Raw genomic sequence first — 57,671 nt, 5'->3', positions numbered from 1 at the left:
TTTTTTTGTTTCGCTGTAGCTAATTGCTTATCTGTCTCTTCTACATTCTTTGCATCAATATTTTTAAATGGAATTCTGGAGCTTTGCTTCGCAGCTGTTCCTGATATTCTATTATTTTCAACTTTTAAACTATTTATCTTAAAAGGAACTACGCTTGGATTAATTTTTATTAAATTGTCCTCAGCATAAACATTCTTATTATCAGACTTTGAAATTTGTGACAACACTATTTTTTTAGGTATTGTGAGCTTGCCAATTTTAAAATTTTCAGCAGTATATGTAAAATTGTCTTTAGTAAAATCTATCTTTCCCTTGGACGAAAATAATAAATTTACCTTCTTATAGCTGATAGGAGCCTTAATTACAAGTTCATCCTTTACAATCTCTATATTAACTCCCTTAAGAGTTATATCCCCCTTAGTTTCAGGCCTTAATAATTTACTTAACTCATCTATGTCATTTTGAGTTAATTCAAATTTCCCGCCTTTTCCCTGTATTTTTTTAAGTTTATCTATAATCTCTGAGGAAGCTGTTTTTTTAAATACTAATCCACTATTGTATAATATTAGGTATGCACAAACTACTGTTGATCCTAATAAAATAGTTAATGTCCCTATAATTATTTTTCTCTTTAATTGCATGTTTTCCGACATATTCTCCCCCTTTTTTCATTAATATTTATATGTTAACACATTTAACATAATTTTTAACTCTAATTCACATAGTTCACAAAAAATTTTTCTCTAACTGCAAATAAAATTGGTCATATTATACTTATCTAGAAAAATTGCGGTACAAGCCTTTTGTATGATATTATGTATCTAATAAACAAAACATATTAGGAGGATATTATGGGAACACAAAAAACGCCTTATGTTAATCGAAAAAACCATTACGATACTCTATTAAAAAAGCAAAAACAAACCATAGGTTTTATAAGCTTATTAAGATTAATAGTTTTCGTATCCGGATTGAGCTTTACAATTTTCTTTTATTTACGAACTACTTACTATTTAAGCCTTTTAATATTAGTTACCACCATCATCACATTTATAACTTTGGCAATTAAACATAGCAAGATAAAACGCAACAAAATCAGATGTTCGATTTTATGTAAAATAAATGAAAATTGTCTAAAACGCATAAATAACAATTGGAAAGATTTTTCTGATAATGGTGATGATTTCAGCGATGAAAATCACAGTTACTCGAAAGACCTAGATATATTTGGCAATAACTCCCTTTTCCAATGGATAAACACCTGCATAACTTATCTTGGTAGACAAAAATTGAAAGATTCTCTTTCCGCCCCTATTTATAATACTGATGAAATACATAAAAGGCAGGAATCCATAAAAGAGCTCGCTGGGAATATTGGATGGACACAGAGATTTGCAGCGGAAGCAATACTTAGCGAGAATAAAAACCATAACCCTGGGGAATTGCTTGAATGGGTAAAGGATAAAAATGAGTTTTTCCTAAAACCTCTAGTAATAACCGTAATAAGGATATTACCAATAATAACTCTATCTCTTATGGTATTATCATTTGTTTTCTCTAAAGTATCTTACAGAATACCCCTTTTAGCAATTGTCATTCAGATAATACTTCTTTTAGTTGGATATAAAGAAGTAAGTAGAAATTTGGACACTGTATATAAATATAAGGATTCAATTTTTATATATAATAAACTCCTTATGCATATAGAAAAGAAGACTTTTACCTCAGAGTACTTAATCAAATTGAAAGAAAAACTTGTTAATAAGGACGGAATGAACGCTTCTTTTCAAATTAAAAAACTAGTAAATCTAGTAACAGTAATATCCGACAGAAGAAATATGTATTATTTACCTATAAATATCCTCCTCCTGTGGGATTATCAATGTTTAATTAATCTTCAGAAATTTAAGAAAAAGAGTGGTTCTTCTCTAGCAACTTGGATAGATGTTATAGGTGAAATTGAATCCTTAAATAGTCTATCAATTATATCCTATGAACACCCTGACTGGGCAATGCCAAAATTTAAGGACGGATCCCCTATATTTGATGCTAAAAATCTGGGCCATCCACTACTCGGAAGTAACCGAGTATATAATGATATCCGCATAGAAAGATCACAAAATGTTCTTTTAATAACAGGTTCCAATATGTCCGGTAAAAGCACACTTCTTAGAACTACAGGTATTAACTTGGTTTTAGCCTATGCTGGTGCTCCTGTATGTGCGCAAAGTTTTAACTGCTCTATAATGGACATTTATACCTGCATGAGAACAAGTGATAACTTAGAAAAAAACATTTCATCCTTCTATGCAGAACTTTTAAGAATAAAAAAACTTGTAAATGCTACGAAAAACAAAACTCCAATTTTCTTCTTATTAGATGAAATCTTTAAAGGAACTAACTCTATAGATAGACATACCGGCGCTAAAATACTAGTCGCCAAGCTAAGTACTGAGAATGCACTAGGCTTTGTGTCTACCCACGACTTAGAGCTAGGTGACATAGAAACCACTAATAAAAGAGTTAAAAATTACCATCTTAAAGAATATTATAAAGATGATAAATTATACTTTGACTATAAACTCAGACATGGAGTATCTACCACTAGAAATGCATTATACTTAATGAAAATGGCAGGCCTTGATATTCCACCTGACATTGAACTCCCAAAATAAAAAATAAAAAAAGTATATATTACAATGCATTATACGTAATATATACTTTTTTTTACGCATAAAAAAGCGTAACATCATTTAATAATTCGGTTAATCATAAGGTCAATTATTCCATCATATATATTAAATAATGCAGTCTTTTCTTATGGTCAATATAATTAGTAATTTAACCATGTATATGTTTTGGCAATTTCCCTATGTTTCAATAGGTTTTTAATATTAATTTAGAGCAAAATAATATTATAGTAATATCGTGAAAGGAGAAATCTTATGAAAATCAATTTAAATTTAAAAAAATTTATTATACTAGTTTCTATATTCACTTTTTTGAAAGGTTCTTTTTTCGCCGATTTTGCTAGCAAAAGTAAAGACTATGAAGATAAATATGGTGTTTATCTAGTCTTCGCTGAATGACACAATAAAATACATCAAATTTAAAAAAGTTGTATAAGCTAACTAAGGGATAAAATATCCAATAGAGCTTGTACAACTTTTTTATTACCTCTTATTTTTTATATCCCTCAGGATGACTTTCATGCCATTTCCACGCAGTTTCTATAATAGTTTCAAGAGAAGCATATTTAGGTTCCCATCCGAGAATTTTCTTAGCCTTTTCACTAGAAGCTATAAGCACTGCAGGGTCTCCTGCACGTCTAAGAGCCATTTCAGCCTTTATTTCTTTTCCAGTAACTTTTCTTGTTACGTCGATTACCTGTTGAACAGAAAATCCTTGCCCATTTCCAAGATTACAAGTTATGCTGTCCTCCCCGCATCGTAGCCTCTTCACTGCTAGTAAATGAGCACTAGCAAGATCAGTTACATGGACATAATCTCTAACACAAGTACCATCCTCAGTGTCGTAATCATCTCCAAATACCATAATCTTTTCTCTTTGTCCGAGTGCTACCTGAAGAATAATAGGAATTAAATGAGATTCTGGTCTATGGTCTTCTCCTATATTTGAGCTTATATGTGCACCTGCTGCATTAAAATATCTTAACGCAGTATATTTTATACCATAAGCATTATCACACCATTTTAAGATCTTCTCCACACAAAGCTTTGATTCTCCATAAGGATTAGTAGGAAAAGTCTTATCTTCTTCAAGTATAGGAATATTATCTGGCTCCCCGTAGGTTGCTGCAGTTGATGAGAAAACTATATATTTAACCTTATGATCTCTCATAGCCTTAAGTAAATTTATAGTAGATCCTATGTTATTTTCAAAATACTTTAGAGGTTCTGTAACACTTTCCCCTACCAATGAATCTGCTGCAAAATCTATAACTGCATCTATAGTATTCTCTGTAAAAACCTTATTAAGTATTTCATCGTCTCTTAAATCTCCACAGTAAAGCTTTCCACCAAGTAGCGCATCATGATGTCCCTTTTGGAAATTGTCTAAAACAACTACCTCTTCACCTTTTTCTAAGAGCTCAGCGACCATATGACTTCCAATGTACCCCGCTCCACCACATACTAAAATAGCCATTAACTAAATTCTCCTCTCATAAAAACTTATTATTAAATAATACAATCTTATATATTATTTTAACACAACAACTTCTATTAGTTGTAACTTTATTGTTAATCAAATTATTTCTATACGGTTGACAATGCAGTGCTACCATCATATAATAATTTGAACAAATATATAAGCTTTTCCGTATTATACTAAAAAGCTATTTTTATTGGAGGTACTATCAATGGATTCTGGCCCCATACCGAGGAATTACTATATAAAATTTAATATTATTATAGAGGAAGAATTCATTTATACTAGCGCTTTGACCTAATTATGCACTTTTCTTGCAAACCTTATTTTATTAGCGAACCTTCTTCCTCTAAATAAAAGTTAGGAGGGAGATTATGTCTCATAGATTAAACCAAAAAGAACTAACTGAATTTTTGTTAACCGAAACTATAGATGAAATAAATAAACTTATTCAGTTCATTCATCCTGCTGATATTCTAGTAGTTATTAGGCAATATGATGGAGATAAAATAAATTTATTTCAAAAACTATCTCCAAATGTGATTGCAAACATTATTGATGATGCAGAAGATGAGGAGAAATATGACCTCTTATCCATTCATTCCACCATCATTCAAAAAAAAATCATACATGAAATGTCATCAGATGAATTAGTAGATTTATTAGAAGCTGTTTCGGAAGATGAAGCTAAAAGCATCATGAAAAAAATGAATAAAGAAGATGTTGACGAAGTCAACGCATTGTTAACCTACTCTCCAGACAGTGCGGGTGGTATTATGGCCACTGAGTTTATCAGTGTAAAAGAAAATATGACTATAGGTGAGACCTTAAATTATCTTCAAAAGGAAGCTACAGAAGCGGAAACTTCTTATTATATATATGTAATAGGCGAAAACGATCTTTTAAAAGGAGTTATATCCTTAAAAGACATAGTACTAAGCAACTTTGATGTGAAAATTTCAGATATCATGAATAGTAATGCCATGAGCGTCCCTGTTGATATGGATCAAGAAGAAGTTGGGCACATTTTCGAAAAATACGGGTTTTTAACTATGCCCGTAGTCGATGAAGATATGCATATTTTAGGAATAATAACTTCAGATGATATAATGGGAATTCTTAGTGATGAACATACTGAGGATCTATATCGTCTCGCGGGTTTAAAAGGAGATGAAAAGGTTACCGGTTCTCTTAAATCTTCCATCTGCAGTAGATTGCCCTGGCTATTTGTAAATCTAATAACTGCAATCCTTGCCGCTTCAACCGTTAGTTTTTTTGAAGGCACCATTCAAAAGGTTGTAGCCTTGGCCGTCTTCATGCCAATAGTTGCAGGTATGGGCGGTAATGTAGGTACACAAACGCTAACTATTATTATTCGAAGCATAGCCCTCGGAGAAATAGACGCTAAAAATTCCAAGAAAATATTATTAAAGGAATTCGGTGTAGGTCTATGTACAGGTGTTGCAGTGGGTATTGCAGTAGCTCTATTAGGCTGCTTTTGGGAAAAGAATATTGTTTTTGGGATAGTTATTGGTTTATCTATGTTGTTAAACATGATGGCAGCAACCATAGCCGGTTTTGCAGTACCAGTTATACTAAAAAAAATCAATATTGACCCAGCACTTGCTTCTGCTGTATTTGTTACTACAGTAACTGACATTTTAGGTTTCCTCTTCTTTCTTGGGCTTGCAACGTTATTTTTACCTTACTTAATATAATAAATAAAAACTACCAAAGTGTATTATTAAATATAGCATGATACGTATAGGATAGAGAGTAAAAAATATTTACTCTCTATCCTATATTTTTTATTTTTATAATTTAAGCATTAACTTTCCCTAAGAAGAAGTAATCTTCCCTAAGAAGAAGCAATTTCCCCTAAGAAGAAGCACCCCTCCCTAATAAGAAGTAATCCTCTATTTACATTATAAAGGTATTAATTTATACTTGATTAAGAAAAGCAATAATATTACATACTTGATTTAACAAAATATTATACCTTGGAAGGGGGGAATTTATCAAAAGTTGAATATTACTTTTGATAAAACCAAAATGCCAAATGGCTCTGTTTTAAAACCTGTTTATAAAAAAATAGCTATTGATATTGCTAATAGAATTCTATCTGGAGATCTTCCTATAGGCGATAAGCTATACGGTCGCTCTTCACTTGCAAGCCAATATAACGTATCGCCAGAGACTATAAGAAGATCAATAACTCTTCTTAGCGACATGGATATAGTTAAAGTAACAAAAGGTAGCGGAATAGTCATAAACTCAGTAGATAATTGTTTGGAATTCATCCATAATTTCAAAGATATAGATTCTATAACTTCTCTAAAAAAAGAAGTTGTTGATTTACTTGAAAAGAAAAAAGAATTAGATAAAAATATAGAGTCTTCTATCGATGAACTAATAGATTATTCTAGCAGATTTAAAAATAGTAACCCTTTCATACCCTTTGAGTTTGAAATACATTCTGAAATGAGTGTCGTAGGTAAAACTATATCTGAAGCTGAATTTTGGCAAAATACAGGAGCAACAATAATTGGTATAAGACGAGATGAAAAATTAATACTTTCCCCCGGGCCACAAACTATATTTGAAGATAATGACATATTTGTGGTAATCTGTGATGAAACTAGCTATTATAGAATTAAGCTCTTTCTTTATAAAAAATAAAACTCAAAAATCCCTTACATCGCAGATGTAAGGGATTGATTTTTGGTTGAATTTTCACTAAATTAAATAAATAATCTTTAATAATATACTAGTAATTTCAACATACTAGCAAATTTTATAGATTAGCCCATTCTTTACAAAGTAACAACCCAATGATATGATAAAGTTGTTGCTTTTGCAATAAATTGGGGGGTTTTAATTTGATTAAGGGATATTATGTAATTTTATATACATTAAGAGATCAATTCATAGATATGGAGGTAACTGTTAATGAATAGTATAAATTTCGTAATAAGTAGACAAGCTGAAATATTCAATTTATTTATACAACATATTCAACTGACTATATTTGCAATATTGATGGCTGTGTTAATAGCAGTGCCTCTAGGAATACTTATAGTTAGGTATAGAAACCTCTCGGGTCCTGTCATTGGTTTTACAAATTTAGTTCAATCAATACCAAGTCTCGCATTGCTCGGGTTTTTAATACCTATAATTGGTATCGGCAGCAAGCCAGCAATTATTATGGTAGTTATGTATTCTCTTCTACCAATTCTAAAAAATACATTTACAGGACTAACTAACATAAATCCTTCACTTATCGAAGCAGCTGACGGTATGGGACTTACCAATACTCAGGTACTACTCAAGGTTCGTTTTCCACTAGCTATGCCGATTATTATGTCGGGTATTAGAATATCTTCAGTTACAGCAGTAGGACTTATGACAATAGCCGCTTTTGTAGGAGCTGGCGGTTTAGGCTCCTTAGTCTTTACAGGCGTTTCAACTGTTAACAATAATATGATCCTAGCGGGGGCCCTTCCTGCTTGTTTTCTTGCTATTTTTCTAGACTTTATTATAGGCAAGGTAGAAACTATAGTAATTCCGGAAGGAATAAAGATTTCTCAAGGCACAAAAACACTAAAAACTAATACTATCTTTGACAGCAAAAGATTTAAAATCGGAACTTCGGCATTAGTTCTTATAATCATTTTATCCTCAGTATTTACAAGTTTCTTTACAAGTAAGGATACAATAGTTGTAGGTTCTAAAAACTATAGCGAACAATTAATACTTGGAAATATGGTAGCCTCTTTAATAGAAAGTAATACAGACTATAAAGTTGAAAGAAAAATGAATTTAGGTGGGTCCATTGTAACGCTTAATGCTATAAAATCAGGTGCTATAGACATCTATGTAGAATACACAGGTGTGGCCCTCGTAAATATAATGAAAAAAGATTCTATAAGCGATCCTGACAAAGTTTACAACATAGTTAAAGATGGTTTTAAAAAGGATTACAATGTAGAATGGTTAAAACCATTAGGTTTCAATAATACATATGAGTTAGCGCTAAAGCAAGATCTTGCTAAAAAATATAATTTAAATACTATTTCAGATTTAGCAAAAGTTAGCAAAGATTTTGATTTAGGATGCACCATGGAATTTGCAAGCAGAATGGATGGTTATCTTGGATTACAAAAACTATACAATTTAGAGTTTAAAAATGTAAAAGGTATAGATGGCGGACTTCGCTATACAGCACTTCAAAATAATGAAACTCAAGTTACAGATGCATTTACTACTGATGGTTTGCTTCAAAGATTCGATCTAAAACTTTTAAAAGACGATAAAAAATTATTTCCACCTTATTATGCAGTTCCTATAGTACGGGAAGAAATACTAAAAAAATATCCTGAAATAAGACCTGTACTACTATCCTTAGAGGGTAAAGTTACCGCTAAAGATATGCAAAAACTAAATTATAGAGTAGACAACGGTGAGGACCCTAGAACAGTTGCAGAAGACTTTTTAAAATCTAAAAAATTAATGGATTAAATTAAATAGGAGGCTATATTTTGATTGAATTTAAAAACGTAAATAAAATTATAAATGGAAAACATATTTTAAAGGATGTAAATATTACTATACAAAACGAAGAATTAGTTGTTTTTATTGGACCTAGTGGTTGTGGAAAAACTACCACACTTAAAATGATTAATAAATTACTAATCCCATCAACAGGTGAAATTTTTTTAGATGGAGATAAAATACAAGATAAAAACACTATAAAACTTAGGCGTAATATGGGTTACGTTATACAGCAAGCGGGTCTTCTTCCTCACTTAACTATAGGTGACAATATTGGTTTAATACCATCCATAGAAAAAATTCCAAAGGATGAAATAAAGGAAAAAGTAATTGAGCTTTTAAATTTAGTAGGGCTAGATCCTGATGAATTTATGGATAAATACCCTAATCAGTTAAGTGGAGGTCAGCAACAAAGAGTTGGCGTTGCAAGGGCATTTGTAATGAATCCTGAGGTAATCTTAATGGATGAACCTTTTAGTGCACTAGACCCTATAACAAAAACGCAACTTCAAGATGAGGTATTTAATATACAACAAAATTTCAAGAAAACCATAATATTTGTAACTCATGATATGGATGAAGCATTAAAACTCGGAGATAAAATTTGTATTATGGATGCTGGCAGCGTTGTTCAATTTGATACTCCAGAAGAAATATTAAAAAATCCTATCAATGACTTTGTACGCGACTTTGTAGGTAAAAAAAGAATATGGAATCAACCTGAATTAATTAAGGCAAAAGATATTATGATAGAAAAACCTATAAAATCAGTTGCAGAGCGAACAATACTCCAAGCAATTGAAATAATGAAGTCTGCTAATGTAGATAGTTTACTTATTGTAGATAAATCCAACATTTTATGTGGACTTGTTACCTTAAAGCATATTAGATCAACTCTAAGAGCGAACCCAGATAAAACTATAAAGATTAAAGAAATAATGCAAAAGGAACTTATAACAGTAAATCAAGAAGATTCTATAATAGATATATTAGAAGTTATAAAAAAAGAAGATATAAATTTTGTTCCTGTAGTAGATGATAACAATAAACTATCGGGACTTCTTACCAAAAGCAGCCTTTTATCTATATTAAGTAATCAATTTATAGACATGGAGGTAGATGTAGATGAATAGTATTAATTCTTTTATGAATTTCGTAATAGATAGAAAATCTGAAATAATAGACTTATTTATTCAACATATACAATTAACTATATTTTCAATTTTGGTGGCAGTTTTAATAGCAGTGCCTCTTGGAATACTTATAGTTAGGTATAGAAAACTAACAGGTCCTATCATTGGGGTTACAAACGTAATTCAATCTATTCCCAGTCTGGCACTTCTTGGATTTTTGATACCTATACTTGGTATTGGAAGCAAACCAGCTATTATTATGGCGGTTATGTATTCGCTTCTACCAATTGTAAAGAACACATTTACAGGGCTCACTAACATAAACCCTGCACTTATTGAAGCAGCTGATGGTATGGGACTTACCAATACTCAGGTACTACTCAAAGTTCGTTTCCCACTAGCTATGCCGGTTATTATGTCAGGTATTAGAATATCTTCAGTTACAGCTGTAGGACTTATGACCATAGCCGCTTTTATAGGCGCTGGCGGTTTAGGATCCTTAGTCTTCACAGGCGTTTCAACTGTTAACAATAATATGATCCTTGCCGGAGCTATTCCTGCTTGTTTTCTTGCCCTTTTTCTAGACTTCATTATAGGCAAGGTAGAAAACATAGTAATTCCAGAAGGAATAAAAGATACTCATAAACCCCCAACTCGAACTACTAGATTCTTTAAAAACAAAAAAACTCAACTTTGGGCTTCTGTCTTAGTTGTTATAATCATTGTATCAACAGTCGCTTCAAGTTTTGTTAAAAGTAAAGACACAATAGTTGTAGGCTCTAAAAACTTTAGTGAACAATTAATACTTGGAAATATGGTAGCTTCTTTAATAGAGGCTAAGACAGACATTAAAGTTACACGAAAATTAAACTTAGGTGGAACTAATGTAGTATTTAGTGCTATGAAATCAAAAGATGTAGATGTATATGTAGAATATACTGGAACAGGTCTTGTAAATATTCTAAAAAAACCTACCATGAGTGATCCAAATAAAGTTTATGATGTGATGAAAAATGATTTCTCGAAAAATTATGATATAGATGTAATGGAACCTTTAGGATTTAATAACACCTATGTAATCGCAGTAAAAAATGATTTTGCTAAAAAAAATAATTTAACTACTATTTCTGATTTATCAAAGATAAGTTCTAAATATAATGCGGGTTTTACTATGGAATTTGCAGCTAGACAAGATGGTTACCTTGGAGTTAAAAATTTATATAATCTAAATTTCAAAAGTTTAAAAAGTATAGATGGTGGACTTCGCTATACCGCACTTGAAAAAGGCGAAACACAGGTTCTAGATGCCTTTGCTACAGATGGATTACTTGAAAAATTTCATCTTAAACTTTTAAAAGATGATAAGAGTTTTTTCCCACCTTACTATGCAGTTCCAGTAATAAGAGCAGAAACACTTAAAAAGCATCCTGGATTAAAGGATGTATTCCTCCTTCTCGAAGGTAAAATTACAGATGAAGATATGCGAACTCTTAATTATAGAGTAGACAATGAAGAACAACCTAGAAAAGTTGCAGAAGACTTTTTAAGATCCAAAAAATTGATAGAATAAAAAAATAAGAGTGCAAGACCTATGAAGTTTCTCCTGCGTGGCACCAAATAAGAGCTTGAAACGTGAAATTCAATGTTTCGGCCCTTCTTATTTGGAGTCACTCCCGGAGAAACTTCATACTATTATGCAATCTGTTTCCTATAAAATAAAAAAACGTGATATATTTTAATAATATATCACGTTTTTTTTATTTATTCTTCTGATTTTTATGCGCAAAAAAGGTATATATTACGTATAATGCATTGAAGCAAGCTTTAGTAGTTCTTAGCGAAGCGAATGCATTAATCGTATTGCAATACGCGTAATATATACTTTTTACCTTATCTCATATCTTTTGCTTTTCCTATTGTGCCCCCAAGTCCATCCCATAGGTAATTATGTTCGTCCACTCCACTTTTAAAATTATTATCTTTCCACCTTTCAAGAAATTGTAACAAAGTCGCCTTATCAGGATATTTACTTTTTGTAACTTTCGCAATTAGTTGGTTGCACTTGTCGGGGGTTATTTGTATCTCTCCCCATATTTTCCCGTCTTGTGCTACAATTTTAGTGTTTATCATTTTATGCATAGTACTATAAAGTGATAACTCATCATCACTTATTTTTTCTACGGTATCATTTGCTTTTATTTCAACCGCCTTATTAGCTAACTCCTTATTTAACTGGACTGCCTGTACCGTTTTTGGACTTTCCGTTTCAGTTAATTTATGTTGTGTAATATAGTAACTTCCTGCCCCTATTATTGCAAGTACCAATGCAATGCTACTTACCACAAGCCATCTACCATGTAAGGGAAAGATTTTGCCGCTTATGGCATGAAATTTGTCACTTACTTTATTCTGTTTCATACGATTTTACCCCCTTATATTTACAGGCTTTTTATAGCTAGCCTGAAGCTATTACGTTTTTCAGTTTTTATGAATACGATTTCATATTACTTATTTTCTCTATACCCTATTTATCTCTTTCGGAGCTATTTATCTCCTTCGGGCTATTTATCTCCTTCGGAGCTATTTACATTATTACAATCATAAAATAACATCCCCTGTAATATTTTAGTATGTTAGACATTTATAATTATACCACATTTGTAATATTATTCCAACGTTTATTTTAAAGAGTAATATATTGTATTACTGTATAAAATTACATAAATTCCGAGTAAAAATTGCATAATTACATGATTATATATGGCAATATATTTTATTATATGCTAATATGTAATAATAAGTATATTAATTTTGGTAATTTACTTAATTTATGATTATAAAATCTATATTGGGCGTGTTAAAAAAATTGGGGGAATTATGATGGAAACCACCTTTAGTAGCATAATAATAGAACCACTTTTATATTCGTGCGATAATATTATAACAAAGGTTAATAAAGATTTTCTTGATTTAACAGAGTATGCGTTAGATGAATTGTTAAATAGATCGCTCATAGAAATAGGAGAAATGCTAAAAATCAACTCACAAATACTTCTTGATACTATAGATAGTAACTATACATACTATATATTCACAAAATCCAGTCAATCAATAGAAGTTAATATATCACTTTCCCATGTTAAAGGGACGAATGAAAGAATATATACTTTTGTTGAGACCCCAAATTCCAGACTTAATGACAAGCTCATGTTTGTTGAGCAATCATTTATAGATAACATATCGGGTGTAGCTATTTACAGTGTACCCGATTTAATATTACTTAAAGCGAATCAAAAATACCTTAATTTTACGGATTCTCCTTTTAATAAAGGAGAAAATAGTATAGGTAGTCCTATTAGAGAAATTATACCTGGATTTTCGGGAAGCCAAGTTGAAGTTATTTATAATACTGTCCTATGGTCACAAAAGGCAAACTATATAAAAGATTTCAAATTTGATAGCTTTACTAGAGGTATAACTTATTGGGATTCTACCCTAACACCTATATTTGAAAACAATAAGATGAAGTACCTATTTCAGACTGCTACTCAGGTTACGCAAAATACTATTAAAAATCAAATTGTAAAGAGGAGAACCAAGCTAATTGAGAATCGAACTGAATTGGCCTCCGTGCGATGCCGATTTGAAATGCTAAGCAGAGTGATAGACACTTTTGATTTACCTGTTATTAGATTATCATGTCCCGATTTAAACATTATTGATATAAATAAAAAAGCATTTGATTACATTAAATTGCTAAAGCCTGATTTTAAATCAATTAACCTTATACGAAATAATAATGCTGAAATTTTACTAGGACCACTCAAAACAACTGAATATTACCAATGTATTGATGAAGTCTTAAAAGAAAAGAAAACTAAGTATTTGAATAAAAAGAAACATTTGATAAATGGTGACGAGGTATATTGGAATCTTATATTTGAACCAGTGTTTAAATTAAACGGAGAAATCGAGGAAATATTAGTTTTAATAATTGATGTTACCCCTGAAATAAAGTCCAATATAGTGATGGAAAGAGCATTAAAATTGCAGGGAGAATTTCTTGTTAACATATCCCATGAACTTAAAACTCCACTAAATGTTATATTTGCAACAACTCAGTTATTAAATATGTATTGCACTAATGGATCCCTGGACCAAAAGAAGGATTCAATTATTAAATATATAGCCTCAATTAAGCAAAATTCCTATAAATTATCTAAAATGATTAATAACATAGTTGATTTATCGAAAATTGAAGCAGGGTTCTTTAAATTAAACCTATCAAATAATAATATAGTCGAATTTGTAGAGGAAATAGCTATGTCTGTAACAAACTTTACTGACAGCAAAGGATTAAAAATCATTTTTGATACAAATACAGAAGAAAAAATTATTGCTTGTGACCCAGAAAAGGTAGAAAGAGTAGTATTAAATCTTATATCAAATGCGATAAAATTTTCAGATGAAGGCGATGACATATTTATAAACGTTAATGATAAGAATGAATTTGTTGAAATATCAGTCAAGGATACTGGGGTTGGCATTGAAGACAAGTACTTGGATATGATATTTGATAGATTTAATCAAGTAGATAACTCACTATCAAGAAATGCAGAAGGTACAGGTATTGGTTTGAGTTTAGTTAAGTCAATTGTAGAATTACATGGCGGTAGTATATCTGTTGAAAGTGAATTCGGCAGTGGAAGTACGTTTACAGTTAAACTTCCGTCTAAAAAGGTACTTAATGAAGATACGCTATATAATAGCAAAATGAGAAGTAGAAATGAAACCGTGCAAGTTGAGCTTTCAGATGCTTATTCGTAATCTCCATATTCAAAAATAAAAAATAATACTGCAAATATAATCCCATCTTTAATAATATAATTATAGTGACTGATAAAAAGGATGGGAATTATGATAAAAACAAAAAAATGTTCAAATAATAAAACAAGCATAGGATTACTTGTTTTATTATTTATATTATTTGAAATTATTTTCACAGCAATTACAGGTCCATTTTTAATTTATTATGGTCCGTTTAAAAAGGTAAAGACTACAGTTGTAGGTGCAGCTATGACTACTACTTCATTGCAATGGCTAGCAACATCATTTTTATCTGATGAAAAAATAAAACAAATTATGAGTCAACAAAAGGTAGACCATATAGTTCAAGATAACGTAAATTCTCACATAAAAATAGAGGCTAAAAATGATACTAGTATTGAACGATATGTTATACGCGCAAAAAGATTTAAAGGGTCTATACTAGTAATTAATGACCCCACTAGGCTAAAAGTAGGTTACAGCCGTAAGCTCGGACATGAAGGCGAAGTTACCAGTGAAATTGCAAAAAATAATAGTGCCATTGCTGCGATTAATGGTGGTGGGTTTTCTGATGGAGTTCCTGGATCACTTTGGACGGGAACTGGAGCAAATCCAGAGGGTATTATAATGACTGGTGGAAAAATCGTTTATAATGATATAACAAATGAAAATGAGAAAGGAAATGTTGTAGGATTAACTAAATCGGGTAAGTTATTAGTTGGTCCTCATTCTATTAAAGATATGAAAAAGATTGGAGTAACTGAAGCAGTATCTTTTGGCCCCGCCATCATAGTTAACGGAAAGAAAACTATAAATAGTGGTGATGGAGGCTGGGGCATTGCGCCTAGAACAGCCATTGCACAAAGAAAAGATGGTGCAATAATATTAATAGTTATTGATGGTAGGCAGCTAAATAGCTTAGGAGCTACTTTAAGAGAAGTACAAGATGAACTGTATAAATTTGGAGCTTATAATGCTGCTAACTTAGATGGAGGTTCTTCCTCTACCTTATATTATAATGATGAAGTCATAAACACTCCCTGCGACAGCTTGGGCGAAAGATCCGTACCTTCAATTATATATGTAAAAAGAAAAACAATAACGCACACGAAATTATACCAACATATAGAAAAGTAGTAGTCTTCCATATGTTAACAAAACAAAAACTGCTGAAATAAATATATTTCAGCAGTTTTTTTCCCCTTACTTTGCCAAGGGTTTGGACTTCTATTATGTTACCTTCAATATAGTTTTCCTACCTTTGTCTGTAATTTTCCACATATTTATATTCACATTTGAGCTACTACAACAGCTCGGTTTTTTAGAACTGCTCCCACAATTACATCCGCCTGAGCAAGTCTCCATATCTTCCTTTTCAATATACCCGAGCCTCTGAAGTTGTACTAGCATTTGCTCAACCATACCCTCATCTATTCCTAATTCCTTGGCCATTATATTATTAGAATACCTTCCGCCTTGAACTAATCTTGCAAGTACTTTCATTAACATAATACACCCTCCCTTTTATTTCAAATTTTCTTTTACATTCTGATATTAATATTCATTCTCATGCAAAGGTTAATCTCTGCTCTTTTTATTCAAAATACTACTTAAAGCCTAGAAGACTTCCTATTTGGTATACTAAAACTGCTCCTATCCAACCAATTACGCAAGTATATATTACTGCCATAATTGCCCATTTTCTAGAGTTTGTTTCTCTTCTTATTGCACCTATTGTAGCTGCACAAGGACAATACAATAAAGTCATTACCATAAACGCTAGAGATGTAAGAGGCGTAAATGCCTGTTGAATAGCCGCGGTTAATGATGCATCATTTGATGCTGCATAAACCGTTCCCAAAGTACTAACCACTGCTTCTTTAGCAGCAAGACCTGTTATAAGTGCCACTCCAGCCTGCCAAGTTCCAAAACCTGCCAGTTTAAATATTGGTGCAATAACCGCCCCTACTGATCCAATTAAACTCTCTCTAGTTCCTGGCTCAATTCCCATTGGTAAGTTTGAGAGTACCCAAACAATTATAACTAACCCTAATATAATTGTACTCATCTTTTTTAGAAAATGAGAGGATTTTTCCCACATATGAATAAATACACTTTTAGCTGTAGGTATACGATAAGGTGGAAGTTCCATTACAAAATAAGATTCTTCTCCTTTAAATACTTTCGCGCTTAAAAATTTACCCATTAATATTGCAACTGCAATCCCTAGCAAGTAAAGACCGAATACAATAATTCCACCTGCATCAAAAATCCAAACTTTTCTACCTGCAAAGAAAGCACCAGCAAACAATGCATAAACTGGAAGTCTTGCACTACAAGATACAAACGGATTTATAAGTATAGCCACCATTCTATCTTTTCTACTATCTAATGTTCTTGTAGACATTATCCCTGCCACATTACAACCACTAGAAATTATAAGAGATACCGCTGTTTTACCATGAAGCCCTATTGAATTCATAAACTTATCCATTATATAAGCTGCCCTTGCCATGTATCCACTATCTTCAAGAATAGCTATAAGAAAATACATAGTGAAAATCATAGGTGTAAATACAAATACTGCCCCAAGTCCTCCTATTATTCCATCAGTTATAAATGATTGTAACAGTGCAGGCGTTCCCATACCAGTCAAAATGCCACCTACAAAATCTCCTAGAGCACTAAATCCACTATCTACTAGTCCTCCTAAAAATTCATTCCCAAAGGTCATTGATAGCTGATACATAAGAAACATTACTAATGCAAATATTGGTATTCCAAACCACCTGTGAGTAGTCCATTTGTCTATTTTATCAGAAGTACTTTCTACATTTGATACTTCTTTTTTAACACTATTTTGTACTATTTTACTTATAAATTCGTATCTTTTATCTATTATAAAAGCATCTGGTTCATAACCTATTTTTCCGGTTAATTTTTCTACACTTTTTTCTAATGTAGCATTTATCTTTTCAAAATTTTCATTCTCATTTGTATATTTCTTTATATATTCATCGCCTTCTAAAAGCTTAAGTGATGTCCATTGTACTGGGTATTCTAAAGTAGCTGAAGTTTCTAAAAAAGTTTCTGTAAGCAACTTAATTTCTTTATCTATGTCACTCCCATAATCAATTTTAAATGCATCGCGTTCTAATGAATCGCCTATTTTTATTGCTTCGCGTATAAGTTCTTTTATACCCTCGCTCTTAGTCGCAATAGTCGCAACAACAGGTATATTTAATGCTTTTGATACCTTATTAACGTTTATTTCTATGTTTTTGTTTCTTGCTTCATCCATCATATTAAGCGCTAAAACCATCTTTGCACCAGTTTCTAAAATTTGCATAGTTAAATATAAATTTCTTTCAATATTACTTGAGTCAATTACATTAATCACTACGTCTGGCTTACTTTTTAATATAAAGTCGCGGGCTACTATTTCATCATCTGAGTATGCTCCAAGACTATAAGTTCCTGGTAAATCCACCACAATTATGTCTCTGCCTTCAAACTTAAATTTACCTTCTTTTTTTTCAACTGTAACTCCTGGCCAGTTACCGACATGTTGCTTTGAACCAGTTAATGAATTAAACAAACTAGTTTTCCCACAATTAGGATTACCAGCTAAAGCTATTACTAAATCTTTACTCATATTTCTCCCCCATAATTTCCCATTATTTTAAACTTCTCGGACCATAACCTTTTGTGCCATAGCTCGCCCCAGAACTAATCGAGTTTCTCCGACTTTCACAATTAAAGGACCATTATCATTTTTCATAATTTTTACTATAGCACCCTTGCTCATGCCCATCTCCATGATTTTCTTGCACATACTCTCGCCGCCTTGTACACTATTAATCTCTGCAAACTTTCCTATTCCAATAAAATTTAGTGGCATATTCATCATTCCCACCTCCATATTATTTTTCACACTTAAATGTCATTAAATCAATTTCACCATAATATCTCTTGCTTCGCTTTTTCTAAGGCTTAAAGAATATCCTCTAACCTGAAGCTCTATAGGATCACCCATAGGCGCTTTTCCTATTACAACAATTTCTGTACCTTTAACTATTCCCATATCCATTATTCTTCTTCGAACTTTACTTGCTAACGATATATCTACTACTTTAACCCTAGTTTTCAATTCTATTTCTACTAATGATATTTGATTTGTCATAAAATCACTCCTCTTAAACTTTATTGACGATATTGAAATTCATTATCAACTGCTATATAAAAAAATATATTTAATTTCTATGTAATACTCGTAATCATTTGATTTCCATTATCATCATACCGTAATATAGAATATTTGTAAACAACTATATTATATTTTTTACTAGAATTAATCCATTAATCTAATTTAGCTCGTCTACTATTTTTATATATTATTAATCTTAAATTTGTATACATACCAAATATTATTGTATAAATACACAATCTTAACCAGTCCATCTCTTTTCTATATAATAGTTAAAAAAAAATAAGCCCTCTAATTTAATAGAGGGCTTATTTATTATATTTTCAAAATTATATTATACAGGTCCCATTAACCTAATAGGTATGTACCCTTTTTTCATTAATTTACTTTTAGATCTTACATCTTTTCTTGCTACTGGAATTGGCTCGTAGGGTGTAACTGTAGGTATGTTTTGTTCATACACATTTAAATTATCACTGTTTTTCTTATCTGAATCTATATATAACATAATATGTCCTTTTCCACTACCATTATCTAAAAGCAAAGCATCTGCTGGTTTCAAATCATCCCAGGATATTTGGCTGACAAATTTTTTCCCTGTTTTACTAGTTCTCTTTACCTCATCATAAAGAGTAAGAGTAGTCTGCCTTTTTATTCCCCAAGCTGCACTAACTAAACCAGAACAGTCATTACCATATAGTCCTTTATTTTTATTAATTTTATTTAGAAAATCACTCGGTGATGAAACTTGATATGGGTCCATACTATATGGTACCCCCTGATATACTTTTCCTTTAATAAAAGTATAAGAGCAACTCTTATCAACCATATTACGCTTAGGTATCCATTTTACTTCAGTCATTGCCTTTGCTTTGTTAAGACTCTCAATTTTTAAATCATCAGACTTACTTTCATCTTTAACTTTAGGAATATCAGAATCGGCTTTGGCATTATAGACTATATCACTATCTTTTAAAGAAAATGGAGAGATTTTCGGTATATTACTTAGGCTTGTACTGATTCTAACCGGATTATGTGTAGGCGTTAATATAATAAAAACAAATAGAAACAAGACTATTGCAGAAAATATATTTATTACTATTTTGGCACCTTTAAACGTCATTCTCATATTTCACCCACTTTTTAAATATATAGTATACTTAATACTATTCTATTCAATAAAAGGTGAAACATTCCAAATAAATAATAATTGTATTATTTTTATAAGTTTATGCATTTATCGTATTATTCCTATAAATTTATACATATTATTTTAATAACATTTATTGCATAATTATACATTTTCTAAGGTGCCATAGCAATGATTTCAAGTCCCCTAGTTTCATCTATTCCAAACATTATATTCATATTTTGCACAGCTTGACCTGCGGCACCTTTTATTAAATTATCTATAGCAGATATTACAATTACTCTTTTTGTACGCTTATCTACTTTGATTCCAATATGACATAAATTTGAGTTTCTTACCCATCTTGTTTCAGGTAATCCATCAATAATCTTTACAAAATAATCTTCCTTGTAGAAATCTCTATATAAATCTATAAGCTCACCTGTAGTTACTTCTTTCAAAAGTGACCCATAACAGGTTGATAAAATTCCACGATTCATTGGTACTAAATGCGGAGTAAAACATATCATTAAATCATCGCATGCAGCCTTACTTAGCTCTTGTTCAATTTCTGGAGTATGTCTATGACTAGCAACTGCATAAGCTTTAATTGACTCATTACATTCTGTAAAAAGTGAGCTAATATTCGCAGATCTACCCGCTCCAGATACTCCAGATTTAGCATCAACTATTATGGATTTTAGATCTATTAGATTGTTTTTCAAAAGCGGAGTTAGCGCTAATATAGTAGCTGTTGGAAAACACCCTGGATTAGCTAACAGGTTGCACTCTTTTATAGCTTCTCTGTTTGATTCAGTTAAGCCATAAACAGCACTTGCTAAAAGGCCTTCACTTTCATGTTTAACGCCATACCACTGCTCATATACTTCCTTAGATTTCAGTCTGAAATCAGCACCTAAATCTATCACTTTTACCCCAAGCGACAATGCTTTTTCAGCTATTTTAAAGGCCTTGCCCTGTGGCAACGCAATGAAGAGAACATTTATATTTGATAATTTACTTATAGCTGTTTCCATATCAACGCAAATGTCATCTATATAACTATAGAAGTTATTATAGATGTCACTATAGCCCACCTCTGCATAATTATGAGAAGAATAAAATTCTACATTAACCTCTGGATGCTTGTACAAAAGCCATGTTAATTGTTCACCGGCATAGCCAGTGGCCCCCATTATTCCAGCCTTTATCATAATAACCACCTCTTAATTAAATTTAATGTTAAAAGTGATTATACAATAACCTTATAAAAAAATCAATATTTTATTGAATACTTATTCAAATTGGTGTATAATTATTCAAAAGTTGCAAAGTTCATAAAATTTAATGGAAATTACATATTAAAGTTGGAGGCCAGAATGGATATAACCGATAATCACTTAAATATAAAAGAATTTTTACAAATTAATAAGTATGAGGGAAAGACCTTCGTTATAAAATATGGCGGAAGTATAATGAGTAACAAAGCCGCTAAGTTAGCCTTTGTAGAAGATGTAGTGCTTATGACAAGGGTCGGTATTAAAGTGATTATAGTGCATGGTGGTGGTGCTGAAATTAATAAATGGATTGAAAAAACCGGTGGAGAGCATAAATTTATAAAAGGATTAAGAGTTACAAACAGCGTTACTATGGAAGTTGTAGAGATGGTCCTATCAGGAAATATTAACAAAAGACTATCTTCTATATTAAGTACAAGAGGACTAAATGCCATAGGTATAAGCGGTAAAGATAGTAATCTAATAGAGGCTAAAAAGAAGTTTGTTTATAAAGGTAACCAAAAGTTTGATATAGGTTACGTTGGAGAAGTTGTTAATATTAATTCGCAGTTATTACACACTTTAATTAAAAATAACTATATCCCAGTTATTTCTCCTGTAGGCATAGGAGAGGACGGACATAGTTACAATATAAATGCAGATTATGCTGCAGCCTTTATAAGTGGTGTGCTAAAAGCTGAAAAGTTATTAATAATGACAGATATAGATGGAGTATATACAGATATAAAAGACCCATCAACGCTTTTACCATCAATCACAGTAGCTGAAACTAAAGATTTTATAGATAAGGGTATTGTCTTTGGCGGTATGATTCCAAAACTGGAATGCTGCGTTACTGCTATTAATAAAGGCACTAAAAATGTTCATCTGGTAGATGGAAGAAAAAAACACAGTTTATTACTAAATGTAATCAAGAATTGTGGAACTAAAATTATAACAGCGAAGGAGTAAATAAATGATAGAAAATTGTATAATGGACACTTACGGAAGATATGATGTTACTTTTGAAAAAGGGCTTGGATGCAAGATTTATGATACAAATGGCCGTGAATATATAGATTTTCTCTCAGGAGTTGCAGTAAATTGCCTTGGGCATAGCCATCCTGCTATAATAAACGCTATAACTGAGCAAAGCAGTAAACTTATTCATATATCAAATTACTTTTGGAATACTCCCCTCGCGCTCCTTGCAACAAAGTTAATAGATAACTGTGATCATAGCAAGGTATTCTTTTGTAACAGTGGTACTGAGGCTGTGGAGACTGCATTAAAGATATCAAGAAAATACGGGAAATTAACAGGTACAAAAGATAAAAATGTACTTTTATATATGGGTAATTCTTTTCATGGTAGAACTATAGGTGCTCTTTCTGTCACAGGTCAGGAGAAATATCAAGAGGATTTTAGACCTTTAATGGACGGTGTACGTAAAGTAAATTTTAATGATACTTACGATTTAAAAAAGAATTTCGACGAAAAAGTATGTGGCATAATAATAGAACCAATTCAAGGAGAAGGCGGAGTTGTTTCAGCAAACAAAGAGTTTTTAGAAGAAGTAAGAACTCTTTGTGACAAATACAATGCTCTACTAATTTTTGATGAAGTTCAATGTGGAGTGGGACGCCTCGGAAGTCTATTTGCCTATAAGAAATTCTCTGTTATCCCTGATGTAATCTGCATCGCAAAAGCTCTTGGCGGCGGATTCCCAATAGGCGCGACCATTACCAATGTAAAAGCTTCTACTGCTTTTGTACCCGGTGACCATGGAAGCACTTTCGGTGGAAATCCTCTTGGATGTGCAGTCGCTCTCGCAGTTTTAAAAGAACTCGTAGATGGTGGAATTATAGATGAAATTGACGAGAAGAGTTTTTATTTAAAGGATAGGTTATTAAATATCAAAGCAAAATATGAGATAATAGATGAAATACGCGGTATGGGTCTATTAATTGGTATAAAACTAAAAACCGACGCAAAGGAGTTTTGTAAATTGTGCTTTGACAAAGGCCTTCTTGTTATTTCAGCTGGAGATAACGTAATAAGATTACTTCCTCCACTTAATATAACAAAAGCGGAACTTGATGATGCTTTAGATATCCTTGAGTTAGTAATATCTGAAATCACAATTTAATAAATTAAGATTTTTTTATATGACAAAAGATGCCACTCACTATTTGAGTGGCATCTTTATGTTAAAAAGAGATAATTATCTTAGGGGGATATATTATCTTTCTATATGTTTCCCAGTATGTATTTTTTTTATACTCTTTTTAATAAAAGAAATCAAATTATATATTATAATATAAACAGCAAAAACTGCTATGAATCCCCACACTCCTGCCACTATATCAGCAAATTCCATTTGGCCGCGATTGGTAAGCTTCTGCTCCAGTTCGATAGCAAAAACAATAACCAAAAGTACAGTAAATGTATATATAAAAGATAAAATAGAAATGCTATATTTCGCCATAGCCTTAAATGCCATATTAACTACAAAATAAATAAGCATACCAATTATGGCTATGACGATAAAATGAAGCTGCTTATCATCAAGTTGCGTATTAAAACCCGAAGAAAAATTTTCAATTAGATCATGTAATTCATTAACTATTGAAACCATAACTTTTAACATTTCAACCATACCCAGCCTCCTAATCATTTACTTTTATTGTTTTATCTTATATTACGAAGAAAACTACCGAAATATATTTCAGTAGTTTTCCTTATCTTTTGCTAACTAATATTTAACTACTCTAAAAGAGTGGTGCTTTAGACACAGGCTTTACATTTTCGTAAATAAATCTATGAATCTGATCTGCAGTAGCCTTAAGGTCAGCCTTCAAATACCAAACTCCGCCTATTGTTTTTCCCTCACAGTAGCCATCCACTGGAAATCTCTCCTGCTCTAAAGCAGTTGTCTTAGACGCAATCACTTTTGTCCCAAGGGCCATTACATCTATACTACTCATGCTTGTCTCAGTAAGAGGTAAAAGCTTAGAAACAACAGATGGGAACTCAGTTGCCCCTAGTGACTCAATCTTTGTGAGCATACCTGTTAATACAGTTCTTTGTCTTTCAGTTCTCTTAAAATCTCCTCCAGAAGTATAACGTATTCGTGAGTATGCAACAGCTTGAAGTCCATTTAAAGTCTGCGGTCCTGAACTTGTAATTCTACTAATTGATTTTCCTTCAATTCTAGCAGTTTCATTCATATAATCATTCATTAAATTAACTTCATCTTGAGCAACATCTATAGTTACTCCGTTAATACTATCTATTATCTTTTCAAGATTAAAAAAATCAACGGAAACATAATCTCTAATATTTAAATCAAAATTCTCATTAAGAGTTCTTATGGCAAGCTGTGGTCCACCGTAAGCATATGCATGGGTAATCTTTGTTTCATCATGTCCTTTTACTGCTACATATGTATCCCTCATAATAGATGACATTTTAATTTTCTTGTTTTTTGTATCCACAGAAAGTACCATTATAGAATCCGAACGAGCTGGTTCCTTCGCAGTTCTTCTATCTAAACCGAAGAAAGCAATGTTTGTTATTCCATTATCCTTTTCTGCTTGGGGCGATGAATCAGTCTTAATACCTAGAGCCTCATCGGTTTTCGATATTTTTACAGTGTTTATTTTACCAAGTTCATAAAAAGTGTAACCAAAAGCTCCCCCAAAAACTAATACACCAATAATAAATAAACTTAAAATAATCTTTGTCGATTTTCTTTTTTTACTCATATTTTCCCCTTCCATCATATGTTGCATAATCATTCTGAAAATACTAATTTTTTATATTTTTCTATTCTCTAATTTTCCACATATAGTACTCTGATTATTATATCCCCTTTTCTTGTCGTATGCAATATTTATCTAAATGCTATGTATAATCATTTTATCCTGCAATTAATTTGTAGTTATAAACTATCCACAACGTAATTATACTATAATATTTACTATTTTACTATATTTTCCCCATATCCGCATGATATTTTTATACTAATTACAAATTACTTTATTGAATGACTTTTGATATGGAAACTAAGTCATAAACATCTATTATACTATCATTATTGATGTCTAATATGCTTTTATACTCATGGTCCCCTATACGTGAATAATAGGCTTGACCTACTAGTGCTAAATCAATAATGTCTGTTATTCCATTATCATCCACATCTGTTTGTCTAGTTAGCTTCATGGCTCCAAAAGCATCTACAATCGCTCCTGTAACAATTTTATTTTCTAATTCGGGTAATTTATGAGTACTTTCTAAAATACGATTTTTTACTTCAATTGGAGATAAATTCATATCTTCGCTTAAAACAAGTGCTGCTACTCCAGTAACATGAGGAGTTGCCATAGATGTTCCACTTTTATAACCATATCCACCCGGCACTGTGCTATAAATACTACCTCCTGGTGCTGCAATATCCACAGAAACCGCACCATAATTTGAAAAAGTAGATAAATATCCATTTTTATCTATTGATGATACTGAAATTATGTTAGGCAAATCGAAACTTGATGGATAGTTTTTAACTAAGCCGTCATTATCTAACCCTATTTCATTAATATTACCATTTCCCGCAGCACACATAAATAAAGCATTTGAGCTTTTTATCACCTCATACTCCGCTTGCGAAAAATCTTTACTACCGAATGAACAATTAAATAATTTTATACCATTACTTAAACCATATTGAATAGCATTGATTACGTCACTAGTATATAAAAAGCCTTGAAGATTAGCCACTTTCAAAGCCATTATTTTAACAGTTGGTGCAACTCCTACGATGCCTATTCCGTTAGATGATGCTGCAATTGTTCCACTAACATGAGTACCATGGCTATTATCATCATAAGAATCATTATTGTCATATGCAAAATTCCACCCATTATAGTCATCCACATAACCATTTTTATCATCATCTATCCCATTATCAGGTATCTCTTTATTATTAATCCATATACTATCTTTTAAATCTTCATGATAATAATCTATCCCAGAATCAATTACTCCAACCACTAAATTTGGATCACCGGTACTGCTCTTCCAAGCAGTAGCAACATTGATATCTAATCCTTGAGCTGTAATATTTTCAAGTCCCCACAGGCTACTAAAATACGGTTCATTCTCAGGTGAATTAGATAACTTGCTAATATAATTCGGTTCCGCATATTCGATGTTTAAATCGTTATTTAAATTTAATAGCACTTCATCCATAGAAGATTTTTTGTTATCAAATTTAACTATATCAAGTTGCTTATTTATTTGATTTTCAGATTTAATACTATTCTTTTTCTCTACATCCTGAATAGATGAATCGCTAATATCTCTTCTGATTTTTACTAGAACCTCGCCTTCCTTAAAGTTTTTCTTTTCCTTATTCTTTTTATAATTGGCCATTATTCTTGCTTTTTTACCTGATTTATCATTTTGCAAATTAACTCCCAAAGAATTATTAGGAGTAGCTTGTACCTTATATCCATATATATTAATCATAAATATAATCATAATTAACCTGTTTATATTCTTTTTTTTCATAAGTACCCCCAAATTAATAATTATATGTCTTATCCTTACCATTTCATTTTAACGACATTTATCTATAATTATTAACTTTGCTTCTGATGTTTTTTTCTATAAAAGTACGTTCCACCTACAACTGCAAAGACTAATGCAATTGTACTACCAGTAATCATGCCCCTTTTCCAACCAGAGTTTTTTATAGTTTCATTCCCACTTTCATCCTTAACAGAAAAAGTAGGTTTACTTTTATTAATTTCCACCGTATCCTTATTAATAGCCTTATTATTTTTTAAAACGTTTGATGGAACGTCTTTTTTTATTTCAATTTCATTATTAACGGAAGAATCAGCATTACTGCTTACATTTGGATTTACCACATTGCTTTCCTGCTTAGTTTCACTTTCTTTAACAACCAGAGCATCAGTACTAGCTTTTGCGTTACTATCTATATCCGGAGCTACTACAATGTTTTCCTTATTAACTGTGGCCTCAGTCTTAGCCTTTTTCATACTATTTGTATCCCGTTTTATCACAGTACTCCCCGGCTTAATTTCTTCAGCTTTACCATCACTACTAACTTTAAGTTCATACCCCTTAAATTCATAAGCAACTTCTTTAATATTTTTATCACAAAGCTGTATTTTCAGATTATAAGTATCATTTGGACTAGCTAAAAATTGTTGACTTTTTAAATGAAAGCTATCTTTCTTCAAAACCTCTGCATTTATTTTTATAAAAGTTCCTGAACCCGAAAACCCATCGGTTTGACCTACACATGAAAACCCTCCAAAGCTTGCTATCCCACTTGTATTATCTATTTTGTCTCCCACATCAAACGTATTTGTGCCTTTATTAATAATAAGGGCACCTTTTTCAAAAGAAATAATCTTCAAAATCTTAGGATCATACTTTAATCTAGCGGCTCCAGCATATAGACTGTCTATATTATCTATATTTATTGTTATCTGGATGGCCTGTCCTATTTCTATCTCCCCTTTTACCTCCACGCTTAGAGATGGCAAGATTGCTGCTTTGGCAGTTCCTCCATGTGTAAATAATATAACGCATAAAAAACATAGTATTATTTTTTTCATAATAACTATTACCTTTCCTCTCTACCATTTTTACAATAGACTAATTCTTTAATTTTTTATATTATTTCTGTATAAATAAAAATTATAATTTTTAGCAGCAAGTGCAACATCCATTATATTCACAACCCCATCCATATTCACATCGGAATTCTCAATGGATATTCTGTTAGTATCATTAATAACCGTTCCCTGTCCATTAATGCTTTTAGATTGTTGTACAAAATCGTAAATATCGACTTGTCCGTCTCCATTTGTATCGCCGACGGGTTTTATCCAATTTCCTGCCACATAGCCACTTTTATTATTACCTTCAACCTGATATCTTACATAACTATCTTTAATTATTGGATCACCTATTATTGTTACAACATCATTTTTATTATAATTACCAATTACTTTCATATCTCCATCTCTTATAGCTAAATAATCGTTGGTAACTATATATTTATAATTTTTATCCTTAATTTTAAAATCTCCAGCGTGTTTACCACTTATTTCTGCTATATCTGCTCTCGGTAAAACTCCTACAGTGAAAAGACTAGGATTGTATTCATATAAATCACTCATGGTCTTTTGAAAAATATTATTAGCATGTCCTATAACAACTGTTTGATAAGCTTTAGCATGGTTAGATGCAGGATTATTTCTTTCACTAAAACCATTATATGCCCATATTGCATAATACCAATTTTCCAAATAATTTGGTGATCCATTCCCAACCTTTGGTATCTTCCATGTTGGGGATGAATCTTGTAATGCCCATTTGGTAAGTAAAATTTCAGCGCCTTCCCTTATATTAAACTCTATATCATATTTAAGTCTGTTAATATAGGCTATATCAGTAGGAGTAAGGTTTACTTTAACATAATCTGAAACCTGCATTATTCCGATTCCTATCCCATCATATCCTATCAATGGTTGACCATTAGAAAACTGTCTCCAAGTTGACTCCTGGTGAGCAATTGCTTTAAATATTGCTGCGGGTATCCCCTTTTCATAAGCTACATTTTCAATGATTTTTTCTATTTCATCATGTGATGGATTATTAATATACTCTGAGGAATTTAAAGTACTATCACCAAGCGTATAACTAAGCTTTTCTGTTTTTAACAGAATAAGTTTATTATCCTCTAAACTGAAATGATTTTTAACAGTAAAAGATGGAACTGCATTAGAATCATTTTCAACATACATAGGTGTTTCCTCTAAAACTTCTCCATTCTCCTTTACAGTTACAACGCCTTTATAAATCTCTTCCTTATTTATAATCTCTTTCATTTCGCTACCATCCATTTTATATATGGAATATGATAGCGTACCGGACGTATCCCTTGTTTTATTTTGAATTAATATCTTTGTATCTTTAATTTTTTTATCCTTAATAAAAGCTATAGTTCTGTAAACATTCTTATCTTCATTTTTTTGAAAAATAACTTTTCCGTCCATTGAAAAAATATTAAGTGCACCATTATTAAACTTTACTGTCTCTTCATTACCATCGTTATTTAAATCAATTTTCTTATCTCCATTTTCTGCAAAAACACGTTTTGTGAAATTTGGAAAATTGCAATATATTAAACTTATGCAAAGTATTACTGAGACCACTCTAAAAACAAATTTAAGTTTTTCATTGTTTTTTTTCACTTCCATTAATATCACCATCCATATAAATTTTTGTATTTATTTTAAATAAACATTTTTTAAATTATGTACCCTTTTATTGTCGTTAAGCCACTATATTTAAATTTACTAACCTCCATGGTCCTCATCCCCTTTTTTCTTTGCTTTTATAACATATTTATAGCACAATAACAATTATTATACAATAAGTTAAAAAATACAACAATATTGTTTATATCCACTAAAAATATTTTGCTTTTTTTACGTTGAAGAAATATTAAACTCACCAGATTTAAATTTTATGTCACAAAATAGAATTACAGATAAGATTTTAGATTCATTCGCTTTATTGTTGATAACTTAGGGGAATGGTATAATATTATGTATAATTATAATGATACTGTAATGGATGGTTATATATGTGTTATATACATGAAATGATTAAGCTTTATTACAAGGGCTTTTCATAATACATAATATTTTTAGGGGGGAACATTTTTGAAACTTAAACGAACAACTTCTGTACTAATTTCATTTTTAATTTTAATTAGCATGCTTATCTCTGGCAGCATAAAGGTCGCTGCTGCAACTGCAAGCAAAGTCTCATATTCACTAGATAACAGTTCCATAATAGTTGGACAAGCTTTTAATATTTACGTTAATTGCGAAAATGTAAATGATCTTTATGGAGCATCTGTAGATTTCAAATACGATAAAACAATGTTTCAAATATTAGACATTACCGAAGGCGACACGCTTAAAAATTCAGGCAAGTCATACAATACTGTAATAAATCCAAAAATCCCAGATACTACTGGCGTTGTAAGTATGGGATTGTCTTTACAAGGTAATGTAGCCGGGTTTAATGGAACTGGGCAATTATTTGTTATAAAAGCTAAGGCTCTTAAAACAGGAACAGTTAATTTAAAAACTACTAATGATTTTTCACAGTTAGGAACAAACGGCATGAACATGTGTGTTAAATTAGCAGATAGTACTGGTGGAAAGATTTCTGTGAATACATATCAAGATTTAAACTTTAATATTAACTCAACTGCGCCAACAGTAAACCCTCTTTCAGTTTCTTATCAAGGCCATGTACAGACCATAGGCTGGCAGTCATGGGTTAAAGATGGAGAATTAGCAGGCACAGAGGGAAAAGCTTTAAGAGTAGAAGCACTTAAAATAAAATTAGAAAATGCACCAGCAGGACTAAAAATAAAATATAAAACTCATGTAGAAAAGATAGGCTGGCAGGACTGGGTGTATGACGGTTCACTATCAGGGACAGAAGGAAAATCTTTAAGTATAGAAGCAATTCAAATGGAGCTCGAGGGTACTGATTCTGGTAGATATAAAATTGAGTATCAATCCCATGTACAAAATGAGGGATGGCAAGCATGGGTTAATAGCGGTCAAATATCAGGTACTTCTGGAAAATCACAGAGAATTGAAGCTATAAGAGTTAGAATTGTAAAAGCACCCTCAGTCTCTTATCAAGGCCATGTAGAGAAGATAGGTTGGCAATCCTGGGTTGAAGATGGAGAATTAGCAGGCACTGAACTGCAAGCTTTAAGAGTTGAAGCCTTTAGAATAAAATTAGAAAATGCACCAGCAGGTCTAAAAATAAAATATAAAACTCACGTACAAACTATAGGTTGGCAAGACTGGGTATATGATGGGGCCCTTGCCGGAACAGAAGGAAAAGCTTTAAGGATAGAAGCACTACAAATAATGTTAGAAGGAACTGATGCAGATAAATATAGAATCGAGTACCAATCCCATGTACAAAATGAAGGGTGGCAAGACTGGGTTAATGGAGGTCAAATATCAGGTACTTCTGGGAAAGCACTAAGAATTGAAGCTGTAAGAGTTAGGTTAGTAAAGAAATAAAACTTAACATGTCTAAAGACCATTAAATATAATTTTAATAGTCTTTAGATATGTTTTTTTATTTGCCCTATTTTTATCTTACTGCGAGCAATCAATATATAGTATTTTGAAAACAACAGAATAATAGCGAAATTACGATACATGTGCCATTAATAAAATTTATATATATCATTGTATTAAGTTTACAAATAAAATATAATATATATTGTACACATTTTTGTTAAATATTGAGCCTTTATGTAATAATTTGCACTTTAATTTCAATGCTATTTTAGGAGATGATAATTTGAATAAATCAACCAACAAGTTTCTCAAACTTTTTTTTGTTATGTGCATAATTTCCCTTGTGATATCTATTAATAATATCGCATATGGTGCTACTAATGATATTATTAATATTAAATATCAATCTCATGTTCAAGATATTGGTTGGCAGGACTACGTAAGTAATGGCGCCTTATCGGGAACTGAAGGAAAATCCGCCCGTATAGAAGCAATTAAGATTTCTTTAGAAAATGCACCTGCGAGCGCTCATATTAAGTATCAAACCCATATTGAAAAAATTGGTTGGCAAGACTGGACATATGATAATTCATTAGCTGGTACAGAAGGTAAAAGTTTAAAAATGGAAGCTATCAGAATATCGCTTGAAGGCCTTCCCGATGGATACCATGTGCTTTATCAGGCTCATGTTGAAAATATTGGATGGCAAGATTGGGTACAGGATGGCCAAATAGCGGGAACAACTGGAACTTCATCAAGAGTCGAAGCTCTAAGAATAAAAATAGTATCTCCAAATCCCTCAATAATGTACCAGAGTAAAATGGAAAATAGCGGTTTCCAATCTTTTGTTGGTGATGGCGAAGTTTCTGGTACAGTTGGACAAGCACTTAAAATGACTGGTATCAATATAGATTTACAGAATGCCCCAAGTGACCTAACTATTAAATACCAAGTATACATGCAAAATGTTGGCTGGAGTAATTGGATATATGATGGCCAAATAGCTGGCAGGCCAAACGAAAACTTGAGAATAGAAGGTATCCGTGTTATGCTTGAAGGAAATACGGCAAATTATCATGTTCAATACCAAGCCCATGTTCAAGGTAGCGGATGGCAGTCCCCAGTTTATGATGGCGCCATTGCAGGTATTGTTTCCAAATCTCTTAGAATCGAAGCAATTAAAATCCGCTTAATTAAAGTTGATCCAGCAAACGTAAATTCTTTGAAAAAGAATATGAAAATTACAATAGATAAGGGTCATAATAATAAAGCTGACGGTGGTTCCCCTGGAATAAGACAAGAAGATGATTTAATAGTAGAAGTAGGTAATAAAGTAATATCCAAACTTGAAACCCTTGGATACATTGTCGTAGATTGTACTCCCACCAATCCTTCAGACACTACTGATTCATTGGATCAACGCACCCGGATATCTAATTCCAATGAAGTTGGAATTTTTGCATCCATTCATTTTAATGCTTTCGATAAAAAAGCTCATGGCACAGAGGTATTCTACCGTTCTGATGCAAGTAAGTCATTAGCTCAAAGTGTTTTAAATAATATTGTATCATTAGGTTATACCAATAGAGGAATTAAGTACGACGGAACATATTATGTATTAAAACATACAACAGCACCTGCAATATTGATTGAATGCAGTTTCGTTGACTCACCAATTGATATGAATAAATATAATTCAGAAGATCTCTCAAACGCAATTGTACGCGGACTAACTGCAAACAAATAAAAAATACCACCGTTAAATTCCATTTAACGGTGGTATTTCATTCTTATATGTTAATTCAACAGTCTATAATATGCCTTTTCACAATTATTCATTTTTAACAAAAAGGACTATATTTTTACACTCTTTTCTATATTTCAATAAAACAATACCTGCTAACAATATTAAATAAATTATTAACCCCATGTACCAATTGAAATAGTACCCTGAAATTATAAATATGCCTATAACATAAATTTCAAGAACTTGAGCCTTTAATACATTTACATTTAATTTCTTTTTAAAATAATTATCTGAATATAGCACCCATATTATAAATGATATTAAAGTTGCAATTGCAATAGATTCAACACTTTTATTTATCACATATCCTATTATATTTGTTGCTATACCTAATATTAAAGCTACTATACTGTTTTTAGTATAATCTTTAGTTTCCTTTAAAACTTTATAATAATTAGCTACTAAGATAGAAATCTGTGCACTTAGAACTATAGTAGGTACTAAAAATAATAAAATGTTTAAACAGTCTATATACTCAGGTAAGAACTTCAGTACAATTATTTTAATAACGAAATAAGCTGACAATGTACTTCCCATAACAATTGTTATTAATATTTTAATTTTCTCATAAACATCTTTTAACTTCTCTGTACTTGTTCTAGTTAAATACGGATATATAACCTGTGTTAATGAGTTTAGTAAAATATAGAACAAGGATACCAAAGAATATGCAAATGAATACATAGCAAAATCCTTAATTGTAAATAACCTGTCTACAAACAATCTATCTATTCCCAAAATCATAATAGTCATAAAATTACCAATCATTACAAACGAGCCCATTTTAATTAACGCCATATGTTCTTTAATACTACCCTTTAAACTATCAGATATTCCAAATACAATTTCCTTATTATAAACAATGTATATAATTAATATCACTACATTAACAACTGTCTGCAATATAATATAAGGTACGTACTGATAAATGCTAAAAGCAAACAGACCTAAACAGCCTATTACATACAATAACTTTGTTAAAATCATATTTATTGAGAATAACTTAAATCTTTTAGTAAACTGGTGAACAAAAGCAAATAATGTTGTTAGGTTTAAAATAACCATATTTACTATTACAAATATCATTACAGTGCCCCTTGGGCCATCCTTGTTGATTCCAAAAAATAATAAGGAAAGAACTATTGCTTCAACTACTTGTTCTAAACATAAAAATCTAAAATATCCCCTAAACTTTTCTTTGGGTAATTGCTCGTAATCATATGAACCATATTTAACATAAATTCCATCTAAAAACCCTAAATGCATCAATCCAACATAGGTTGTATAAAAAGTGAATAACTTTAAGTATCCATAATCGTCAATACCAAGAAACTTTGGTATTAAAAATCCTGTTACAATTCCCATGATAAAATTTAAAGCATTTGCACTTAATGCATATGAAAAATCTTTAATCTTTTTATTCATATCTTCCCCACTCACTTATGTACTATTTATTTTAGCTTACCAAATACATCCCTATTGTAATCTCTTATTCCCTTAATCATCATTTTTATTTTTTCTATCTTATCTTCTTCATATATAAGTATTTTCACAAATTCCTTTACCGAAGCAGACTTATCCATTTTTATAAATTCTTTATCGATGTCCTTATATTTATTCCAAATATAAAGTCTGTTTCTAGTTATATAATAGCGCCTTAAAGCTGAATGGTTAGTATAAGATATTTCTCCAAATAAAGTCTTTCTTTTAACTGAACTTCCTAGGCTATGTAATAAAATAGCACCCTCTACTTGTACTAATTTATATTCATTTTTTAGTAGTTTCAAACAAAACTCATGATCTACATAATCAATAAAAAGCCCTTCATTAAAGTATCCTATTTTATCAAACACAAATGTTTTAACAAGGTTTCCCGATGTAATTTCTTCTTTTATATAATTAAATTTAGGATTATGAAGCTCTGATTTTTTATTTAATACGCCTTCAATATTAAACCCTTTTTCTATATAACAAGGAAATAGACTCACAACCTTTCCTTGTTCACTTTTATTTAAATTGTTATATATATTTAGCATTGCATTAACCATGTCTTCTGTAGCTTCGCTATCATTATCCATTGTTAATACCCATTCATAACCTTTGTTTTTCGCATATTTTACCCCTTGATTTAGTGCAACACTTATACCCAAGTTGGTGGCATTGTAAATTATATGTACATCTTCATCTTTTTCGATATTATTCAAAACTTGAATAGTATCTTGCTTCGAACCATTATCAATAATTACAACTTCGTCTACTTGTCCCTTAATAGCGTCATAACACTTATAAAAATCACTTCCTATGTTATAAGTAACTATTAAGCAACATACTGTTTCCTTAAGCATTTTTTATTGCTCCTTTTGATTAAGCTCACCTTAACTCATCTATGTATTAGTGGATCTATAGTTAATTGGATAATTTATCTATTCCATCTATTATTACTTCTTCTTAAGTGCTGAAATTAACGCCATTATTTTTCCTTTGTTTTTATTATATCTAATCATGTATTTTATTAGCTTAATAACTCTCGTAATATAAAAATATGTTATTGATAACATATACATTGTGAAAGATACTTTATATTTATACTTTTTCATGAATTTCAATCTGTTTTTATTACTGTATTTTACTATGAATGGAGATTCCTCTCCTCCACTTGATATACTCACTTTATGATAAATTTCAGAATTAGGGTTGTATATTAATTTATAACCCGCATCTTTAACTTTTACACAAAAATCAACATCCTCGAAATACATAAAATAACCCTCAGGCAACAAACCTACTTTTCTAAAAACATTAGAATTTATTAGCATACAGCAACCTGTAACAAAATCAACTTCTTTTAAATTATTAAACTGTCCATTATCTTCTTGTTTTTCTCCAAAATGTTGTCCTATAAATTTAAACCAGTTTATCTTTCCACCAGCAAACCAAATCTTAGATACATCTGGATAATATAGTATTTTGGGACCAATTACACCTACATTTATTTCAGTATACTTCATTAGCTCATTTAAAAAATCTTTATGAACCAATGTATCATTATTTAATAACAGTACAAAATCAGCATTATTATCCATAGCATATTTTATACCTAGATTATTCCCACCTGCAAAACCAAGATTTTCATTAGACTCAATTAAATGAAACTTTACATCAGCTTCTTTTAACTTCAATCTATCCTCATCATAAGATTTATTGTCAACCACTACTATCTTAAAATTTTCATAATTAATATTATTCAAACTTTTAACACATTCAATAGTATCTTTAGCACCATTAAAATTAACTAAAATAATATAAACAGCCTTACTCATATTGACCTCACAAATCATTTATTTTTTATATTAACTATAACATCACTTACCTGTTTTGCCGCCTTAAACCAATCAAACCTTTTAATATTTTCTATCCCTTTATTAATATAGATTTGTTTATCTCTACTTTCTAGGCTAATCATGTTAATAATTCCCAACTTAATTTCCTCAATATCCTTCGGATTAAAATACAAAGCTGCATCTCCTGCAACTTCAGGCAAAGATGATGAATTAGAACACATTACCATGGTATTATTGGCCATAGCTTCTAATATAGGCAATCCAAAACCTTCATATAATGAAGGATAAATAAATAACTCAGCAGCCTGATAAATTTTATGTTTATCAGCTTCATCGATATATCCTAAGAATATAACATCTTCTGAAAGGTTATTTTGTTTAACTAATTCGATTAATTCTCTTCCATACCCAATATTCTTATTCCCAACGATAACCAGCTTATGAGATATATCATTCTTTATTTCCTTATAAGCTAATATCACACTACTCAAATTTTTATAAGAATAATTTATACCCATCATTAGCAAGAATTTTTTAATTTTATACTTATTACATATGTAATTAATACTTTCTCCTTTATTAACGTACTCTGGTTTATCATACCCGTTATAAATTACCTCTATTTTTTCAGGACATACATTATAGTACTTTATTATATCCTTTTTAGTATTATTGGAAACAGTAATAATTTTATCACTACATTTTATAACATTAGGTAAAATATGTTTATAGTAAAAATACTGATGTTTTCTACCTTCTGGATATAATAAGGGCATCAAATCGTGTATAGTTACTATTTGTTTTATGTTTTTATTAACCAATCCATGTTGTGTTGGCGAATAAAATAATATTTCATTTTTTTTACTTTCTTTATTTATAACTCTTTTTAAGTTTATGTTTCTTAAAAAAACTGAAATTATATTTTTTTTGGTCTTACATTTTATAAAAACACTTTTACAACTTATTTTTTTATTATCAATTTTTTTTATCTTATCAGTAAATATATAGTTATCAATAATATTATCATCCATATTAGCAATAATATTATTACAATAAATACCCAATCCCGTTGGTTTTTCGTCTAGTATCGTAGCATTAAAGTAAGTTTTTCTCATATTTCCCTCTCATTCCGCTGATTATCTTTAATATATATATCATAAAAATCCTTTTTCATAAAGAAATTATTATTACTAGGTATTTGGTTTATACATGTGTAACCCAAACACCTAGTAATAATTTTACTTGTTTATACTTTAGTATGTAAATGCTATATCTAATTCACTAAATTTCTTCTGAATTTTATCCTTTTCTGATAAAAGCACTTCGAAAGTTCCATCTATTGGCCATTCTATGTTAATATCTGGATCGTTCCATAACAAGCCACAATCAAATTCCGGATGATAAAAATCAGTACATTTATATACAAATTCTGCTTCATCAGACGTAACTAAAAATCCATGTGCAAAACCCTCTGGCACATAAAATTGCTTTTTGTTTTCTTCAGTTAGTAGTACTCCATACCATTTACCAAAAGTCTCTGATCCTTTTCTTAAATCCACAGCTACATCAAAAACTTCACCTTTTATTACTCTAACAAGTTTTCCTTGAGTATGTTTAGTTTGGAAGTGTAACCCTCTGAGCACTCCTTTTGTAGACATAGATTGATTGTCTTGTACAAATACCATGTCAAGTCCTGCGGCTTTAAACTCCTCATAATTATAAGTTTCCATAAAGTATCCTCTGTTATCACCAAATACTTTTGGCTCTATAACATATAGATCTTCTATTCCTGTTTTAGTAAATTTAAATTGTCCCATTAATACTCCACCCTACTTTCCTTCATACATTTTGTCATAATATTTTTGATATTGGCCAGAAGTTACATTATTCATCCAATCCTCATTATCTAAATTCCATTGAATTGTTTTCTTAATTCCTACTTCGAAAGTTGTTTCAGGATACCATCCTAATTCATCCTTAATTTTAACTGGATCTATTCCGTATCTTTTGTCATGTCCTTTTCTGTCTTCAACATATTTAATTAAAGCTTCTGTTATTTCTTTGTCTACACTTTCGTTTAAATAGCTGATAACAGTTTTAACTATTTGCATATTAGTTCTTTCATTATGTCCACCAACGTTATAGACTTCACCTAATCTGCCATTGTTTATAACCATATCTATAGCTTTGCAGTGATCTTCTACATAAAGCCAATCTCTTATGTTCATGCCATCGCCATATACTGGTAAGTCCTTGTGATTTAAACAGTTATTTATTAATAATGGTATTAATTTTTCTGGAAATTGGAATGGACCATAGTTATTAGAACATCTTGTAATATTTACTGGCATTTTAAAAGTATCAGCATACGCTTTAACCATTAAATCTGCTCCAGCTTTACTTGATGAATATGGACTATGAGAATCTAGTGGAGTACTTTCTACAAAATATCCTGTTTCACCTAGTGAACCATATACTTCATCTGTAGAAACTTGTAAATATTTCACTCCTTCTTTAAATCCAGTCTCTGTTTCCCAAGCATTTTTTGCTACGTTTAAAAGATTAACTGTACCTAATACATTTGTTTTTGCAAATATTTCAGGTTCTTTTATACTTCTATCAACATGTGACTCTGCAGCAAAATTCACTACATAATCTATATCATATTCTTTGAATAGATTTTCTACTGCTGTCTTATCGCATATATCACCTTGTACAAAAATGTGGTTTGCATTGTTTTCTATATCCTTTAAGTTTTCAAGGTTTCCTGCATAAGTTAATTTATCAAAATTAACTATTTTTATATCTGAATATTTACATAACATATATATAACAAAATTAGAACCAATAAATCCCGCTCCGCCTGTCACCAAATAAGTTTTCATAATTTTACCTCCAACATAATAATTATTAGTGTCAATCAAATCTTAAGCTTTTATTCTATTGAAGCTGCTGCTTCTTTATAAACATCCTTATATTCATCAGCTATATTTAATAGATATTTGCCATATTCCACTTTGAATAACGGTTCCGCAAGCTTTATCAATTGTTGCCTATCTATAAACCCTTTTCTATAAGCAATTTCTTCCAAACAGGCAACATACAGCCCTTGCCTTGTTTGAATAGCCTCAACAAAATTAGAGGCTTCAAGTAACCCTCTATGAGTTCCAGTATCCAGCCATGCCATTCCACGTCCAAATAGTTCAACCTTTAGTTTTCCACGTCTTAGATATTCATTATTTACCGCAGTAATTTCTATTTCGCCTCTAGCAGATGGTTTAACATTATTCGCTATTTCCACTACATCATTATCATAAAAATACAGTCCTGGAACTGCATAATTTGATTTTGGATTTTTAGGTTTCTCTTCTATAGATACTACATTGTTATCTTCATCGAATTCTACTACACCAAATTCTATTGGGTTACTAACATGGTATCCGAATATAGTTGCACCTACTTCTCTTGATGCAGCTTTTTCTAATCTTTCACTAAATCCATATCCATGAAAAATATTATCGCCAAGTACTAATGCAACTCTATCATCACCTATAAATTCTTCTCCAATTATAAATGCATCAGCAAGTCCTTTTGGTTCTTCTTGCACTGCATATTGTATATTAAGTCCTAATTGACTTCCATCCCCAAGTAAAATTTCAAAAGTACTTGTATCTCTTGGTGTTGATATAATTAATATATCCTTAATTCCTGTTAGCATTAACACTGATAATGGGTAATATATCATTGGTTTGTCATATATAGGTAATATTTGTTTAGACACAGCTTTAGTTATAGGATAAAGCCTAGTTCCAGATCCTCCAGCTAATATTATTCCTTTCATCTTTGTTCCTCCTAAATTTTAATTATAATCCTAGAAAACCTTTTTTTCCTTTTTAGTAGCATTCATTGTTAAACTTAATCCCCATTTTGAGTAGATACCCAAATATGTTAGTAAATTGACAATTGCATTGTATTTATTTTTATAATGTTTATTATAGAATATAAACATTGATTTGTGAAATTCGCCTATCATTCTTGTGCTTTGCTTCTTACTGCTTTCACCTTTATAATGAACTATTCTTACCTTAGGATGATAATAGTTTTTCCACCCTGCTTGTTTTATTCTATAACACCAATCAATGTCCTCTCCATACATAAAAAAGGTTTCATCAAGAAGCCCAACCTGCTCAATGGCTTCCTTGCGTAGCATCATAAACGCTCCAACTAAAGAATCAATTTCACTTTCTTCATCCTCATGTATAAATGTAGCATTATATCCTCCAAATTTTTTATTATTTGGAAATAGCTTGTCTAGCTTCATAAGATAGCATAAAGAGTTCCATGGAGACGGGAACCCTCTTTTGCATGCTTTATCTAAAGTGCCATTAACTTTTACCACTTTACATCCAAGGCATCCAATCTCTTTATCCTTTTCCATAAAGTCAACGCATTCCACTAATGTACCTTTTGGTACAATAGTATCAGGATTTAAAATTAAAACATACTTGCTCGACCTGCATTGTCTTATGGCTAAATTATTAGCCTGTGAAAAGCCACCATTAATGCTGTTACGGATGAGCTTTACTTGTGCAAATTCACTTTCTACCATGTCCGAGCTGCCATCTTTTGATTGGTTGTCTACTACCCATATTTCATATTCTATGTTTTCAGTATTCTGAATTACGGAACTTAAACAATCCCTTAATAAATCTACCGTATTATAACTTACTATAACTATTGACAAATCCATACGCTGTCCCTCATTTATCTTTTGATATTTTAATGAGACAATAAAACTTTATATTGCCCCTTCTTTTTTAAATACTACAAAAACTGTTTTTAAAATAATTTTTATATCCATCAAAAAACTTCTTTCATCTATGTATTCCATATCTAAATGGACTCTTTCTTCGTAGGTAGTATCACTTCTACCACCTGCTTGCCAATTCCCAGTTAAGCCTGGTTTAATTGTTAATAGCTTTTCTCCGTAAATTCCATATTTTTTGATTTCTTTTTCTACAATAGGTCTAGGCCCAACAACAGACATATTTCCAATTAAAATATTTAGAAGCTGTGGAAGCTCGTCTAAGCTTGACTTCCTTAAGAACCTACCCAATTTTGTTATTCTAGTGTCATTGTCAAACTTGAAATTTTCCTCAAATTCTTGTTTCATATCTGCCGACATATTTTTTAATATTTCTTCTGCATTACTTACCATAGTCCTAAACTTGTACACTTTTATCTTCTTGCCATTTTGGCCTAGTCTTATGTGTCCAAAAAACACTGGTCCTGGTGAATCTAGCTTAACTATAATCCCAAGGACTAAAAATAATGGTAAAAATACTATAATAGCAATTAATGAACTAATAATATCAAAGCATCTTTTCAGAGCTTCATATATTGGTCTTTCTGTTAGCATAACATTTGAAGCTATTTCAACATTGTCTATGTTTAATTGTTCCATTTACTTCCCCCCCCTACCTAATTCTTAAAATATCATTTTATTAATTTGATTAATTATTTTCAAGCATTATAATAATATTTTTATACCTTACATTAACGTTTAACACTATTATTAAACTAATTCACAAATTTATAAACCTTTAAACATCCCTAAACTATTTCCCTGAAAATTATGTAATAATTATTTACAATCAAACATATTTTATCATTTTTACTATAAAACTTCAAACATTTTAACACATTTATACAAAACTTCTTTAAAAAATGGTTTTTAAAAGCTTTTTTTGTTAATCAATGTCAATTTATTGATTATAATACAATTCATTAAAATATTAATAATATTAAAAAGCTGAACCGAAAAAAACAGCACCTTATGAATAAACAAAAGGCACTGTAAAGCTAGTAAATATAATAAAATCACTAGCTGCTTAATTTCTTATTTTCAGATAAAAATTTGTTATCAATAAAATTCCAACCATAAAATAATATAATCATTACACAGCTGATAGTAAAAAAATTACTAAACGTGGATTTTATAAATAAAGGAGCTAATGCTAAATATAAAATATATTGACCTCTGCGTTTGTTTTTATTGTTTTCCATATAGACACACACAAATGCATATATAAATGTTATAATTTCTGCGCCTATGTAAGGGAATGTTGTTACTGCTTCTGCAATATAATAAAATCCACCCATTGGAGCATAAGCTTCGGAAAGATGTATAGCATTATCTTTTTGCCACTTATCAAAATATAAATAGTCTCTTAATGGTTTTTTCAAGAAAGGTCTAGTAATAGGGTCTATAAAATATATAACAGGGTCTACAATATAAGTTTTTCCATATGTATAACTTGGATTTAAATTCTCAATATGTAAGGATTGCCGTACCATATAAGATCCTACTTGAGCTTCTATATTAATAGAACCAGCAAAATTCTCCTTAAATGTTCCCTTCATAATTACGGACCTTGCGGAAACTATTAGAAAAAGTGATATTATTCCTATTAATAAAGTTTTTAATCTTTTTTCACTAAATTGCAGATCATAAATACAAATAGTACTAACTGCTATAGAGAAAAAGGTAGTCCTAGCACCATCAAAATACATAATAATCACTTGCAAAATAAGCAATACTCCTAATGTTTTACTAACTCCGTATTTATACAAATAGAATAAATACATTGATATAAAAACATACTTTAAATATGCGGTAAGACTATACGCAGTAGCATTTTCTTTTATGAAATTATGCGATACTTGGTTCCATCCGTATTTTCTTGTAAAATATACTGCTATAAAAAAAACAATTATATATATGAAAATAAATATATTCTTTTTTTTCGTATTAATTATATTTTCATTTTTATCTTCGTATTCAATTTGTTTATAAAATTTGAAAAAGACTAATGCAAAAACTACATTACACAATGCTGCTATTAATAATTGATGATTTAGCAACTTTATATTATTATCCAAAGAAAAGTAAAAGTCTTTATTGTGTACTATATTAAAATACGTTACGCCATTATATAAAAAGGTTAATAAAATATAGAACCAATATATAGAAACAACCGAAATTTTCTTTATTTTAGCTATGAAAATCAAAAATATGATAGATATTAAAAATATTATAATCATGTTTACCTTCCCTTACTTGCATTATGCACTTTTATTTAAGTTACTAATTTATTTTAAATATTCGCTGATCGCTTCCTGCCAAGTCCTAGTTATATCACCAGTAGTTAATTCCAACATATAATTTCTAAGCACTGAATATTCAGGTCTTTTTGCTGGTCTTGGAAATTCATCAGTTGTGCAAGGCAAAACTTCTGTATCAATTCCTTTAAGTCTAAATATTTCTTTAGTGAATTCATACCAGGTACATTCACCTTTACATGTACCATGAAAAAGTCCATAATTCTTATCTTCTACGAGTTTTATTATAACTCTAGCTAAATCAACTGTACTTGTAGGAGTTCCTCTTTGGTCATTAACTACTTTTAATGTCTTATTAGTTTTGCTTAAATTTATCATAGTCTTTACAAAATTATTTCCATCTCCGTAAAGCCATGCAGTTCTAATTATATAATGCTTAGGATTGTGATTCTTAACTAATATTTCTCCCTCAAGCTTTGTCTTTCCATAGATAGTTTGTGGATTTACACAATCAAACTCTGTTAGTGATTGATTTACATCGCCAGCAAAAACATAGTCTGTTGATACTTGAACAATTTCTGCTCCAATTTCATTTGCAGCTGCTGCTAAGTTTTTAGGTCCTATTGTATTTATCTTATATGCCATATCTATTTCAGTCTCACATTTATCAACAGCCGTAAGTGCAGCACAGTTAATAATCACATCTGGTTTATTTTTATTTACAACACTATATACTTGATCTACGCTTGCTATATCTAAATCTGATACATCCGTAAGTATTAAATCAATGCCTTTTTTCCCTTTATATTGGTTAGCTAGTTCGCGACCTAGCTGACCATTAGCTCCTGTGATTAATATCTTCATAATTCATTCTCCTCTTTATAGCTAGATACAGGATACAGTCTAGTTGCTGCTCCCCACTGCTAGAATAATACCTTCATATATGTTTCTTATTATTAAATTTTCGGTTTGAGCTCTCTTATGTTTTCCATACCTTCTCTTTTTCCAATAAATATCATATCATCACTTTCAACTATAAACATATTATCAATTCCAACTAATACGATGGGTTTATTACTACTAACCACTATATTATTATTAGCCTCAATATTCTTCACATTACCTAAACACACATTATTAAAATCATCTTTACGTTGATACCTTTCAATAGCACTCCAGCTCCCCACATCATCCCATCCAAATTCCCCTGGAATAACATATATATCATCAGCTTTCTCCATTATTGCATAATCTACAGATACACTATCTACTTCATTGTACTTCTCTTCTAAAACTCTTTCATAATTTTCTTCACTAGTAGCTGCAATTTCACTTAGTACATCAAAAGTATTTTCTAAATGAAGACTTGTAAGCCTAAGTATATTAGCAGCTTTCCATATAAACATTCCACCATTCCAAAGAAAATGCCCATCTTCCAAATACTCTTTAGCTTTTTCAAAATTAGGTTTTTCTACAAATCTATTAACACTTCTAACTTCATAGCCATTTATTGTACAATTTGTATCGCCAAAATTTATGTATCCATAACTGGTTTCTGGTCTGTCTGGTTTCAAACCTATAGTTACTATTGATTGCTCATTTTTTGAAACGAATTCATCTCCAGAACTTAATATCTCTAAGAATTTATCTTCATCCTTTATTAAATGATCAGATGGAAGAACTGCTATAGTTGCATCTTTATATATTTTATTTATATGAAAGGCCGATAAAGCTATACATGGAGCTGTATTTTTTCCTACAGGCTCTATGATTATATTACTCAAAGGTAATTTGGGTAATTGCTCCTTTACAAGGCCTACATAACATTTACCCGTTACTATAAATACTCTTTCTATTGGAACAAGTTTTTGTAACCTGTTAACAGTCATTTGAAGCATTGTATCTTCACCTAAAAGTTTTAAGAATTGTTTCGGCTTTTCCTCTGTGGATAACGGCCAAAATCTTGTTCCTTTACCCCCAGCCATTATAAGTGCACATAACATTTCTTTATCCCCTTCTTAGTCTAATATTTTTTATCTTTATCTCGCCCCTTGTTTCCTAACCACAGCTCCAAAAGTCTTAAAAATGATTTTTAAATCCACCCAAACACCCCTATAATCTATATATTCCATATCGAGTTGTACTCTTTCATCATAAGTGGTATCACTTCTACCACTTGCTTGCCAATTACCTGTAAGACCTGGCTTTACACTTAATAGTTTGTCCCCATATATTCCATAGTTCTCAATTTCTCTTTCTATTATAGGTCTAGGTCCAACAATGGACATATTACCTTTTAAAATATTTAATAATTGAGGTAATTCATCTAAACTTGATTTCCTTAGAAATTGTCCAAGTTTAGTTATTCTTGGGTCATTTTCAAGTTTAAAACTTTTTGCAAATTCTATTTCTTGTTTTGGTGTCAATTTCTTTAGCAATTCTTCAGCATTGGGCAGCATGGTTCTAAATTTATAAACTTTTATAAATTCGCCATTCATACCCAATCTTTTGTGTCCAAAAAAGACAGGCCCCTTTGAATCTATCTTAATCCAAATAGCAACAACAACCATCACTGGACTAAGTAATAAAATCCCACATAAAGCACCTATAATATCAGTTATTCTTTTGATTATAAAATATCCTGCATTTTTTTCATACTCACTAGTAATCTTTACCTGTGTCTCCCTCATATCCGTTTCTAATTCTTCCATTTGTATCCCCCCTATTACTATATTATAAGACTCCTGCGCTCTACTTCGCCCCACATTTATAACAATATCTAAAATTTCTATTTTACTAATTTCTACAAAGTTACACAGATTTATTATATAATTTCGAAGATTTTACGTCAAATTTTAAATTTTATAATTCAGTGCATTTATCGACCAAATATGACATTTTTTTTAATTTTATTACTTATATGTATTGGAGTATACTTGCTTTTTTTAACTTATTTTATGCTATTAAATAATTTATTAAATATACATTTTAATACAATTTAATACATTTTAATTTATTTTTATTTACAATTTAGTATATCATAATATTTACAAAATGTTTCCTTTTTTTATTATATAACAAATTTAATGGTATTTACATCATTTTTTATCGCTAAGTTGAACTATCCTCTTTATATTATATTCAACTTGTTACTTAAAGATATATGTATTTATAATTTTCAGCTTTAAAATCAAATAAAAGAGGAAAGAATAATTTTAATTATTCTTTCCTCTTTTATTTGTCCATTTATTTCATTGACTAATTATGCATAAAGTAGGCAAACTTATCTGTTGAATAAGTTGCACGCATATCTCGTACATGAGCCTCGCTACCTTGGTTGTCTGCAACATATGCCAAAGTATAATTACTATTAGCCCATCCCATAAATACAAATGTATGTGTTGGATATCCTCCGCCATCATTAGTTGTAAAACAAATACTTCCTGGTGTAAGCTTTTTAATATTCCAATTAGACTCCCATCCACGTGCATTTAGGTAACTTAAATACTGCCTTGTGTTACATGTTTCTAGTGGAATAGATACTCCCATTCTTCTCATTACTTCACTTGAGAAATAAACGCAATTATTCGAAGTACTTCCACCATGTAATGCCACAGCCCTGTTCAGTACATTAGTAACATTAGTTGAAGAGTTTAAATAGTTTGCAATCCTAGCTTCAAGCGCTGTTTGATTTGAACCTTCCGCTGCCGCAATTCTATCCACTTCTATTTTAGCAAGTCTTGCCACTTCTTCTTTAGCCAACCTGTCTGCTTTTATTTTAGCAAGTCTTACTGCTTCTATTTTAGCTATTCTATCCGCCTCTATTTTAGCAACCTTATCCGCTTTTTCTTTAGTTGTACTATCTCCTTTAGTTGTACTATCTCCTTTAGTTGTACTATCCCCTTTAGTTATATTACCTTCTGCCTTTTTAGCTATTTCATCTGTCTTTACTTTTGCTATCCTATCAGTTTCTATTTTGGCTATGCTATCAGCTTTCACTTTAGCTATTCTATCTGTTTCTACTTTAGTAAGCCTGTCCAACTCTGTTTTAGCTAAATTAGCAGCCTTTACTTCTTCTGCTTTGTCAAATGATGCTTTCGCTATTTTGTAATTTTCTGCTATTCTAGCCTGTTTAGGCGCATCTGCTCTCTCAGCGGCTATCCTATCAATTTCTTCTTGTTTAGCTTTATTTGCAGATACTTGCGCCAATTTGCTAGCTTTTGCTTTATCAGCTTCTCCTTTTTCCGCTTTATCTACTGCTATTTTTTCCAGTCTAGCAACCTCTTCTTGCTTTGCTAGCACCTTCGCTTGCGCCTCTGCTTCCTTGGCTAATTCGTCCTTTTTAGCCTTTTCAATTACTAGTTCATCGATTTTCTCTTTAGATATCAACTGTTTCTTACTAATTGTTGCCTTTGTACTCGTTGGATTAGCAACTGATGCTGTAAGCGTTACTTCTCTTACTTTCTTTTGGCTTGAAAGAGGAACCTCGCTTTTAACTGGCCCTTTCGCTTTACTTGCAATTGCCCACGCACTAGTACTTAACCCTACCACCGCTGTTAATACCGTTATTACTACTATTCTCGTTCTCATTTTCCTTTTCTTTCTCATTTCAGTTCTAGTTCTCCGCTTCACTAATCATGTCCCCCTAAATTTGTTATATAAAATTATCCCTTATTAATATATCAATTTAATCTACTTCCCTATTACTTGTCGTAATCCTTTAATTTTCGCATTGCAAATATCGACAAACACTCCAGTGTTATCACTTCTATTACCTAATCTGTTTTTCATTTGTTCCTCATCAGGTTGGACAATCTTCCTATCTTAGCATCTTTCTTGCCAGTTAAATCATCTCCTCTAGAGCTACATAAGTGCTTTGAGTTTTTGTAATGCTTTTTTCTTAATTCTTGCAAATTGATGGTAGCTTTTATCGCTATCACAGGCTATTTCTCCTATTGAATCTCCTAAAATATAATATCTCTCTAGCATTTTTCGCTCTAATGGCTCAAGCGTTTCAAGAGCTGCATATAATTTTTTCACTTCATCATAGCCAATTACTTCATCCTCTAAAGTAAATTCATAATTTCCTGCAGTATCAAAATCTAGCATTTCATTGTTTGGAACTTCTCTAAAATGCTTTATCTGCCCTTTTAGAAGGGCTTTAAAGTTCATTCTTATAGAATTTATGCAGTAGCCGTTAAAGCTGTTGCTGCCTAGCTTATACATGTCTATGGCTTTTATAACAGAAAGGTAACCATGCTGCACTAAATCTTCTAGTTCATAACCTGGAATGTGATACCTTGAAGATTCCTTGAATATGAGATATTTGAATTTTTCTATTATCGCTTCTGTAGCTCCACTCTCTTTATTCTTAGCCTTTTCAACTAGTTTTTCCATAATAAAAACACCGCCTTTTAAATTTTTTATAGAGAATATTAAAAGATAACTAATCAGTATGCTTGTCCTAATAGCTGTTTTTCTAGAAGATCGAAATCATATGTTCTTTGCTCATAGTCGCAGAAGCCACCATTTTTCACATTATGGCTTGGGCGTCCACTCTTTTTACTAGCCCACTGTTTTTGATAGAATTTTACCTGCTCAGCAGTTTTTATGCCTTTACTTATCCAGCTATTGAGTACTTTAGTGATGTACTTTATAGTTTTAGCATTATATTCTACAGCCTCATCAATAGCCATAATGATAACTTTGCTACTTACCTGCTTTGCAAAATCTAATATTTTTTCATACACCAAAGGTGTGATAGCATGTACATTTTCTTCAAATACCTTAAGTACACTTTTTAAGCCCTCACCATCAGCAGCAGAATTGTTTCTATATTTTATGACTATTGCTTCTTCCTTAGTTAATGCTTCTTCTTTAGTTAATGCTTCTTCTTTAGTCACTGCTTCTTCTTCTTTATTCCTTAATTCTTGTTCTTTATTTATTAATTCTTCTTTATTACTTCTTATTCTATTACTTGGTAGCCCCTTATAAGGGCCTTGTAAGCCCCTACTAATATCCTTGTTAATTATGAATTCACGTGGCTCCTGAATTTCTTCCTTTTTCAGAAAATCATTATTATCTTGGTCTTCTATATTTTCCATGGGAATTACATCAGAGCTTCTTTCTAAAGTAAGATTTATGGGATGATTGTCCACTTTTTCTAAGTATCAATTTACAGAAGTTCTATAATCAGTAAAATTAATATCAAAAGATTCCTCTATAATGAGGTTCTCGAAAATTTTCGCTACATCTAATTGAGCTACATCACATTTTTCAAATAAAATTTCAAGAAATTCTTTATTTTTAACCCTGGATAACTCGTGATGAACACATTTAATAGCGTTTATATTGTTAGGTACGTTGTATTTCATCCAATTTAACAGCATAATCTCTTTCGTATCATCACAGTATAATATTTTGTTATACTCACAGAATCTTTTAATTAGCTTATCTACAGTATCTCTGTTGTACCCAGTTTCTGTAGCTATAAATTTTTTTGATATTTCATAAATACCACACTGCGTTGTTTTGGTATTTGAAATAAGATATAAATAAAAGTATTTTTCCTCTGGTGTAAGTTCAAACACAAAGCTATCACTCCAAAATTCTGTATAAATCTGTCTGTATTTAGCCATTATTTAATCCTCCTTAATATATTTAGTGTCCCTGCAAATCTACACTATTAACACCTTTTAATTAAGCCCTATATATAATAGCCACGAGAATTGCAAATCCGAGTCCCCTAATATTAAATATTTTTAAGTTTTTTATAAATCTTTTTAAGACGGGTTCTTATAGATGCTTCATTCACTCCTTCAGCACGAGCGATTTGAGTAATTGATATATCTTGAAAAAACACCTTTTGTACTAATACCTTCTGCTGCGGCAATAGTTTTTCCAAAGCATTATGTAATGCTTTACTTGTTTCTTTTTTTTCAACTATGATATCAACAGCTACACTCTTATCTTCAAATTGAAACCCTTGTTCATTCTTCTTCTCTAATGAATTGTGTCTACGTGTTTCTCTTCGTTCATTGTTATAAGTTTCTCTTCCAATTTCTATTGCAATCTCAGCAATATCCTTTGATAACTCAATCTCTGCTATTTCTCCTGTTACAAATTCATACTTAATGACCACTATTACATCTCTCCTTTAATCTTTTTAAAATTCAGATAGGATCTCTTAAAAGAACAAAAAAAAATAGCCGAATAATTGCTTTTATTAGCAATCATCCGGCACTTTGAATAAAAAAAATAAGAGCCGTACAAAAGCTTTGTTAAAAGCAATTGTTCGGCTCTTAGGTAGTTCTTTTAGACTCCTTTTAGCTCGAAAAACATGAATCTAGTTTTTTTAGGTTATTGTAATTTGGCTTGTCTAATCTCATCTGTGCAATTTGTTTACACTGAATGCACTTTATATCTATTACTCCTGTTGCATCTCCCTCTATATCAAATAATCTTCTCCTACAAATCGGACATCTAACTTGCTCGGTCATAATATATCCCCCTCGTAATTATTTATATTTTTAATACCCATTTCTCATAAATTAATTTCATTACTTCTTAAACACATGCATTTTAATCTCCCCCCATATTGTTACCCTAATATTAATGTTATACTACGAATGTATATTCGTCAAGCATTTTTTGTAACTGTTTACTTAATTTTGTATTTATTCCAGTAGAAAGAGATTGAACTTGAATTATCTCTACAAGGTCGCAAATTTGATTGACATAAAATTATGTGAATTGTATAATAATAATTATAAAATAATACTCGGAAAATGTATTTTTATATGAAAAATAAGTCAATATATAAATATATATAGGATTTTATGCAATTTTAAAGTAAAGATTTATTTATACTTTTGCATAATATAAATGATAGGGGCGAATTAACGTGAGTGAACAAACTGTATATCAGTATGCAAAATTTGATTTTTTTAAAAAATTTCTTTTTACTTCTAAAGTTAACAAACAACTTAAAGATTGCAAAAACATTGAATCATATTTACTTAGCAATGATTATTTAAAAAAACTGGACAGTAGATTAAACTTAATAATCTCTGATGGATTTAGCAGTGAGGTAAAAAATAGTTACTTCTTATATAAGGGCTATACCCAGGATGGGAGTTTAACTCCTTTACAAAAATATACTGTTATTGATGGAGAAGTAAAAAAACACATTGATGTGATTAATCATGGCATTATTATTATAGATTTATATGAAGAAAGCATATACCTACATAGCTATCTTAAAAACAGCAACTATATAACAGGCTATTTAATTAAAGAAGAAACAACCTCTGAAACAAACAAAACTTTAATTTTTAGCAATGAAAAAATTAAAATAAATATCAAGAATATTAATACATCTGATACCATTCTTGTAGTTGATGATTTTATAAATAAATTTATCATATAGAAAAGCTCTCCTATCTGGAGAGCTTTTTTTATATTCTGAATACATAACCCAAACCTCCACACAAAACATGGTAGATGCATATATATTCAGTGAAGACAAAATGAACTGTGCTGTTATTTATGTTGAACCTCTGTATATAAGAATGACTTTTGTAGAATACTAAGGATAAATTATGAGAAATTATGGAGATGTTATTATTGGCCTCTAAAAAAAATTCATTACTAATTGTGATGTTGTCGTTGATAACATTATTATTTTATATTTTTCTACCTCTAACTAATAACCAAAATGTTATTGCTACAAATATAACACTAGATAATGAAACATCAAATGAGAAACGAGGAACACCACATTATGATTATATTATAGGAAAGGATCACTGGCCCCATTACCGTGTATTCTTTTGGGTTCCTAAAAGTGCTACCCATTTTACACCTTATGCTGATAACGGAGTTAATACAAATGTTTCAGAACATGGTGATGCTTCAAATTGGTCCGTAGTTGTTACACCCGAAGTAAAAGATGATAGAAAATTAGTGTTCATATATGTACCTAAAACTTTTGTTTTTCTATATGGAAACGACTTTGAGAATGTTATACATTTAAACTATTATTAGTTTTTAGGTATTTACTATCCATAGGAGATTACCGCAAGTTATCCTATGGGTTTAACGACATTATATTGAAGACCTAATAGAATTTCTTTTTCTTTTTGTGTATTAATTTTATAATCTTCTATGAAATCCATGTTCTCTTTTCTTTTTTCATTTTTTAAATTTATATATTTACCATAAATGACTAATTTCCTAAGTTTCTCAAGAAACGTTTTTATATCATCAGGTGTAAAATCTAAATGTTTATTTGGTGATATCCTCTCACCAATTCTTAATTCTCTTATAACATGTCTATGCTAAAAGTAAATACCCTTTATCTATCTTCAATGTGAATTCTGTTAATGTCGTGAAACCCACGCTTCCCACCGAAAAAACCACAAAATATACACCTCTATATATTTTGTGATTCCCTCACATGGCTACCGCCAAGTTTTTTTGTTTCTATTTTTTTTAAAAATTTGTCATCTTTTCAACCAAACTTCTTTACCTTTAATCCTCATCAGCTGTCCCATCTTCGCCTAGCTTCACATTCCCATAAACTAGGCGTCTGACACGACCCCTTTCCAACAAATGGATGAACAAAGGAACCCGTTTGTTGGTTGCTAATAGCGTTTGGAAGTGAAATAGGACAAACTTTGTTGCTAATGCCTTTGAGTATCTTTTGTTTATTAACATCTTATTTGGATATAATTTAGAAAGAAGAATATATATAGTAGAATATTTGCTAACATTAAAACATATAATCTATATAATTCTAAATGAAAAAAATATATTAATTATTATTAATAGGGGAGGATGTAGTCTTTATGCTTAAATTTATAATTATTTCAATTATATTATCTATTATGTATATTTTATTAGGTAGCTTAATGCATGCAGCAGGTAAGGATACTCCTGTAATGCGAGATATTAACCATAACGAGTATAAATGTAAAAATAATTAACTTAGGCCTTTTGTCTTAGTAAATATCTTAAACACTTAAATACGTACCTTTACCAGGCCTCGTATTATCTAATATGTCAAATATATCTGGAGTTATTATATATCTACCAAGTATAGCTACAATTGATGTTGGTACCTATACTTGTAGTTTTTCTGACGTTATACTTTTGCTCTATTGAAAGCTCTTTATTCCTTGGTCTTCCTGACTTTTCTTCCTATATATATATATAGTCCTTCTAGACACAAAAATGCTCCCCTTAAAGTAGACAGATTTTTATTTTTTAATCTGTCTACTTTGAACTGCTCCCCTTTTATTGGACAAAGTATTATAATTGTTTATATAAGGGGTGATTTTTTTTGAAAGTAAAATACACACTTGAAAAGCGTTTAGAAATACTTGATGAATGGAAGAAAGCTAATAATGGCTCACGCAATGCTCTAGCAAGAAAATATGATGTCGCTCCCCAAACAATACGAGGATGGGAAAAAATTCAGGAGTTACATGGCGACGATGCACTTATACCTCGTAATGGAAAACGGAATAAATATACAGGTGACTTTCGAATAAAGGTTGCAGAAGAATTAATAAATAGTGGTCTTTCAAAACATGAGATATGTTCTAAATATAATCTTAATGAATCTTTAGTTCTTAGATGGAAAAAACTCTATATTGAAAATGGCAAAGAATTTTTAGCTATAGATCATCGTGGCCGAAAAAAAGGAGAACCTATAAAGAATATAATCAGCACTTGTAAAAACTTAAAACTAAGCGATTTACAAACAAAAACGGAGAAGGCTCTTTACAATGAAAACGAGCGTCTTCGTGCGGAGCTAGATTACACAAAAAAATTGAATGCCTTAATTCAATCCAGGCAAACACCAAAGAAAAGGTAACAGTAATCTATGAATTAAGGCATAAATACACAATCACGCTGCTTTTAGATATAGCACAAATTCCACACAGTGTTTACTATTATTATATAAAACGAATGAACAGACTAGATAAGTATAAAAAAATAAAGCAAAAGATTATAGAACTCTTTGATAAAAATAAAAAAACATATGGTTACAGACGTATTACAGCGGAGTTACACAAACTCGGATATATAATTAATCATAAGACGGTACTAAAATTAATGAATTCTCTGGGACTGTTTTGTTGTGTAAGAATGAAGAAATATAACTCTTATAAGGGTGATGTTGGGAAAATCGCACCTAACATATTAAACAGGAATTTTAAAGCGGACAAACCTAATCAGAAATGGGTAACGGATATCAGTGAAATTTCATTTTGTGGGCAAAAAACATACGTATCAGTAATTCTGGATTTATATAATCGTGAAATTATTAGTTATGATCTTAATGACCATGCAAATATGATGCAAATTAATCATACATTGGAAGAGGCTTTTAGAAAAATACCCGATAACACGAGACTTATTTTGCATTCGGATCAGGGATGGCAATATCAACAAAAATCATATCGAAATAAATTAATAGCAAAAGGAATTCAACAAAGTATGTCACGTAAAGCAACCTGTCATGATAATGCAGTAGTAGAAAACTTTTTTAGTATTTTAAAAACTGAGCTATTGTATATAAGGGAATTTACATCAATGGAAGAAATAAAGATGGAATTAATCGATTATATCAAATACTATAACAATGATCGAATCAAACAAAGTTTGAATTGGTTAAGTCCAGTTAATTATAGAAAATCAGTAGCGTAAAAGGACCAGCAGTTACATTAAACTACTAGTCCCATACATGAAATATTTTGTTCAAATATTTTGTTCAACTTTTAGGGTTCAATTCACTTTAAGGGGAGCATATCAATGCCTACTCAATAGGTCACATTATAAAAATTATAGCCTAACGGGTATTTATTTTATTTTTTATTAGATAGATCTCTAGTCCCATAGCAGCCCCAGCACTATCAATAATGACATCCTTAACATGAGCTCCCCCGCCAGGCACAAAAACTTGGTGCACTTCATCACTTATGGCATAAAGGATACAAATAAGTAATGCAAATACTAAACTCTGTATTCCTTCTACACTATTTCTTATTAATGCATTTATCATTTGTATTCCAAGAACTAAACAAACAAAGAAGTGGGCATTTTTTCTTACTAAGTAATCAAATTTTACATTACTAATTTTAGTATTATGATTAACTTTCTTTATTGCTTTTATACCAATCTTTATTATTCCCGAGCTTAGATTACCTGAATGCTGTCCTCGCTGGAATGACAACTTAAAAATAAGAGCCACCCAAAGAATAACAGCTATCAAAGATAAAATTCTATGCATTTTGTTACTCCCTCTCAAACCACTAATCATCCCTGCACATATCCATTGCCATAGCGGGCCATCAAGTGACCCAATTTCTCTCACTAACTACTATTCATTACTACAAGCTATTTCTTCGTATAAATCATTAAAGTTATCATTATGCTTTAAAGTTTGAAGGTACTTCATGAATGGGACTTTTAAATTATCTCTTTTTAAAGCAAACTCTACTGTTGCCTCTAGAAACCCTAATTTATCCCCTACATCATATCTTCTTCCTTCAAATACGTATGCATACATATCTTGCTGTGAAATTAATGTCTTTAGAGCATCCGTTAGCTGAATTTCCCCACCTTTACCAGGTTTCGTGTTATCTAATATATCAAATATCTCTGGAGTTATTATGTATCTACCAAGTATAGCTACATTTGATGGTGCTACCTCCACCTGTGGTTTTTCAACAAGGTTATTTACCTTGTATACTCTATCACTAACTTGAATTCCATCAACTATTCCATATTTATCGACATTTCCCCTAGCGACTTCTTGAACCCCTAAGATTGTTGTTTGCTTATCTTCAAAACAATCTATAAGTTGCTTTAAACATGGAGTCTTAGCATCAACTATATCATCACCTAACATAACAGCAAAAGGTTCATTGCCTACAAAGGTTCTAGCACAATTTATAGCATGTCCAAGTCCTTTAGGTTCCTTTTGTCTTATAAAGTGTATATTTACCATGTTTGATATATCTCTAACCTGCTTAAGCATGTCATCTTTGTGTTTATTTTCTAATTCTAATTCTAATTCTACTGATTTATCAAAGTGATCTTCAATAGACTTTTTATTTCTTCCTGTAATAATTAATATTTCTTCTATACCTGCAGCAACAGCTTCCTCTATAATATATTGCATTGTAGGTTTATCAACTATAGGTAACATTTCTTTAGGTAGTGCCTTTGTCGCAGGTAAAAACCTTGTCCCAAGTCCGGCTGCTGGTATAACAGCTTTTTTAACTTTCATATAACATATCTCCTTTTTTCTGTAAGTTGTTTTTCACACCCATTTGAAGATTTTGCACATTTGCACGCTATTCTTATGATAGTCCCTAGTGAATTATATTTATGCTTCAATCCTAATTCATTCTTAGCTTTGTCGCTATAAGTAATAAGTATTTCTATCTCCTGCTCTTCGTTCTGTAATTCCAGCTTTCATTTCATAATCTACAAGTTTTCTTGCCACTTCAATGAATTTGGGCCGTTACCCTATGATGTCTCCAAGTTTTTTTTATATTCTTTCCCCAATCTGTTAATTTTCCCAATTTAAATTTTCCTATACTTAATCCCCATTAAATGTACCATTTTCGCATAACTCCCTTTTTTTAAGTATCTGACACGACCCTGTTGCATATTGGGAGGTATATTGCACACCTTCTGTTTGCTAAAGATATCTTCAGAAGGTTATATTGGTTATTTTCTTTTTACTAAATTCTTTATAAATTGAAACAAGCCGAATTTTTTTAGTAATATTACTGCAGCTCTTTTTATTCTTGCATTTAAACTAAAGTTGGCATATTTTTTTGCAATATAAATAAACCCAAATTTATAATAGTCGTCCCAGAACTGTTCACGATTCTCCGGGCATTTAGTAGGCCTCTCCAA

General features: G+C 30.9%; 54 protein-coding genes (2 of these 54 cut by a window edge). 18 read left to right on the top strand and 36 right to left on the bottom strand.

All coding sequences use genetic code 11. The features are described from left to right. A protein-coding gene (locus ACWJKE_RS15580; protein ID WP_462958972.1) for a hypothetical protein crosses the window boundary here: on the bottom strand, positions 1–653 show its 5' portion. 283 nt of this gene lie to the left of the window's left edge; only the first 653 of its 936 coding nucleotides appear in the window; the start codon lies at positions 651–653; its stop codon lies off the left edge, out of view. Positions 654–851: 198 nt separating this feature from the next. Here ACWJKE_RS15580 and ACWJKE_RS15575 point away from each other — a divergent pair, with 198 nt between their 5' ends. Further along, positions 852–2,675 (top strand): MutS-related protein, encoded by a 1,824-nt coding sequence (locus ACWJKE_RS15575; protein WP_462952745.1) that lies wholly within the window; start codon positions 852–854, stop codon positions 2,673–2,675. 270 nt (positions 2,676–2,945) lie between these two features. Next, on the top strand, positions 2,946–3,089 hold the full coding sequence (locus ACWJKE_RS15570) for a hypothetical protein (protein ID WP_220286177.1): 144 nt from the start codon (positions 2,946–2,948) through the stop codon (positions 3,087–3,089). 91 nt (positions 3,090–3,180) lie between these two features. Here ACWJKE_RS15570 and galE read toward each other — a convergent pair whose 3' ends face one another. Further along, positions 3,181–4,167 (bottom strand): UDP-glucose 4-epimerase GalE, encoded by a 987-nt coding sequence (galE, locus tag ACWJKE_RS15565; RefSeq protein WP_220286178.1) that lies wholly within the window; start codon positions 4,165–4,167, stop codon positions 3,181–3,183. A 377-nt stretch (positions 4,168–4,544) separates the two neighbouring features. Between galE and mgtE the strand changes: the two genes are divergently transcribed. The 5 genes from mgtE to ACWJKE_RS15540 all read left to right on the top strand — a co-directional run bounded on the left by mgtE (position 4,545) and on the right by ACWJKE_RS15540 (position 11,424). Continuing rightward, positions 4,545–5,888: a magnesium transporter gene (mgtE, locus tag ACWJKE_RS15560; RefSeq protein WP_216302599.1), complete on the top strand. Its 1,344-nt coding sequence runs from the start codon at positions 4,545–4,547 to the stop codon at positions 5,886–5,888. Positions 5,889–6,222: 334 nt separating this feature from the next. After that, positions 6,223–6,849 (top strand): TrkA C-terminal domain-containing protein, encoded by a 627-nt coding sequence (locus ACWJKE_RS15555; RefSeq protein ID WP_165412539.1) that lies wholly within the window; start codon positions 6,223–6,225, stop codon positions 6,847–6,849. Between the two features lie 270 nt (positions 6,850–7,119). Then, positions 7,120–8,688 carry an ABC transporter permease/substrate-binding protein gene (locus ACWJKE_RS15550; protein WP_462958971.1) on the top strand — a complete coding sequence of 523 codons (1,569 nt, stop codon included), beginning with the start codon at positions 7,120–7,122 and terminating at the stop codon, positions 8,686–8,688. A 20-nt stretch (positions 8,689–8,708) separates the two neighbouring features. After that, complete coding sequence (locus tag ACWJKE_RS15545) at positions 8,709–9,854, top strand: ABC transporter ATP-binding protein (protein ID WP_216302597.1); 1,146 nt, start codon at positions 8,709–8,711, stop codon at positions 9,852–9,854. Next, complete coding sequence (locus ACWJKE_RS15540; protein WP_462958970.1) at positions 9,847–11,424, top strand: ABC transporter permease/substrate-binding protein; 1,578 nt, start codon at positions 9,847–9,849, stop codon at positions 11,422–11,424. The genes ACWJKE_RS15545 and ACWJKE_RS15540 overlap by 8 nt, the downstream gene beginning before the upstream one ends. A 320-nt stretch (positions 11,425–11,744) precedes the next feature. Here the strand turns inward: ACWJKE_RS15540 and ACWJKE_RS15535 are convergent, their stop codons facing one another. Further along, entirely contained in the window at positions 11,745–12,272 is a 528-nt protein-coding gene (locus tag ACWJKE_RS15535) for a DUF6241 domain-containing protein (protein ID WP_220286180.1), read from the bottom strand. Between the two features lie 459 nt (positions 12,273–12,731). On the opposite strand from ACWJKE_RS15535, the gene ACWJKE_RS15530 reads away from it, so the two are divergent. Then, a complete protein-coding gene (locus ACWJKE_RS15530) occupies positions 12,732–14,681 on the top strand; it encodes a PAS domain-containing sensor histidine kinase (RefSeq protein WP_462958969.1) in 1,950 nt (649 codons plus the stop codon). Between the two features lie 90 nt (positions 14,682–14,771). Beyond that, positions 14,772–15,818: a phosphodiester glycosidase family protein gene (locus tag ACWJKE_RS15525; RefSeq protein ID WP_216302594.1), complete on the top strand. Its 1,047-nt coding sequence runs from the start codon at positions 14,772–14,774 to the stop codon at positions 15,816–15,818. Positions 15,819–15,911: 93 nt separating this feature from the next. Here ACWJKE_RS15525 and ACWJKE_RS15520 read toward each other — a convergent pair whose 3' ends face one another. The 6 genes from ACWJKE_RS15520 to argC all read right to left on the bottom strand — a co-directional run bounded on the left by ACWJKE_RS15520 (position 15,912) and on the right by argC (position 21,231). Next, the gene (locus tag ACWJKE_RS15520) at positions 15,912–16,190 is read right to left on the bottom strand and encodes a FeoC-like transcriptional regulator (protein WP_216302593.1); all 279 of its coding nucleotides are present in this window, start codon (positions 16,188–16,190) and stop codon (positions 15,912–15,914) included. 97 nt (positions 16,191–16,287) lie between these two features. Next, positions 16,288–18,336, bottom strand: coding sequence for a ferrous iron transport protein B (gene feoB / locus ACWJKE_RS15515; RefSeq protein WP_462958968.1), 2,049 nt, complete (start codon positions 18,334–18,336; stop codon positions 16,288–16,290). A 27-nt stretch (positions 18,337–18,363) separates the two neighbouring features. Next, positions 18,364–18,591 carry a FeoA family protein gene (locus ACWJKE_RS15510; protein ID WP_165412500.1) on the bottom strand — a complete coding sequence of 76 codons (228 nt, stop codon included), beginning with the start codon at positions 18,589–18,591 and terminating at the stop codon, positions 18,364–18,366. Between the two features lie 36 nt (positions 18,592–18,627). Beyond that, positions 18,628–18,864 (bottom strand): FeoA family protein, encoded by a 237-nt coding sequence (locus ACWJKE_RS15505; RefSeq protein ID WP_165412499.1) that lies wholly within the window; start codon positions 18,862–18,864, stop codon positions 18,628–18,630. A gap of 358 nt (positions 18,865–19,222) precedes the next feature. Then, positions 19,223–20,017 (bottom strand): NlpC/P60 family protein, encoded by a 795-nt coding sequence (locus ACWJKE_RS15500; protein ID WP_462958967.1) that lies wholly within the window; start codon positions 20,015–20,017, stop codon positions 19,223–19,225. 176 nt (positions 20,018–20,193) lie between these two features. Then, positions 20,194–21,231, bottom strand: a complete 1,038-nt coding sequence (gene argC, locus ACWJKE_RS15495; protein WP_462952743.1) for an N-acetyl-gamma-glutamyl-phosphate reductase — start codon at positions 21,229–21,231, stop codon at positions 20,194–20,196. Positions 21,232–21,396: 165 nt separating this feature from the next. Here argC and argB point away from each other — a divergent pair, with 165 nt between their 5' ends. Both argB and ACWJKE_RS15485 read left to right on the top strand, forming a co-directional pair. Then, positions 21,397–22,266, top strand: coding sequence for an acetylglutamate kinase (gene argB, locus ACWJKE_RS15490; protein WP_462958966.1), 870 nt, complete (start codon positions 21,397–21,399; stop codon positions 22,264–22,266). Positions 22,267–22,270: 4 nt separating this feature from the next. Continuing rightward, the gene (locus tag ACWJKE_RS15485) at positions 22,271–23,443 is read left to right on the top strand and encodes an aspartate aminotransferase family protein (RefSeq protein ID WP_462958965.1); all 1,173 of its coding nucleotides are present in this window, start codon (positions 22,271–22,273) and stop codon (positions 23,441–23,443) included. A 93-nt stretch (positions 23,444–23,536) separates the two neighbouring features. Here the strand turns inward: ACWJKE_RS15485 and ACWJKE_RS15480 are convergent, their stop codons facing one another. The 5 genes from ACWJKE_RS15480 to ACWJKE_RS15460 form a co-directional block, all read right to left on the bottom strand. Then, entirely contained in the window at positions 23,537–23,953 is a 417-nt protein-coding gene (locus tag ACWJKE_RS15480; protein WP_216302587.1) for a hypothetical protein, read from the bottom strand. Positions 23,954–24,065: 112 nt separating this feature from the next. Then, entirely contained in the window at positions 24,066–25,061 is a 996-nt protein-coding gene (locus ACWJKE_RS15475) for an LCP family protein (RefSeq protein WP_462958964.1), read from the bottom strand. A 274-nt stretch (positions 25,062–25,335) separates the two neighbouring features. Next, positions 25,336–26,868, bottom strand: coding sequence for a S8 family serine peptidase (locus tag ACWJKE_RS15470; RefSeq protein ID WP_462958963.1), 1,533 nt, complete (start codon positions 26,866–26,868; stop codon positions 25,336–25,338). A gap of 71 nt (positions 26,869–26,939) precedes the next feature. Continuing rightward, positions 26,940–27,947: a cohesin domain-containing protein gene (locus tag ACWJKE_RS15465; protein WP_462958962.1), complete on the bottom strand. Its 1,008-nt coding sequence runs from the start codon at positions 27,945–27,947 to the stop codon at positions 26,940–26,942. A 48-nt stretch (positions 27,948–27,995) separates the two neighbouring features. Continuing rightward, positions 27,996–29,597 carry a dockerin type I domain-containing protein gene (locus ACWJKE_RS15460; RefSeq protein ID WP_462958961.1) on the bottom strand — a complete coding sequence of 534 codons (1,602 nt, stop codon included), beginning with the start codon at positions 29,595–29,597 and terminating at the stop codon, positions 27,996–27,998. Between the two features lie 468 nt (positions 29,598–30,065). Between ACWJKE_RS15460 and ACWJKE_RS15455 the strand changes: the two genes are divergently transcribed. Continuing rightward, a complete protein-coding gene (locus ACWJKE_RS15455; protein ID WP_462958960.1) occupies positions 30,066–31,460 on the top strand; it encodes a cohesin domain-containing protein in 1,395 nt (464 codons plus the stop codon). 286 nt (positions 31,461–31,746) lie between these two features. After that, positions 31,747–33,210 (top strand): N-acetylmuramoyl-L-alanine amidase, encoded by a 1,464-nt coding sequence (locus ACWJKE_RS15450; RefSeq protein ID WP_462958959.1) that lies wholly within the window; start codon positions 31,747–31,749, stop codon positions 33,208–33,210. Positions 33,211–33,294: 84 nt separating this feature from the next. Here the strand turns inward: ACWJKE_RS15450 and ACWJKE_RS15445 are convergent, their stop codons facing one another. The 19 genes from ACWJKE_RS15445 to ACWJKE_RS15355 form a co-directional block, all read right to left on the bottom strand. After that, the gene (locus ACWJKE_RS15445) at positions 33,295–34,695 is read right to left on the bottom strand and encodes an oligosaccharide flippase family protein (protein WP_462958958.1); all 1,401 of its coding nucleotides are present in this window, start codon (positions 34,693–34,695) and stop codon (positions 33,295–33,297) included. Between the two features lie 26 nt (positions 34,696–34,721). Next, positions 34,722–35,615: a glycosyltransferase family 2 protein gene (locus ACWJKE_RS15440; protein WP_462958957.1), complete on the bottom strand. Its 894-nt coding sequence runs from the start codon at positions 35,613–35,615 to the stop codon at positions 34,722–34,724. 93 nt (positions 35,616–35,708) lie between these two features. Next, positions 35,709–36,590, bottom strand: a complete 882-nt coding sequence (locus tag ACWJKE_RS15435) for a glycosyltransferase family 2 protein (RefSeq protein WP_462958956.1) — start codon at positions 36,588–36,590, stop codon at positions 35,709–35,711. A 14-nt stretch (positions 36,591–36,604) separates the two neighbouring features. Continuing rightward, positions 36,605–37,726, bottom strand: a complete 1,122-nt coding sequence (locus ACWJKE_RS15430) for a glycosyltransferase family 4 protein (RefSeq protein ID WP_462958955.1) — start codon at positions 37,724–37,726, stop codon at positions 36,605–36,607. 138 nt (positions 37,727–37,864) lie between these two features. After that, positions 37,865–38,428 (bottom strand): dTDP-4-dehydrorhamnose 3,5-epimerase, encoded by a 564-nt coding sequence (gene rfbC, locus ACWJKE_RS15425; RefSeq protein ID WP_462958954.1) that lies wholly within the window; start codon positions 38,426–38,428, stop codon positions 37,865–37,867. A gap of 12 nt (positions 38,429–38,440) precedes the next feature. After that, positions 38,441–39,496, bottom strand: coding sequence for a dTDP-glucose 4,6-dehydratase (rfbB, locus tag ACWJKE_RS15420; protein ID WP_462958953.1), 1,056 nt, complete (start codon positions 39,494–39,496; stop codon positions 38,441–38,443). A 50-nt stretch (positions 39,497–39,546) separates the two neighbouring features. Next, complete coding sequence (gene rfbA / locus ACWJKE_RS15415) at positions 39,547–40,452, bottom strand: glucose-1-phosphate thymidylyltransferase RfbA (protein ID WP_462958952.1); 906 nt, start codon at positions 40,450–40,452, stop codon at positions 39,547–39,549. 30 nt (positions 40,453–40,482) lie between these two features. Then, positions 40,483–41,361 carry a glycosyltransferase family 2 protein gene (locus ACWJKE_RS15410; protein ID WP_462958951.1) on the bottom strand — a complete coding sequence of 293 codons (879 nt, stop codon included), beginning with the start codon at positions 41,359–41,361 and terminating at the stop codon, positions 40,483–40,485. 48 nt (positions 41,362–41,409) lie between these two features. After that, positions 41,410–42,075, bottom strand: a complete 666-nt coding sequence (locus ACWJKE_RS15405; RefSeq protein ID WP_462958950.1) for a sugar transferase — start codon at positions 42,073–42,075, stop codon at positions 41,410–41,412. A 419-nt stretch (positions 42,076–42,494) separates the two neighbouring features. Continuing rightward, entirely contained in the window at positions 42,495–43,715 is a 1,221-nt protein-coding gene (wzy, locus tag ACWJKE_RS15400; RefSeq protein ID WP_462958949.1) for an O-antigen polysaccharide polymerase Wzy, read from the bottom strand. Between the two features lie 48 nt (positions 43,716–43,763). Beyond that, the gene (gene rfbD / locus ACWJKE_RS15395; protein ID WP_462958948.1) at positions 43,764–44,597 is read right to left on the bottom strand and encodes a dTDP-4-dehydrorhamnose reductase; all 834 of its coding nucleotides are present in this window, start codon (positions 44,595–44,597) and stop codon (positions 43,764–43,766) included. A 92-nt stretch (positions 44,598–44,689) separates the two neighbouring features. Next, positions 44,690–45,736, bottom strand: coding sequence for a mannose-1-phosphate guanylyltransferase (locus ACWJKE_RS15390; protein WP_462958947.1), 1,047 nt, complete (start codon positions 45,734–45,736; stop codon positions 44,690–44,692). Positions 45,737–45,772: 36 nt separating this feature from the next. After that, complete coding sequence (locus ACWJKE_RS15385) at positions 45,773–46,444, bottom strand: sugar transferase (RefSeq protein ID WP_462958946.1); 672 nt, start codon at positions 46,442–46,444, stop codon at positions 45,773–45,775. Positions 46,445–46,991: 547 nt separating this feature from the next. Continuing rightward, positions 46,992–48,365, bottom strand: coding sequence for a hypothetical protein (locus tag ACWJKE_RS15380; RefSeq protein ID WP_462958945.1), 1,374 nt, complete (start codon positions 48,363–48,365; stop codon positions 46,992–46,994). Between the two features lie 231 nt (positions 48,366–48,596). Then, positions 48,597–49,130, bottom strand: a complete 534-nt coding sequence (locus ACWJKE_RS15375) for a sigma-70 family RNA polymerase sigma factor (protein WP_216302567.1) — start codon at positions 49,128–49,130, stop codon at positions 48,597–48,599. Positions 49,131–49,183: 53 nt separating this feature from the next. Further along, complete coding sequence (locus ACWJKE_RS15370) at positions 49,184–49,837, bottom strand: DnaD domain-containing protein (RefSeq protein ID WP_462958944.1); 654 nt, start codon at positions 49,835–49,837, stop codon at positions 49,184–49,186. A 66-nt stretch (positions 49,838–49,903) separates the two neighbouring features. After that, complete coding sequence (locus tag ACWJKE_RS15365; RefSeq protein ID WP_462958943.1) at positions 49,904–50,371, bottom strand: hypothetical protein; 468 nt, start codon at positions 50,369–50,371, stop codon at positions 49,904–49,906. A gap of 113 nt (positions 50,372–50,484) precedes the next feature. Beyond that, the gene (locus tag ACWJKE_RS15360) at positions 50,485–50,874 is read right to left on the bottom strand and encodes an RNA polymerase sigma factor (protein WP_462958942.1); all 390 of its coding nucleotides are present in this window, start codon (positions 50,872–50,874) and stop codon (positions 50,485–50,487) included. A 184-nt stretch (positions 50,875–51,058) separates the two neighbouring features. Then, positions 51,059–51,232 (bottom strand): hypothetical protein, encoded by a 174-nt coding sequence (locus ACWJKE_RS15355; RefSeq protein ID WP_462958941.1) that lies wholly within the window; start codon positions 51,230–51,232, stop codon positions 51,059–51,061. A gap of 404 nt (positions 51,233–51,636) precedes the next feature. Between ACWJKE_RS15355 and ACWJKE_RS15350 the strand changes: the two genes are divergently transcribed. The 5 genes from ACWJKE_RS15350 (at position 51,637) to ACWJKE_RS15330 (ending at position 55,448) form a co-directional block, all read left to right on the top strand. Next, positions 51,637–52,161 (top strand): hypothetical protein, encoded by a 525-nt coding sequence (locus ACWJKE_RS15350; protein ID WP_462958940.1) that lies wholly within the window; start codon positions 51,637–51,639, stop codon positions 52,159–52,161. Positions 52,162–52,343: 182 nt separating this feature from the next. Then, entirely contained in the window at positions 52,344–52,778 is a 435-nt protein-coding gene (locus ACWJKE_RS15345; RefSeq protein ID WP_462958939.1) for a hypothetical protein, read from the top strand. A gap of 803 nt (positions 52,779–53,581) precedes the next feature. Next, entirely contained in the window at positions 53,582–53,719 is a 138-nt protein-coding gene (locus tag ACWJKE_RS15340) for a hypothetical protein (protein WP_220319849.1), read from the top strand. Between the two features lie 356 nt (positions 53,720–54,075). Beyond that, positions 54,076–54,612 (top strand): transposase, encoded by a 537-nt coding sequence (locus ACWJKE_RS15335; RefSeq protein ID WP_462958831.1) that lies wholly within the window; start codon positions 54,076–54,078, stop codon positions 54,610–54,612. Beyond that, positions 54,567–55,448: an IS3 family transposase gene (locus ACWJKE_RS15330; RefSeq protein ID WP_462959350.1), complete on the top strand. Its 882-nt coding sequence runs from the start codon at positions 54,567–54,569 to the stop codon at positions 55,446–55,448. Before ACWJKE_RS15335 ends, ACWJKE_RS15330 begins: the two co-directional genes overlap by 46 nt. 142 nt (positions 55,449–55,590) lie before the next feature. Here the strand turns inward: ACWJKE_RS15330 and ACWJKE_RS15325 are convergent, their stop codons facing one another. The 3 genes from ACWJKE_RS15325 to ACWJKE_RS15315 all read right to left on the bottom strand — a co-directional run. Beyond that, positions 55,591–56,031, bottom strand: coding sequence for a VanZ family protein (locus ACWJKE_RS15325; RefSeq protein ID WP_220319848.1), 441 nt, complete (start codon positions 56,029–56,031; stop codon positions 55,591–55,593). A 90-nt stretch (positions 56,032–56,121) separates the two neighbouring features. Continuing rightward, positions 56,122–57,033 (bottom strand): UTP--glucose-1-phosphate uridylyltransferase GalU, encoded by a 912-nt coding sequence (galU, locus tag ACWJKE_RS15320; protein ID WP_220319847.1) that lies wholly within the window; start codon positions 57,031–57,033, stop codon positions 56,122–56,124. A 446-nt stretch (positions 57,034–57,479) separates the two neighbouring features. After that, positions 57,480–57,671, bottom strand: partial view of a Coenzyme F420 hydrogenase/dehydrogenase, beta subunit C-terminal domain gene (locus ACWJKE_RS15315; protein ID WP_220319846.1) — the final stretch only. 999 nt of this gene lie beyond the right edge of the window; the window shows 192 of its 1,191 coding nt (coding positions 1,000–1,191); its start codon lies beyond the right edge, outside the window; its stop codon occupies positions 57,480–57,482.

It is taken from the genome of Clostridium sp. CM036 (genome assembly GCF_055081135.1).
Note: the sequence above shows the minus strand (reverse complement) of the source record. Positions and strands in the feature narration are given on the sequence as shown.

Excerpts from the sequence above, each read along its gene's own strand:
- ACWJKE_RS15575 (WP_462952745.1), top strand. The coding sequence starts at position 852 with ATGGGAACACAAAAAACGCCTTATGTTAATCGAAAAAACCATTACGAT.
- ACWJKE_RS15570 (WP_220286177.1), top strand. The coding sequence starts at position 2,946 with ATGAAAATCAATTTAAATTTAAAAAAATTTATTATACTAGTTTCTATA.
- galE (WP_220286178.1), bottom strand. The coding sequence starts at position 4,167 with ATGGCTATTTTAGTATGTGGTGGAGCGGGGTACATTGGAAGTCATATG.
- mgtE (WP_216302599.1), top strand. The coding sequence starts at position 4,545 with ATGTCTCATAGATTAAACCAAAAAGAACTAACTGAATTTTTGTTAACC.
- ACWJKE_RS15555 (WP_165412539.1), top strand. The coding sequence starts at position 6,223 with ATGCCAAATGGCTCTGTTTTAAAACCTGTTTATAAAAAAATAGCTATT.
- ACWJKE_RS15550 (WP_462958971.1), top strand. The coding sequence starts at position 7,120 with ATGAATAGTATAAATTTCGTAATAAGTAGACAAGCTGAAATATTCAAT.
- ACWJKE_RS15540 (WP_462958970.1), top strand. The coding sequence starts at position 9,847 with ATGAATAGTATTAATTCTTTTATGAATTTCGTAATAGATAGAAAATCT.
- ACWJKE_RS15535 (WP_220286180.1), bottom strand. The coding sequence starts at position 12,272 with ATGAAACAGAATAAAGTAAGTGACAAATTTCATGCCATAAGCGGCAAA.
- ACWJKE_RS15530 (WP_462958969.1), top strand. The coding sequence starts at position 12,732 with ATGATGGAAACCACCTTTAGTAGCATAATAATAGAACCACTTTTATAT.
- ACWJKE_RS15525 (WP_216302594.1), top strand. The coding sequence starts at position 14,772 with ATGATAAAAACAAAAAAATGTTCAAATAATAAAACAAGCATAGGATTA.
- ACWJKE_RS15520 (WP_216302593.1), bottom strand. The coding sequence starts at position 16,190 with ATGTTAATGAAAGTACTTGCAAGATTAGTTCAAGGCGGAAGGTATTCT.
- feoB (WP_462958968.1), bottom strand. The coding sequence starts at position 18,336 with ATGAGTAAAGATTTAGTAATAGCTTTAGCTGGTAATCCTAATTGTGGG.
- ACWJKE_RS15510 (WP_165412500.1), bottom strand. The coding sequence starts at position 18,591 with ATGATGAATATGCCACTAAATTTTATTGGAATAGGAAAGTTTGCAGAG.
- ACWJKE_RS15505 (WP_165412499.1), bottom strand. The coding sequence starts at position 18,864 with ATGACAAATCAAATATCATTAGTAGAAATAGAATTGAAAACTAGGGTT.
- ACWJKE_RS15500 (WP_462958967.1), bottom strand. The coding sequence starts at position 20,017 with ATGAGAATGACGTTTAAAGGTGCCAAAATAGTAATAAATATATTTTCT.
- argC (WP_462952743.1), bottom strand. The coding sequence starts at position 21,231 with ATGATAAAGGCTGGAATAATGGGGGCCACTGGCTATGCCGGTGAACAA.
- argB (WP_462958966.1), top strand. The coding sequence starts at position 21,397 with ATGGATATAACCGATAATCACTTAAATATAAAAGAATTTTTACAAATT.
- ACWJKE_RS15485 (WP_462958965.1), top strand. The coding sequence starts at position 22,271 with ATGATAGAAAATTGTATAATGGACACTTACGGAAGATATGATGTTACT.
- ACWJKE_RS15480 (WP_216302587.1), bottom strand. The coding sequence starts at position 23,953 with ATGGTTGAAATGTTAAAAGTTATGGTTTCAATAGTTAATGAATTACAT.
- ACWJKE_RS15475 (WP_462958964.1), bottom strand. The coding sequence starts at position 25,061 with ATGAGTAAAAAAAGAAAATCGACAAAGATTATTTTAAGTTTATTTATT.
- ACWJKE_RS15470 (WP_462958963.1), bottom strand. The coding sequence starts at position 26,868 with ATGAAAAAAAAGAATATAAACAGGTTAATTATGATTATATTTATGATT.
- ACWJKE_RS15465 (WP_462958962.1), bottom strand. The coding sequence starts at position 27,947 with ATGAAAAAAATAATACTATGTTTTTTATGCGTTATATTATTTACACAT.
- ACWJKE_RS15460 (WP_462958961.1), bottom strand. The coding sequence starts at position 29,597 with ATGGAAGTGAAAAAAAACAATGAAAAACTTAAATTTGTTTTTAGAGTG.
- ACWJKE_RS15445 (WP_462958958.1), bottom strand. The coding sequence starts at position 34,695 with ATGAATAAAAAGATTAAAGATTTTTCATATGCATTAAGTGCAAATGCT.
- ACWJKE_RS15440 (WP_462958957.1), bottom strand. The coding sequence starts at position 35,615 with ATGCTTAAGGAAACAGTATGTTGCTTAATAGTTACTTATAACATAGGA.
- ACWJKE_RS15435 (WP_462958956.1), bottom strand. The coding sequence starts at position 36,590 with ATGAGTAAGGCTGTTTATATTATTTTAGTTAATTTTAATGGTGCTAAA.
- ACWJKE_RS15430 (WP_462958955.1), bottom strand. The coding sequence starts at position 37,726 with ATGAGAAAAACTTACTTTAATGCTACGATACTAGACGAAAAACCAACG.
- rfbC (WP_462958954.1), bottom strand. The coding sequence starts at position 38,428 with ATGGGACAATTTAAATTTACTAAAACAGGAATAGAAGATCTATATGTT.
- rfbB (WP_462958953.1), bottom strand. The coding sequence starts at position 39,496 with ATGAAAACTTATTTGGTGACAGGCGGAGCGGGATTTATTGGTTCTAAT.
- rfbA (WP_462958952.1), bottom strand. The coding sequence starts at position 40,452 with ATGAAAGGAATAATATTAGCTGGAGGATCTGGAACTAGGCTTTATCCT.
- ACWJKE_RS15410 (WP_462958951.1), bottom strand. The coding sequence starts at position 41,361 with ATGGATTTGTCAATAGTTATAGTAAGTTATAATACGGTAGATTTATTA.
- ACWJKE_RS15405 (WP_462958950.1), bottom strand. The coding sequence starts at position 42,075 with ATGGAACAATTAAACATAGACAATGTTGAAATAGCTTCAAATGTTATG.
- wzy (WP_462958949.1), bottom strand. The coding sequence starts at position 43,715 with ATGATTATAATATTTTTAATATCTATCATATTTTTGATTTTCATAGCT.
- rfbD (WP_462958948.1), bottom strand. The coding sequence starts at position 44,597 with ATGAAGATATTAATCACAGGAGCTAATGGTCAGCTAGGTCGCGAACTA.
- ACWJKE_RS15390 (WP_462958947.1), bottom strand. The coding sequence starts at position 45,736 with ATGTTATGTGCACTTATAATGGCTGGGGGTAAAGGAACAAGATTTTGG.
- ACWJKE_RS15385 (WP_462958946.1), bottom strand. The coding sequence starts at position 46,444 with ATGGAAGAATTAGAAACGGATATGAGGGAGACACAGGTAAAGATTACT.
- ACWJKE_RS15375 (WP_216302567.1), bottom strand. The coding sequence starts at position 49,130 with ATGGAAAAACTAGTTGAAAAGGCTAAGAATAAAGAGAGTGGAGCTACA.
- ACWJKE_RS15370 (WP_462958944.1), bottom strand. The coding sequence starts at position 49,837 with ATGGAAAATATAGAAGACCAAGATAATAATGATTTTCTGAAAAAGGAA.
- ACWJKE_RS15365 (WP_462958943.1), bottom strand. The coding sequence starts at position 50,371 with ATGGCTAAATACAGACAGATTTATACAGAATTTTGGAGTGATAGCTTT.
- ACWJKE_RS15355 (WP_462958941.1), bottom strand. The coding sequence starts at position 51,232 with ATGACCGAGCAAGTTAGATGTCCGATTTGTAGGAGAAGATTATTTGAT.
- ACWJKE_RS15345 (WP_462958939.1), top strand. The coding sequence starts at position 52,344 with ATGGAGATGTTATTATTGGCCTCTAAAAAAAATTCATTACTAATTGTG.
- ACWJKE_RS15340 (WP_220319849.1), top strand. The coding sequence starts at position 53,582 with ATGCTTAAATTTATAATTATTTCAATTATATTATCTATTATGTATATT.
- ACWJKE_RS15325 (WP_220319848.1), bottom strand. The coding sequence starts at position 56,031 with ATGCATAGAATTTTATCTTTGATAGCTGTTATTCTTTGGGTGGCTCTT.
- galU (WP_220319847.1), bottom strand. The coding sequence starts at position 57,033 with ATGAAAGTTAAAAAAGCTGTTATACCAGCAGCCGGACTTGGGACAAGG.